Raw genomic sequence first — 57671 nt, 5'->3', positions numbered from 1 at the left:
GCTGGTCGGTACGCTCGGTGAAGGCCTTGCGGTCGGCGTCGGTCCACCAGTTGTCGAAATTGCCGTTGGCGGCGAACTGGCTGCCCGAGTCGTCGTAGCCGTGCATCATTTCGTGGCCGATGACCGCACCGATGCCGCCGTAGTTCAGCGCCGGATCGGCCTTGGCGTCGAAGAACGGCGCCTGCAGGATCGCCGCCGGGAACACGATCTCGTTCTTGGTGGCGTTGTAGTAGGCGTTGACCGTCTGCGGGGTCATGCCCCACTCGGTCTTGTCCACCGGCTTGCCGATCTTGTCCAGCATGTAGCGGTAGTTGAACGCACGCGCTGCCTGCATGTTGCCGAGGTAGCTGTCGCCGTTGGTCTGCAGCCCCGCCCAGTCACGCCACTTGTCCGGGTAGCCGATCTTCGGGGTGAAGCTGGCCCACTTTTCCAGTGCCTTCTTCTTCGTTTCCTCGCCCATCCACGGCAGCTGCTCCAGACGCGCCTTCAATGCCTGCGACAGGTTCTCCACCAGGTGCTGCATGGCCACCTTCGACTCGGCCGGGAACACGGCGTCGACGTACAGCTGGCCCAAGGCTTCGCCCATGCCACCGTTGACCGACTCCAGCACGCGCTTCCAGCGCGGCTGCATTTCCTGCTGGCCGCGCAGGGTCTTGCCATAGAACTCGAAGTTGGCCTTCTCGAACTGGCTGCTCAGGTACGGCGAGGCGTCGTCGATGGTGTGGAAGCGCAGGTAGGCCTGCCAGGTGCTGGCCGGCACATCGGCCAGCATCTTGTCCATTTCACCGAAGAAGCCCGGCTGGGCCAGCGAGAACTTCTGTGCGGCCGGCACCTTCAGGGTGTCGAACAGCGCGGTCCAGCTGAAGTTCGGGGTCAGCTTGTCGGCGTCTGCGGCGCTGAGCGGGTTGTAGCGCTTGGCCGGGTCACGCATTTCGATGCGCGACATCGAGGCCTTGGCCAGGCGGGTTTCAAAGGCCATCACGGCCTTGGCCTGCTCGGCGGCCTGCGCGGCGTCCACGCCGGACAGGGTCAGCACCTGCGCGATGTAGGCCACGTAGGCGTCGCGGATCTTGGCCTGCGCATCGTCGAAGTAGTAGCCCTTCTCCGGCAAGCCCAGGCCGCCCTGGCCGACGTAGGCGATGACGTTGGCCGAATCCTTGTAATCAGCATTGGCAAACAGCGAGAACAGCACGCCCTTGCCCTCGGCCTGGCTGTCGCGCAGGTACTGGGTGATGGCGGCGGTATCGTTCAGCGCGGTGATCTTGTCCAGCTGCGGCTGCAGCGGCGCGAGGCCGGCGGCTTCGATCTTGGCTTCATCGTTGCCGGTCTTCCAGATGTCACCGATCTTGGCTTCCACCGAGCCGGCCTTGGCCTGGCTGGCGGCGGCCTGCTGCACCAGCGCGTGCTGCACTTCCAGCGAGCGCTCGCGCAGGATCTCGAAGCTGCCCCAGGTGGTCTGGTCACCCGGCACCGGGTTGGCCTTCAGCCACTTGCTGTTGACGAAGCCATTGAGGTCGGTACAGGCCGAGATGGCCGGATCGAGGTCGGCGCTGTTGAGCGAGATCAGCGGCGTCTTGATCTGCGACAGGTCGAAGGCCGGCTTGGCGTCGGCACCGGCCGCCGGTGCGGTTTCGTTCTTGCCACAGGCCGCCAGCGAGGCAGCGATGGCGATGGTCAGGCCCAGCGGGACCAGGTTGCGGACGTTCATGAGGCTCTCCTGCGGGTAATTTCACAGGGTAGCCGGGGAGGCCCACGACAGGGACCGGCCAAAGGTCACAGGGGGAACGCCCGTGGTCGCAAGCGGGTGTGTGCGGACCGTTGGTCCGCACACACCCAGCAGAAGAATACCCACCAACGGTGGGTATCTACTTATTTCGCCTTGCCCTGGTTGGCCACGGCTTCGGCGGCCTTGCGCGCCGCTTCCGGGTCGCCCAGGTAGCGGAACGACTGCACGGTCAGGTCATCGTTCAGTTCGAACAGCAGCGGGATGCCGGTCGGGATGTTCAGCTCGAGGATCTCCTCGCGCGAAACATTGTTGAGGTACTTGTACAGCGCGCGCAGCGAGTTGCCGTGGGCGGTGACCAGCACGGTCTTGCCGTCCTTCAGCTGCGGCGCGATCGCGTCGTGCCAGTACGGCAGCACGCGATCCAGGGTGGTGGCCAGCGATTCGGTGCCCGGCAGCGCGTTGCGGTCCAGGCCGGCGTAGCGGCGGTCATGGATCGGGTGGCCCGGATCTTCCAGCTCCATCGGCGGCGGCGGGATGTCGTACGAACGGCGCCACACCTTGACCTGCTCCTCGCCGTGCTTGGCGGCGGTCTCGGCCTTGTCCAGGCCCTGCAGGCCGCCGTAATGACGCTCGTTGAGGCGCCAGGACTTGTTCACCGGCAGCCAGTCCTGCTCCAGCTCGGCCAGTGCACCCTGCAGGGTGTGGATGGCGCGCTTGAGAACGGAGGTGTGGGCGACGTCGAACTGCAGGCCTTCCTCACGCATCAGACGACCGGCGGCGGCCGCTTCCCGGCACCCCTGCTCGGTCAGGTCGACATCGACCCAGCCGGTGAAGCGGTTGTCCAGGTTCCACTGGCTCTGGCCATGGCGCAACAGTACGAGTTTACGGGTCACTGCAGGGTCTCCAACGCGAGGAAAGGCAGGCCGCCATTGTAGCCCCGGCCGCCACTCACCGGGCCGTGGCGCCACCCATGCGATGCTGTGGCCAATGAATACGGTGATCGACCCCGGGCGCTGGGAAGGAAGCGTCGCCGCGGCCCGCGCGCAGCAGCTCCAGCTGGCCGGCCGCGTGGAGCGCCAGGACCGCCTGCCCAACGACGTGCGCTGGCTGGCCGGGCTGGATGTGGGCTTTGAGGACAACGGTGCCACCACCCGCGCCGCAGCGGTCCTGCTGGATGCGAAGACATTGCAGCCCGTGGCGCAGGAAATAGCGCGCATTCCCACGGTGATGCCGTACATTCCCGGCCTGCTCAGCTTCCGCGAGCTGCCAGCGTTGTTGGCCGCGCTGGCACTGCTGCCGCGGGCGCCGGATCTGGTGTTCGTCGATGGCCACGGCATCAGCCATCCGCGCAGACTGGGCGTGGCCGCGCATCTGGGCGTGGTCACCGACCTGCCGAGCATCGGCGTGGCCAAGTCGAAACTGGTGGGCCGGTTCGTCGAACCAGGTGCCGAAGCAGGCGCGCATACGCCATTGATGGACGGTGACGAGCAGCTCGGCTGGGTGCTGCGCAGCAAGGTGCGCTGCAAGCCGCTGTTCGTGGCCGGCGGCCATCGGGTCAGTGCCGATACCGCGCTGGACTGGGTGCAGCGCACGCTGCGCGGTTACCGGCTGCCGGAACCGACCCGGCTGGCGGATCGGCTGGCCTCGCGACGGGACGAATGACCTTCGCTGTTCTCGACGGATGCAGCCTGCACGGTCGCGTCGGGACGACAGGGTAGAGTCGACTGTCAGTCGACTAACGCGCGCAGCGCGGGCTTCGTCGCAGCCTCGCCGGAGAGCAGTCGACTGACAGTCGACTCTACCAAGGCGGTTTCGCCCGGTCGGTTTCGTCCAAGCGGTTTCATCCATGCGGTTTCGCCCGACCGGTTTCACCCGATCCGCGTGACGGCATATCCCATTCAGCGATGCACGTGACCGCGATGGCCCTGCGCGTCCTCGCCGTGGTCATGGCCTTCATGGGCCTCGTGCTCACCGCCCTTGGCCGGCGCCGGCTCACCACAGGCTTCACCGCAGTGGTCCGCTTCAAGCTGCAGTGTCACGTGCTCGATGCCGAAGTCATCGTGCAGGCGCCCGCTCAGCTCACGGCGCAGCGCATCGGCTTCGGTGCCGTCGCGCATAACGACATGCGCGGTCAGCGCCGGCGTGCTGGAGGCCAGCGCCCACACGTGCAGGTCATGCACGTCCATTACCGCGGCATGGCTGGACAGGCTGTCGCGCACCTTGGCCACGTCCATGCCCTTGGGCACGCCTTCCAGCAGCACGTTGATCGCCTCGCGCATCAGCACCCAGGTGCGCGGCAACACCCACAGGCCGATCAGCACCGCCAGGATCGGATCGATCGGCTTCCAGCCGGTGAACTGGATCAGCACCGCACCCGCAATCACCGCCACCGAGCCGAGCATGTCCGCCCACACTTCCAGGTAGGCGCCCTTCACGTTGAGACTCTCGCCGCTGCCGGCCTGCAGCAGGCGCATCGAGATCAGGTTGATGACCAGGCCGGCCGAGGCGATCACCAGCATGCCGGTGGAGGCGATCTCCTGCGGCTTGCTGAAGCGCCCGACGGCTTCCCACAGGATGTAGCCGGCAACCACGAACAGCATCGCGCCGTTGATCATTGCGCCCAGCGCTTCCAGGCGCGCATAGCCGTAGGTGCGGCGCGCATCCGGCGGGCGCCGGCTCAGCCGCACCGCGACCAGCGCGATCATCAGGGCCAGCGCGTCGGTGGCCATGTGTGCCGCGTCGGACAACAGCGCCAGGCTGTTGGTCCAGAACGCGCCCACCACTTCGACGAGGAGGAAGGTGGAGGTCAGGCCGAGCGCCCACCACAAGGGCCTCTCATGGCGGATCTCGGACGGCAGGTGATCGTGGTCGTGGCCCATGGCAACAGCTCCTTTGCGATGGAGGCAGGCTACGCCGGCGGCCGTGGGGAAACTATCACGGTGTTTATAACATTGCAGACTGCACGCCGCGGCTCGCCGCAGCTTGCGCCCGTGCCGGGCCACACTATGATGACCCCATCCCCTCTGGATGGGGAACGGGCAGCCAGACCGCTTCGGCGTTGCGGCCCGCAATGGACACTCAAGCACAAGGAATCCGGAACATGTGGACTACCAAGACCCCCTGGGTCGCCGTCGCCGTGGCCTGCGCGCTGGGCACGGCCGCAAGCGCCTCGGCCAAGACCTGCCAGCAGAATTTCCAGGCGGTAGGCGATCCCCGCAATGGCCAGTTCTTCACCTCCGAAGTCACCCTCCCCGGCCTGAAGCCCCGCAGTGCGCTGGGCCAGCTGCGCAAGGCGGCACTCGACGAAGGCAACAACTTCGTCAGCGGTGATGTCATCACCGAGACCGAAGGCCAGATGTACGTGCTGCAGACCGACACCAAGATGCCGCTGGTCAGCATCATCACCGCCTCCAATGGCGGCAACGTGGTGGTCGGCACCAAGCTGTCACGCGGGCAGACCGCCAAGGAAGAGGACGCACGCAGCGCGCTGTGTGGCTGGCTGGACAAGCTCAAGACCGGCCCCGAAGGCGAGGCGATCGCAGAAGCCGTGCGTGTCTCCAGCGGTTTCGACAAGCCGATCCAGGCCACTGCGGTCGGCATGTCCACCGAAATGGGCAAGGACGCCAAGCGGCTGCAGCGGGAAATCAACACCGCACCGCTCAGGGCACTGTTCTCCGGCACCAGCACCCCGCCGGATACCGACGCGATGTACCAGCCGTTGCTCGTCAAGTATTTCGGCCGTCGTTTCATCATCGATGGCCAGGTCTACACCGCCCAGCCCAACCGCTTTGCCAAGACCTTCGAGGTGGGCTATCTGGTCACCAAGATGAAGGGCATCGGTGGCATCGGCGGACGCCAGTCGAACGACGACAACAATGCCAACTTCACCGTGCACTGTGCGCTGGCGCCGGATCAGATGGCGCTGGGCGCCACCCTGCGCGAGAACGACTGGGTGAAACTGGAAGGCGTGGTCGACAAGATGGACACCGGTGGCGTCCACCTGCGCGATTGCCGGCAGGTGAAGTAGCCTTCAGGCTGCGCCGGGGAACGCCCCGGCGCAGGCCTCATCGGGTCAGAACCCGAAGCGCAGGCTGGCCCAGTACGCGCGGCCCGGCTCGTTGTAGGTCGCCGCGCCGGCATCGCTGCTGTTGGCCTCGCGGAACAGGCGCTTGTCGGCCAGGTTGTTCACGCCGAAGCCGAAGCTGACCGTCTCGGTCACCCTGTAGCGCGCGCTCACGCCCCAGATGTTGTACGCACCGCGATCCTGCAGTGCGATCGATGGGTCGCAGGTGCCGGTGCAGCGCGGATCATTGTTGATGTTGGTGGTGGCCGGCTTCTGCTTGCCGTAGAACGTGCCGGTCAGCAGCAGCGACAGCTTGTCGGTGGCCTGCCAGTCCAGCATCGTGTTGACGGTGTACTTCGGAATCACCGACAGCGGCTGGCCGGTGCGCTTGTTCTCGTTCTCCACCATGTAGGTGAAGTTGTTGCTCCACTTCAGGCGGTTGCCCTGCTCGCCCAGCAGCGGGATTACCAGGTTGCCTTCCAGCCCCTGCACGATCGCCTTCGGCGCGTTCTCCCAGCGGAAGATGCGGCCCCTGGTGTCGGCAGTCAGGGCGATCTGGGTGTAGCCGGCCTGGATCTTGTCCTTGTAGTCGTTATGGAAGTACGTCAACGAGGCCTGCCAGCCGCTCCGCGGTGCCCACTCGATGCCGAGTTCCTTGTTCAGGCTGGTTTCCGCCTTCAGGTCCGCATTGCCGCGCATGTAGCAGCCGGAGCCCAGGCTCGGCAGTGCATTCGGGCAGCCATTGCCACGGGTGTAATACAGATAGTCCGGATTCGACTGGTACAGGTTCGGCGCCTTGAACGCCCGGGCGATGCCGCCCTTCACCACCCAGTCGCCGTTGATGCGGAACTGCGCGTTGAGGCTGGGGCTGGTGTTGTTGCCGAACTGGCTGTGGTGGTCGAAGCGCAGGCCCGGGGTAACGATCCAGCGCTCACCCAGGTAGATGTTGTCTTCGACGAACACGGCGGTGGTCTGCGCATCGGCCTTGCCCCGCGCACGATCGGCCGACAGCCCCGGGATGCCGCCGCCGCTGCTGCTGGACTGGCTCATCGAGTACGGGTCGGTCAGGCGGCTGTCCAGGTATTCAAAGCCAAGCGTCCAGATGTTCTCGGCACCACCCAGCGTGGCCGGGAAGCTCACTTCGCCGTCCAGCTGGTAGTTGCGCAGTCGCGAGGTCGACCAGTCGCTGCCGTTGAAGCTGCCTTCCGGGCCACCGGCCAGGCCTTCGTTGATGCGTGAGTTGTTCACCGCCTCCACCGCGGCCGTCACCCGCGAGGTCACGTCGCCCCAGCGGCCACGATGGGTGATCGCGCCGGTGTTGCGGTACATGCGGTTGGTCTCCGCTTCGCCCTCGGCCAGTGCCGCCAGGTCAACACCGGTCGATGTACCGGTGGTGCTGACCGCGCGATCACCAGCGTAGATGTTGCCCTGGCGGCTGGTGCCGGCTTCGAACTCCACCACCTGGTTGGCGGTCACGTCCCAGCGCAGCAGCGCGTTGACATCGCGGTTCTTGACGCCCTCGCGGCCGGCCGGCGGCACCGCGTTGGGGTTGGTAGCGTACTGGCGGTTGAGCTCCAGCGAGTCCGCGTCGGTCTTGTTGAGATTGCCGTACAGGCGGAACGACAGGGTGTCGGTCATCGGCCCACTCAGCTGCAGGCCGACGCGTTCGCTGCCACCTTCGGCGCTGTGTTCGGGCACCAGCCCATACAGGTCCACCGCACCGGTCAGGTCACCGGTCGGGCGCTTGGTGATGATGTTGACCACGCCGCCGGAGGCACCGGAGCCATAGCGTGCCGCCGCCGGGCCGCGCAGCACTTCGATGCGCTCGATCATTTCCGCCGGCACCCAGTTGGTGTCACCGCGGGTATTGCGCTCGCCGCTGCGCCCCATGCGCACGGCATCGCGTGCGCCGATGCGCTTGCCATCGACCAGGATCAGGGTGTTTTCCGGGCCCATGCCACGCAGGTCGATCTGGCGGTTGTTGCCGTACTGGCCCGAGGCGCTGTTGCCGGTCAGGTTGACGCCCGGCATGGTCCGCAACAGCTCGGCGATGTCGTTGGCTGGCGGGCGCCGGGCGATATCCTCGGCGGTGATGGTCGAGGTGCCCAGTGCCTGGCGCGCGATCTGCGAGGCGGTGACGTGCACCGTGTCGATATCGGTGGCGTCGGTTTCGGCCTGGGCGGTCAGGGCGCTGCCCGCCAGCAGGGCGGCAACGGCAAGCGCCAGCGGGCGCGGCGAATGGACAACGGCAGGAGACATGATCAGGACCTTCTGGCAGGGCTGCGGGGCCTCTGGCAAAGGGCTTGAGGCAACGACGAGGGGGGGGAGGCGGAGCCGTCCTGCAGGCACCTGCAGCCCGCTCCGTGCGCGCATTCTCCCATCAATGCGAGTGCTTCTCAAATGCGTTCACTCATTGCCGCAGCGGCGTCGATGTGCTTTGCGCACCGTGCAAGCCTGCACCGCGCGTAAACTGGCCGGCTACCCCGCCATCAACCGTATGCCACCGCGGCCGATACCCGTGGTTTGCCGTACGCAGTCAGAGATCGACGTGGAACCACCCCAACTGGACGATGCCAGCCAGCCGCTGGCCGAGGCCTGGCAGCAATGCCTGCTACAGGCCGGCCCTGCCGCCACCGCGCTGCTCAAGGCCGCTGCCACCGATGCCCCACCCGCGCTGGCCCAGCGCTTTTACGAAGTGCTGCTGCAGGACGGGCGCGCACGCCGCTTCCTGTCCCACGACCAGGTCAAGCAGCGCCTGCAGCCGGCCATGCAGCGCTGGCTGGTACAGCTGCTGACCACCGACGCCGCTGGCATCGCCACCACGGTCGCCTCGCAGCGGGTGATCGGCGACGTACACGCACGGGTCGGCATCCCGGTCGACCTGGTCACCCGCGGTGCGCGCGTGCTCAAGCACGAGCTGTTCGTGCGCCTGCGCGACGACGCGCCCGACAGCGCGACCGCGTTCGCCGCCATCGCCTGCCTCAGCGCGATCATGGACATCGCCATGGAAGGCATGACCCTGGCCTACACCCATGCGCGCGAGCGCTCCACCCGTGCCGACGCCGCCTACCGGCTGTTCTCGCTGGTACAGAACGTCGGTACCGAACGCGAGCGCCAGCGCGCATTGCTGCTGGACTGGGAGAACGCCCTGCTCTACGCCCTCGCCGGCCACGTGCAGGCCAGCGACAACGCCAGCCTGGCCACCTCGGAGTTCGGCCTGTGGTTCACCCACAAGGGCATCCCCAGCTTCGGCGAAAGCAGCGAAACGCAGCAGGTGGGTCAGTTGATGGCCCGCATTGACGGCCACCTGCAGCGCGCGAGTGGCGATGCTCCGGCGCAGCGACTGGCGGTGCTGCCGGCCATCCGCGAGGACCTGGCCGCCATCCGCACCCTGATGACGCTGCTGTTCGAGCGCATCGGCGAACTGGATGCCGGCAGCGACGCGCTGACCAACCCGCTCAACCGTCGCTTCCTGCCCACCGTGCTGCGCCGGGAAATCGAGCTGGCCACGCGCAACCGCACACCGTTCTCGCTGCTGCTGCTCGACCTGGATCATTTCAAGGCAATCAACGACGGCCATGGCCACGATGCCGGCGACCGTGCGTTGCAGCACGTGGCCGGCCTGCTCGGCCAGCTCACGCGTGGCAGCGACTACCTGTTCCGCTATGGCGGCGAAGAATTCGTGGTGGTGCTGGTGGCCGCCAGCGCGTCGCAGGCGACCGTGATCGCCGAGAGCCTGCGCCGGCAGATCGCACAATCACCGGTAGCACTGGCCAATGGCCAGGTGCTGGAGCTGACCGCCAGCATCGGCGTGGCCGGTCACGATGGTCATCCGGACTACGAGCGGTTGATGGCACGTGCCGACGCCGCGATGTACGAGGCCAAGCGCAGCGGCCGCAACCGCGTGGTGGTCGCCAGCGCGGACCTGCAGGAAGCCCCGGGGCGGCGTGCACTGCAGCGATGACGGCAGGACAGGTAGAGTCGACCGCTGGTCGACTATCGCGCGCAGCGCGGGATTTTTCGCCGTCGGAACGAAGAGCAGTCGACTAACAGTCGACTCTACCGGTTCGCGCGCCAGCCGCTGCTTTCACCGCCCCCACCCGCCATGCTGCCCACCACAGCAGCGCCAGCAACGCGATGCCTGCCCCCAGCAGGCACACAGCGGGCCAGCCATGCCGCACCTGCATCCAGGGCCCCGCCGCCGCGCCTGCACCACTGCCCACCGCATAGAACAGCATGTACAACGCCATCAGGCGCCCATGCTGTTCTGCCGGTGCACGCAGCAACGATGCCTGGTTCGAGACATGCAGTGCCTGGCCGCCCAGGTCGAGCACGACCACACCCAGCAACAGCAAGGACAGCGAATGCGGCAGGCCCAGCAGCGGCCACCACGCGACCAGCATCAACAACAGCGCGCCGAGGCTGACCCGATGCGCGAAACCACGGTCCATCCAGTGTCCGACCCGCGCCGCCATCAGCGCACCGACCACGCCGGCCAGGCCGAGCGCGCCGATGGCTGCGATCGACCAGTGCAGCGGCGGTGCCGACAGCGGCAGGGGTGCCGCCGCCCAGAACACATTGAGGCCGGCAAACAGCAGCAATGCCAGCGGCCCGCGCTCGCGCAGCGTTCGATCGCGGCGCAGCATGCCCTGCATCGAGCCCAGCAGCTCGCGCCAGCGTGGAGGGACCGACGGCACCGGTACTGCGGGCAGGCGCCGCCACAGCAGCGCCGCCAACGCTGCCATCACCACCGCTGACAGCAGGTAGACCCTCTGCCAGCCAAAGGCCGCCGCCACCGTACCGGACACCACGCGCGCCAGCAGCAGGCCGATGAACACGCCGCCCTGCACCACACCGACCACGCGACCGCGCTGCTCGGGCGGTGCCAGCATGGCGGTATAGGCAATCAGGCCCTGGGTCAGCGCGGTGCCCAGCAAGCCTGCCAGCAGCATGCCCGACAACAGCCAGCTCGCCGTGCGTGACGCCGCCAGCCACAACAGGGCCAGCACCAGCGCGATCAACTGCAGCCGCAGCAGGCGTCGCCGGTCGCCGCGGTCCGCCAGCGGCAGCAGGCCAAGCAACGCCAGCACGCTGCCGGCCTGGGTGGCAGCCAGCACCGCGCCCGCCACGGCCCGGTCCAGCGCAAAGGCGCGTGCAAGCTGATCCAGCAGCGGCTGCGCGTAGTAGACGTTGGCAACACTGGCGCCAGCGGCAACCGCAAGCAGGACCAGCAGTGGACGGGAAAACGATGCGGCACTCATTTTGTAGTTGCAATTTGAAACCAGATGCAGGCTATCGCTATTGGTTTTAAACTGCAACCACATTCGGAGATACCCAGCATGCACGCTGACAGCCCCTGCCCTGTAGCCCGCAGTGCCGACCTGCTCGGTGACCGCTGGGCATTGCTGGTGATCCGCGACGCGTTCGACGGCATCACCCGCTTCGGTGATTTCCAGCGCAGCCTCGGCGCGGCGCGCAACATCCTCAGCGACCGCCTGCGCCGGCTGGTCGAGGCCGGCATCCTGCAGCTGCAGCCAGCCTCCGATGGATCGGCCTACCAGGAGTACGTGCTCACCGCCGCAGGCCTGGAACTGTTCCCGCTGCTGGTCGCACTGCGCCAGTGGGGGGAGCGCCATCGCTTCGGTGCAGGCGAAGCCCATTCGCAGCTGATCGAATTGGCGACGCGGCGGCCGCTGCCCTACATGCAGCCGCGCGGGCGCGATGGCCAGCCGCTTCAGCCCACTGCCACCCGCGTGCGCAAGCTCAAGGACGACGGGCGCGACACCTGATCCGCCCATTCGCGCACACCGACGGACGCCCGCGCCGGTTAGCATCGGATCTTTCCGCCGCTGGATGCCGCCGATGTCGCGCTGTCGCCCTTCCCTGCTGACCGCCCTGCTGTTGCCGCTGCTGGCCTGCGCCACAGCAACCACGCAGGCCCGCGAGGTTGCCGCTCCCGCCGACCACGTACAGGCCGATGGACCCTATGTGTTCCGCCAGGGCAACCAGCTGCAGGCCAGATGGATCTGCGACGACAAGGTCGAGTCGCACACACTTGCCACGCAGGCCGCAGGCACCGACATCCCCCCGCGTTGCGGCTACGAACACAGCGTGCACGTGGCCGCCCCGAATGCTCCGTCGGTCTCCGTGCTGCCGGCCGTGCCGCGCATCGTGGCGCTGTCCGACATCCACGGCCAGTACGGGCTGCTGGTGCGCCTGCTGCGCGCCCACCAGGTCATCGACGCACAGGACCGCTGGGCGCTGGGCAAGGACACCCTGGTCATCGCCGGCGATGTATTCGACCGCGGCCCGCAGGTGACCGAAGCCTTCTGGCTGCTGTACGGCCTGCAGCAGCAGGCGGCCGCCGCCGGTGGCGCAGTGCACTTCGTGCTCGGCAACCACGAAACCATGGTGCTGTACGACGACCTGCGCTACGTCAACCCGAAGTACCTGCGCAGCGCCCAGCTGCTCGGCCGCAGCTACCCGCAGCTGTACGGTGCCGATTCGGTGATTGGGCAGTGGCTGCGCACCCGCCCGGTGCTGCTGAAGATCGGCGACACCCTGTTCCTGCACGGCGGCATTTCGCCCGAGGCAGTGCAGCTGGCGCTGGACCCGGCACGCACCAACGCGGCCTACCAGGCCTCGCTGGGCCTGCCCAAGGCCGAAGTGAAGGCCGACCCGGCCACCGCACCGCTGTATGACGGCAAGACCAGCCCGATCTGGTACCGCGGCTATTTCGATGGCCGCCTCGACACCGCGGGTGTGCAGGCTGTGCTCGACCGCCTGCAGCTCAAGCGCATCGTGGTTGGCCATACCTCGATGCCGCACGTCAGCAGCTTCCACGGCGACCGCGTGATCGCCATCGACAGCAGCATCAAGAACGGCGAGAACGGCGAACTGCTGTTCATCGAGGGTGGCAAGCTCAGCCGTGGCCTGCTGGATGGTTCGCGGGTGCCGCTGGCGCTCGGTGAGCCGGGCCTGCAGGACTGAATGGAGGGACAGCGCGACGGTGCCGGGAGGTGCCGGCGCGCTCCACCTGCAGCCGGTTTGCGGCTACCCTCGGCAGCCGAGAGGCCCACCCCGTCCATCCGGTGGGCCTGACCGTTACAGGAGCCCCGCGCATGCGCGTTCTGATTGCTGAAGACGACCCGGATATCGCCTCCGGCCTGTGCGCCTCGCTGCGCCGGCAGGGGCACGTGGTCGACCACGTCGACAACGGTGCGCACGCCGATGCTGCACTGGGCTCGACGCAGTACGCGCTGCTGGTACTGGACCTGGGGCTGCCGCAGCTGGATGGCCGCGACGTGCTGCAGCGCCTGCGCCAGCGCGGTGATGGCCTCGCAGTGCTGGTGGTGACCGCCCGTGACGGCCTGGCCGAGCGCGTGCGTGTGCTCGACCTGGGTGCCGATGACTACCTGGTCAAGCCGTTCGCGCTGGACGAGTTCGAAGCGCGCGTGCGCGCCCAGCTGCGCCGGGTCACCAGCAATGGCAACCCGGACCTGCGCATCGGCCGCCTTCGCATCGACCTGGCCGGGCATCGGGTGTGGATCGACGACCAGTCGCTGGAACTGACCGCACGCGAGTTCGGCCTGCTGTCGGCACTGGCAGTGCGCGCCGAGCGCATCGTGTCACGCGCGCAGTTGGTGGAAGCGCTGTGCGACTGGGGCCAGGACCTGACCGACAACGGCCTGGACATCGCCCTGCACCGCCTGCGCCGCAAGCTGCAGCCCGGCGGCATGGGCATCCGCACCGTGCGCGGGCTGGGCTACATGCTGGAAGACGCGCAGGACGACAGCACCCCGTGATCAGTGGACCGCCCAGCCTGCGCCGGCGCCTGCTCGCCTTCCTGGCGCTGCCGATGCTGGGCCTGCTCACCTTCAACACGATCCTAGCCTACTACGTTGCGCTGGACTATTCCAACCGCATCCACGACCGCAACCTGATCGACGACACGCATTCGTTCGCGCAGATGCTGAGCACCATGCCGGTGACCAGCGACCTGTCGCCGCAGGCGCGCTTCCTGATCGAGTACGACCCCGACGGCCATCGCTACTTCAACGTCGACAGCAGCCGCATGGGTACGCTCAGCGGCAATGCCGACTTCAGCCCGTATGCCCCTTCGCAGGACTGCACCGGCGTGCATCCGGCGCTGTACGACGGCAACCTCAATGGCCAGCAGGTGCGCATGGCCACGGTCTGCACGCAGGCGATGAACGATCCGCAGGACCAGCTGGCGGTGACCGTGGCCGAGAGCATGGCCGACCGCCGACAGCGGGCGCGCGAGATCCTGATGATCATCATCCCGCTGATGACCATGCTGGCGCTGGGCACCGCTGCACTGGTCTGGTTCGGCGTGACCTACGGCCTGCGCATCCTCACGCCGCTGAGGACCCGCCTGGCGCAGCGCCGTGGCGAACTGGCACCGATCTCCGACGCCGACGTACCGGAGGAGATCCAGCCACTGATCAGCACCATCGACGATCTGTTTGCCCGCCAGGCGGAAATGATCACCCTGCAGAACCGCTTCATCGCCGATGCCGCGCACCAGCTGCGTTCGCCGCTGGCGGGCATGGCCCTGCACGTGGACCAGGCGCTGGCACACGGTGACCCCGATACGGTGCGCGAGGCGCTGCAGCACATCCGCCGGCTCAATCAGCGCACTGCCCGGGTCAGCACCCAGCTGCTGGCGCTGAGCCGGGCGCAGACCGTGCCCGATACCGTGGAAGCACTGGACCTGTGCGAGCTGGTGCCGCAGTGGGTTGGCATGCGCGTGCCGGAGGCGATCCGCGATGGCATCGACCTCGGCTACCGCGGCAGCCCCCATCCGCTGCGTGTGCTCGGCAACGGCGCCATGCTGCAGGAGGCGCTGGACAACCTGATCGACAACGCCCTGCGTTATGCCGGCCGCAATGCCACCGTCACGGTGGGCATGCACGCGCTGGACGACAATGATGTCGAACTCTATGTGGAAGACAACGGCCCCGGCGTGCCCGACGACGTGATGCCACGGCTGGGCGAGCGCTTCTTCCGGGCGCCGGGCACTGCTGCCAGCGGCACCGGCCTCGGCCTGGCCATCGCGCACGAGGCGGTAGAGCACTTCGGCGGCCGCCTGAGCTTTCTGAACCGCCCGGGCGGGGGCCTCAAGGTCGCCATCATGCTGCCGCTGCTGAAGGCCCCCTGACCCGGCCCGGCGCGCTGAAAGGCTGGTGAAAATCGCGCTTGCGATCCTGCCATCCCCACTGCCGTCCCGGAGCCGCCAGGTGACCGAATCGCACGACTTCTTCCTCCCCGGTGGCCCCCAGGGCGTGCTGCTGGTCCATGGCCTGACCGGCACCCCGGCGGAAATGCGCATGCTGGGCAAGGGGCTGAACAATGCCGGCTTCACCGTCCACGGCGTGCAGCTGCCCGGCCATTGCGGCACCGTGGATGACCTGCTGGCGACCACCTGGGAACAGTGGTACCAGGGCGTGGAAGATGCGGCGGCCGCCCTGCGCGGCAAGGTCGACCAGCTGTTCGTGGGTGGACTGTCGATGGGCGCGGTACTTTCGCTGGCGTTGGCGGCACGTCGCCCGGAGTGGGTGTCCGGCGTGGGCGTGTACGGCGCCACTTTCCGTTACGACGGCTGGAACATTCCCGCCGTGGCCCGCTTCTCGTTCCTCCTGCCGTGGTTCAAGCGCTTCAACATCGGCCGCGACCGCATGTTCATGGAAGAACCGCCGTACGGCCTGCGCGACGAGCGCCTGCGCGCGCAGGTCAGCGCCGCCATGCTGTCCGGCGACAGCGCCGCCGCCGGCCTGCCGGGCAATCCCTGGCATGCGCTGGCCGAGATGCGTGCGCTGAGCAACTGGACCCGCCGCCACCTGCACCAGGTCACCGCACCGTGCCTGGTGATGCACGCCCGCGAAGACGATGTGGCCAGCATGGGCAACGCTGAGCTGGTGATGTCGCGGGTCAGCGGCCCGAAGGAACTGGTGGTGCTGGAAGACAGCTACCACATGATCACCATCGATCGCGAACGCCGCGATGTGATCCGTCGCAGCGCGCGCTTTTTCACCGAGATCGGTGAACGCACGGGCGTGCTCAAGGCGGTGGCCTGAGATGGGGGCACTCGCCACCCTGCTGTGGCTGGCCAATGTGGTACTCGATACCGGTGGCCAGCTCGCCTTCAAGGCCGCCGCCAGCGATCCGCAGGAAGGCGAAGGACTGCAACGCTGGAAACACATGCTCAGCCGCCCCTGGCTGTGGATCGGCATCGCCTGCTACGTGCTCGAGTTCGTGGCCTGGATTGCGTTCCTGTCGCTGGTGCCGCTGTCCAAGGGCGTGCTGCTGGGCTCGATCAACATCGTTGCGTTGATGATCGCCGGTCGTTTCCTGTTCCGCGAGAAGCTCACGCCGCTGCGGGTGGCCGGCATGCTGCTGGTCACCGCGGGCGTGGCGGTGGTGGGGGCCGGCTCATGAGGCGCCTGTATGTGATCGGTTTCCCGCTGCTGATGGCCTTCGACACGCTGGCCCAGCTGTGCTTCAAGTACGCCGGTGACGCCGCGCTGCCGGTCGAGGCCAACACCGCCTGGCTGCTGCGCGTGCTGTCGCAGCCGTGGGTGTATGGCGCCATCCTCGGCTACGTGGGTGCGTTCTTCACCTGGATGAGCCTGCTGCGCCATGCGCCAATCGGCCCTGCATTTGCCGCATCGCACCTGGAAGTGATCAGCGTTCTGCTGCTGTCGGCGTGGCTGTTGAACGAGCCGCTGACCCTGCACCATCTGTTAGGTGCGGTACTGATCGTGGCCGGCATCGTCTGCCTCGGCCGCGCTGAAGCGGACGACCCGCACAGTCCCGCCGAAAGCGCGTCGTGAGCGGGCTGCGATGAGCCTGTTCGCGCGCGAACTGCCACCTACCGCTGGCCTGCCGATTCAGGCCAGCGATTTCCTGCCCGGTGGCGGCGACCTGCGCGAAGTCCTGGCCAGCCAGCTCGGCACACCGCCACTGCAGCTGACCTGTTCCGGCACGCACGCACTGCTGATCGCGCTGCGTACGCTGCGCAAGCGCGCGCCAAGGCGCGACACCGTGATCATGCCGGCCTATACCTGCCCGCTGGTGCCGATCGCGGTGCACAGCCTGGGCCTGCGCGTGCAACTGTGCGATACCCGTCGTGGCCACTTCGACTTTGATCCCGGCCAGCTCAGGCGTCTGGCCGATGCGCGCACGCTGGCGATCCTGCCGACCCACCTGGGCGGGCGCATCGCCGATGTCGAGCTGGCCTGCGAGGTTGCGCGCGGCGCCGGCGCCTGGGTGATCGAGGATGCCGCGCAGGCGCTCGGCGCACGCGTTGGCAACACCAGTGTCGGCCTGCGCGGCGATATCGGATTCTTCAGCCTGGCCGCCGGCAAGGGCCTGAGCCTGCACGAAGGCGGCCTGCTGGTCAGCCGCGATGACGAACTGCGTGCCGCGCTGGCCGAACATGCCGTCCAGCACGTTCGCTCCAGCCTGCGCTGGGAGCTGCTGCGCAGCGTGCAGTTGATCGGCCTTGCTGCCTGCTATCGCCCTTCGCTGCTGTCGCTGGTGTATGGCAATCCATTGCGCAGTGCGCTTCAACGCGACGATCTGGAAGAAGCGGTCGGTGACATTTTCCCGCTTGATATACCGCAGCACCGGGTCAGCCACTGGCGGCAGAACATCGGCGCGCATGCCGCGCGGCGCTTGCCGGCGTTCCTGCAGGCCGGTCGCCTGCGTGCGTTGCAGCTGCGCGTGCAGCTGGCACAGCTGCCAGCCGTTGAGGTGGTCGACGGCCTCGCCGGCAGCGGTGGCACCTGGCCACTGCTGATGCTGCTGCTGCCCAGCCAGCGCGCCCGCGATGCCGTACTGAAGGACCTGTGGCCACGTGGTCTCGGCGCCAGCCGCATGTTCATCCATGCCCTGCCCGGCTACGCGTACCTGCGCGGCATCGTGCCGCAGGACGACATGCCCAATGCACGCGACTTCGCCGCACGCATGCTGACCCTTGGCAACAGCGCCTGGCAGACCCGCGAAGAGACTGCCGAAATACTGCAGGTCCTGGCCCGCGCCTGACCCGAACGTGCACGCGTGGCCTGCCCTCCGCGCATTCATCCGTGCACCTTCCTGAACGTTTTCCCAGCCTGTCAGAAGAGCCTTTCAACAGGAAAGGAACGAGAAAGGCGGCCTGCCTACATTGAGCCTGCCCCGGCATCGGGCCGGGCGTTTCTTTCATCGACGGACCTGCCCATGCACTGGAGCATCCTGTGTGACTTCGACGGCACCATCAGCCTCGAAGATGTCATCGACTCGCTGCTGGAAAAGTACGGCCAGCCGGGCTGGCAGGAACTGGAAGACCAGTGGAAAGCGGGAAAGATCGGCTCGCGTGAATGCATGCAGGGCCAGGTGCGGCTGCTGAAACTGGACCCGGCCACGCTCGACGCCCATCTGGACCAGGTACAGATCGATCCGGGCTTCGCCGCCTTTGTCAGCCGTGCCGAACAGCTGGGCCTGCCGCTGCGCATCGTCAGTGACGGCCTGGACTATGCGATCCACCGCATCCTGGCCAACCACGGCCTGTCGCAGCTGCCGGTGGTGGCCAACCACCTGCGCTGGTGCGAAGACCATTGGGAACTGGAGTCGCCCTACCAGGCCGAAGGCTGCCGCAGTGGCACCTGCAAGTGCACCTGCGCCGCGCAGGCGCGCGCCAACGAAGCACCGCGCGTGCTGATGATCGGTGACGGCAGCTCGGATTTCTGTGTGTCCGAAGACGCCGACTTCGTGTTCGCCAAGCGCCGCCTGATTACCCATTGCACGAATGCCGGCATCGAGCATGCCGCCATCGACACCTTCCACGATGCAGTCGCACTGTTGCCGCGCCTGCTCGATGGCAGCCTGCTGCAGCCACGTCGCATCGACGCCCGCCCGCAGCCCGCCGCACTGCCCCCGCTGCTGGCCACCGCCTGAGCACTCCCTCCAAGCACGCTCCCCCGTCGCCCCTTTCGAACGTCCTTCACGGAACCGAACTGCATGAACATTTTTGACAAGAACGCCGACGCCGCTGCCTCCGACGCGCAGCTGCTGGCCGACGAAGCCCGCTACAGCTCCTTCGGCGATACCGTCCACTACGTCGACCCGCCGAAGATCTTCCAGCGCGGCGAAGGCAGCTACATGTTCGACGGTGCGGGCGTGCCCTACCTCGATCTGCAGATGTGGTACTCGGCCTGCAACTTCGGCTACAGCAACAAGCGCCTGAATGACGCGCTGAAGGACCAGATCGACACCCTGCCGCAGGTCGCCAGCCAGTACCTGCATCCGACCCGCGTGCAGCTGGCCAAGACCATTGCCGTGGACATGCACGAGAAATTCGGCCTCGACGGTCGCGTGCATTTCAATGTCGGCGGCGCGCAGGCCATTGAAGACTCGCTGAAGATCGTGCGCAACGCGCGCGGCGGCAAGAGCCTGATGTTCGCCTTCGAAGGCGGCTACCACGGCCGCACCCTGGGTGCCTCGTCGATCACCTCCAGCTACCGCTACCGCCGCCGCTACGGCCACTTCGGCGAGCGCGCGATGTTCATCCCGTTCCCGTACCCCTTCCGTCGCCCGAAGGGCATGACCCCGGACGAGTATTCCGACCACTGCGTGTGGCAGTTCGAGCGCCTGTTCGAAAGCGAGTACAACGGCGTGTGGGACCCCAAGGTCGGCCAGGCCGAGTACGCCGCGTTCTACGTCGAGCCGATCCAGGGCACCGGCGGCTACGTCATTCCGCCGCGCAACTTCTTCACCGGCCTCAAGCGCGTGCTGGACAAGTACGGCATCCTGATGGTGGTCGATGAGATCCAGATGGGCTTCTGGCGTACCGGCAAGCTGTGGTCGATCGAGCACTTCGGCGTGACCCCGGACGTGCTGGTGTTCGGCAAGGCGCTGACCAACGGCCTGAACCCGCTGTCCGGCCTGTGGGCACGCGAAGAGCTGATCAACCCGACCGTGTTCCCGCCGGGTTCCACCCACTCCACCTTCAACTCCAACCCGCTGGGCACCCGCCTGGGCCTGGAAGTGTTGAAGCTGGGAAAGGAAATGGACTACGAGCGCACCGTGCCGGAAAAGGGCGCGTACTTCCTCGACGGCCTGCGTGGCCTGCAGAAGCGCCACCCGGAAATCGGCGACGTCGACGGCCTGGGCCTGGCCCTGCGCGCCGAAATCTGCCAGGCCGACGGCTACACCCCGAACAAGGAACTGCTGGACCGCATGGTCGACATCGGCCTGGCCGGTGACCTCCTGCACGACGGCAAGCGCATGGGCCTCGTGCTCGACGTAGGTGGCTGGTACAAGAACGTGATCACCTTCGCGCCGTCGCTGGACATCAGCTACGAAGAGATCGACCTGGCGATCACCCTGCTCGACCAGGCGCTGACCAAGGCCAAGGGCTGAGGCTGGATGGGCTGCCGGTTCCCGTGCCGATGGAGATGACGTCACGCGCATCCAGCACCGCGCTGGAACCGGCCGCGCTGCTGGAGGGCTTCCTGGCCCATCCGCCGCTCGGATTCGAGGCAGGCCGCCTTCCCAGCGGCCTGCCGACTTTCCGTGCGCCGCTGGACCTGACCACCACGATGGACGACGCGCTGCGCAGCAAGCTGCTCGGCCTGCCGCTGTCGCGCCTGTGGCGGCCTTGGATCACCTGGAAGACCCGCTTCGTCGGTGCCACCAGCACCGAGTACACCCCACTGCCGGCGCACGTGGCGCCGGAGGCGCTGGCCGAGGACGTGACGCGTCACGCGATCGGCGATACCCGGCTGCTGGTGGTCAAGGACCTGGCCATCGATTCACCGCTGCTGGACGACGCGGCCAATGCGCACAGCGCGGCGTTCCTGCAGGCCTTGCTGACGCGCGGCTTCGTTGAACTGGAAGGCATGCCGCTTGCCTGGGTGGCGATCGATTTCGATTCGCTCGATGGCTACCTCGGCCGCCTGTCGTCCTCGCGCCGCAAGAACATCCGGCGCAAGCTCCGTTCGCGTGATGACCTGCAGGTCGACTGCATCGCCACCGGTGATCCCGCCTTGGCCGACCCACGGCTGCAGGCCGAGTTGTATGCGCTGTACCTGGGCGTGTATGCGCAGAGCGCGGTGCATTTCGACCAGCTCGACCTGACCTATTTCCAGTACCTGCTGGCCGACAGCCAGGGCCAGGGACGGATGTTCCTGTACCGCCACCAAGGGCAGCTGATCGGCTGGAACCTGTGCTACATCCACGCCGGAAAGCTGGTGGACAAGTACATCGGTCTGGCCTACCCGCAGTCACGCGAGCACAACCTGTACGCGGTCAGCTGGATGCACAACCTCGAGTATGCCCTGCAGCACGGCCTGAGCCACTACGTGGCCGGCTGGACCGACTCGCGGATCAAGGCCGAACTGGGCGCCCGCTTCACCTCCACCCGGCACGCGATCCACGCCCGTTCCCCGCTGCTGCGCGCCGCCCTGCGCCGGCTGGCCCCGTACCTGCAGGGCGAAGCTGATGGAGGCGGTTGAACGATGACGTTGCGTTCTCCGTTGATCCTGGACCTGGACGGTGGCGTGCTGCCGCTGCCCCAGGCGCAGACCCTGGCCCTGCCGCAGTGGCACGATCCACTGCGCTTTGCCTGCAGCAATGCCACCCTGGACCGTTTCGCCACTGAAGTGCTGGCGCCGCTGCCCGCGCAGCTCGGCACGGTCATGCTCGGCAGTGGCGACTTCCACCACCTCAGCCTGCCGCTGTTGCGCCGCATGCGCACACAGGCGCCGTTTCAGTTGGTAGTGCTGGACAACCATCCGGACAACATGCGTTTTCCGTTCGGCATGCATTGTGGCTCATGGGTGAATGCCGCCAGCAAGCTGCCGCAGATCTCGCACATCCATGTGCTCGGCATTACCTCCAGCGACATCGGCCTCGGCCATGCCTGGGAGAACCACTGGCGCCCGCTGCTGGGCGGTCGCTTGACGTACTGGTGCATGGACGTGGATGTCAGCTGGGGCCATCGCCTCGGCATGGGCCACGCGTTCCGCCGCTTCGAGCACCCCGAAGCGCTGGTGGCCGCGTTCGCTGCCGAACAGGCCAAGTCGCCGCAGCCGGCCTACCTGTCGATCGACAAGGACGTGTTCGCCGAGGACGTCGCGCGCAGCAACTGGGACCAGGGCCGATTCCAGCTGGAAGACGCGCTGGTGGTGATCGAAGCGCTGCGTGCCGGCGGCCTGGTCGGCAGTGACATCACCGGCGAGGTGTCGCTGGCCACCTACCAGAGCCGCTTCAAGCGCTGGCTGTCGTCGCTGGATGGCCAGCCGGACATCAGCGCCGATGATCTTCCCGCCTGGCAGGCGCGTCACCAGCAGGTGAACCGCGAACTGCTGGCGGCAATCGCCGCCGTACCGACGGCCTGCTGACCGCGCCGGTAATGCCGGCCGCGGGCCAGCGTGGCTTCGGTAGTGCCGGCCGCTGGCCGGCATGGCTTCGGTAGTGCCGGCCGCTGGCCGGCAATGCCAACCAAGGTTGGCATCTACCAGACCAATGCCGGCCAGCGGCCGGCACTACACTGGGCGCCTACCCCAGGAGCCCTCGCCATGCCCCAGACCGTCATCCCGCAACTGCGCATGCGCCACGCCGACACCACCCTGCCGTTCTACGTGCAGGGGCTGGGCTTCGTGGTCGACTGGGAACATCGCTTCGAACCCGGCTTCCCACTGTTTGCCCAGCTCACCCGCGACGGCCAGACGATCTTCCTTACCGAACACAGCGGCGACTGCGAGGTCGGCGGCGCGGTGTACTTCATCGTTGACGACGTCGACAGCCTGCACCGCGCCTTCGGTGCCGCCAACGTCCCAATCGAGCAGCCCCCGCATGACACCGAATGGGGCAGCCGCGAAATGCTGCTGCGCGACCCGGATGGCAACCGGCTGCGCTTCGCCACCCACACGGACTGAATGACGTCGGCTTGAGATGGATATACGGAACATATACGATTCGTATATTCATACTCGAGGGCCACCCATGGGCATCGTCAACATCGATGACACCCTGCACGACCAGCTGCGCCGTGCCTGCACCGTCTCCAGCCGTTCGATCAACGCCCAGGCCAACTTCTGGATCCGGGTCGGCATGCTGTGCGAGATGAACCCGACGCTGAGTTTCCAGGACATCGTCGCCAGCGAGCTGCGCGCGGCCGGCGTGCAGCCGCCGTTGTTGCCTCCGGGCCAGGTCTGAGCCGATGGGCATCATCAAGCGCCCCGACGAGATCGCGCTGATGGCCGAATCGGGTCGCCTGCTGGCGCAGGTGTTCGCCGCACTCGACCAGCTGCCGCTGCAGGGCCGCAGCACGATGGAGATCAACGAATTCGTCGAGCGCATGATCGTCGATGAGCTGCAGGCGCGGCCGGCCAGCAAGGGCCAGTACGGTTTCCCGTACGTGCTCAATACCTCGATCGACAACGTCATCTGCCACGGCGTGCCCAGCACCACCGACGTGCTGCGCAACGGCCAGATCGTCAACCTCGACATCACCCTGGAAAAGAACGGCTACATCGCCGACTCCAGCACCACCTACCTGGTCGGTGAGGTCGACTACGCCGCGCGCCGGCTGGTGCAGACCGCCTACCAGGCGATGTGGAAAGGCATCGCCGCGGTGCGCCCCGGCGCACGCCTGGGCGATATCGGCCACGCCATCGCCCGCCACGCACGCAGCCACGGCTACAGCGTGGTGAAGGAGTACTGCGGCCACGGCATCGGCCAGGAGATGCATGAGGAACCGCAGATCCTGCACTACGGGCATCCCAACACCGGCGTGGTGCTGGAAGAAGGGATGGTGTTCACCATCGAGCCGATGCTCAACCAGGGCAAGCCGGCCATCCGCCAGCAGCCGGACGAATGGCCGGTCTACACCCGCGACGGCAAGCTGTCGGCGCAGTTCGAGCATACCGTCGCGGTCACCGGCAGCGGCGTGCGCGTGCTGACCCTGCGCCCGGGCGAAACACCGTTGTGCGCGGTGGATGCCGCCTAGAGCGGGCGCAACAGCAACAGCATGGCAAGGCAGAGCATGAACATCGCCACGCCTGCATCCAGCACCCGCCACGCAGACGGCCTGCGGAACACCGGCTGCAGCAGCCGCGCGCCATAGCCCAGTGCACAGAACCAGGCCACACTGGCCACGCACGCACCGGCGGCAAAGGCCCAGCGCAGATCGCCCGGATAGCGCGTCGACAGGCTGCCGAGCAACACCACCGTGTCCAGGTAGACATGCGGGTTGAGCAAGGTGAAGGCCAGGCAGGTCAGCAGTACCTGGCGCCCACTGCCGCCCTGCGCCTCGGCGGCGGCCAGCGCGCTGCCACCTCGCCACGCGCGCAGGCCCGCCTGCAGGCCATACCAGAGCAGGAAGGCCGCACCACCGAAGCGCAGCACCTGCAGCAGCAACGGCCACTGCAGCACCAGCGCGCCCATGCCGCCCACGCCGGCCAGGATCAACGCGATATCCGCGCCGGCGCAGGCCAGCACCACCCTGCCCACATGACGTTGTTGCAGGCCCTGGCGCAGCACGAAGGCATTCTGTGCGCCGATGGCGATGATCAGGCCGGCGCCCGCGAAGAGGCCGGCGACGGTAGCGGCAATCCACATCGGGACAGGCCAGGCAGCGAGGGGACGCGCAGGGTGCGGCCAACAGCCTTGTTTAGACAAACTGATTTTTCTTTATCCTGCGCAGGAAAACTGAAGAGGCACCGGCATGGACCTGGTACACCCGCAACTGGCCGCGTTTGCCGCGGTGCTGGAGGAAGGCAGCTTCGAGGCTGCGGCACGCCGCCTGTCGATCAGCCCATCAGCACTGTCGCAGCGGATCAAGGCTCTGGAAGACCGGCTCGGGCAGGTGCTGGTGGTGCGCCAGGCGCCGTGCCGCCCCACCGCCGCCGGTGAGGCGCTGCTGCGCCGGGTGCGACCGATGCAGGCGCTGGAGGCCGAGGCATTGGCCGAGCTGCTACCCGAGCGTGGCAGCAGCGACGCTGCGCGCACCCCGATCCCGCTGGCGGTCAATGATGATTCGCTCGATACGTGGTTCGTGCCGGCCATCGCCGACCTGCACCAGCGCCATGGCTACCTGTTCGACCTGCGCATGGACGACCAGGACCACACCCTGCGGTTGCTGCGCGACGGCAGCGTGCTGGGTGCGGTCACCGCCGAAAGCCAGCCGGTGAAGGGCTGCAACGTGCACCCGCTCGGCGCCATGCGCTACCAAGCGATTGCTTCGCCCGGCTTCGCCCGCCAGTACTTCAGCGATGGCATGGACGCCACAGCACTGGCACGCGCGCCGATGCTGGTGTTCAACCGCAAAGATGAACTGCAGTGGCGCTTCGTGCGTCGTCTGACCCGCGCGCGGCTGCAGCCGCCGCTACACTACCTGCCCTCCTCCACCGGTTTCGTCGAAGCCGCCGCGTGCGGACTCGGCTGGGGCCTGGCCCCGGAAACCCTGGCCGCGCCCGCTGTGCGCGCCGGCCGCGTGGTGGTACTGGAACCCCGCCGCTGGCTCGATGTGCCGTTGTACTGGCAGCATGCCGCCGTGCGCTCAAGCACGCTGCAGCACATCACCCAGGCGCTGCGTACTGCGGCCAGCGGCACCCTTCGTTGAGGAAAGACCGATGACCGCAGACCCGGGCTTCACACCATGCGCACTACCGTTTGCGCACTTCTTTACCACTGGGACGGCATGGGCGTGATCGGCCGACGTACAAGGATGCACCGCGCGAAAGTCGCGTTGACCCTGGCAGCCTGCCTGCCGCTTGCGGCGGCAGCGCAGAGCAGTGCCGATGCACCCGCACTGGACTGGGAACAGGCGCGGCAACGCCTGGAGCAGGTCTCCGATGCGCTGGCCGCTGCCGATGCAGCCGTTCGCAACAAGCAGGACCTGCAGGACGCCACCCGGCTGCTGCGCCTGCCGGAGATCACCGGCGAAGTGCGCCGCCTGCAGTTCCAGAAGACGCTCACTCTGCCGCTGGGCTCACTGGCGCCGGTGGCTGAAGCCTTCGGCATCGATTCGCCGCTGTCGTTCACCGAGCGCGACTGGCGCACCCGTCCAGTGGTCACTGCGGTGCTGCCGCTGTACACCGGCGGCGTGATTCCGGCCGCGCAGCGTGCGGCCAGTGCCGCCCACGAACAGGCCAGCGCCGAGCGCGAAGCACAACGTCAATCGCTGACCGTGCAGCTGGCCCAGGCCTACTTCGGGCAGCGCCTGGCCGAGCAGGCGGTGGACGTGCGCCGTGACGTGCGCGATGGCCTCAACCGCCACCTGTCCGATGCAGAGAAGCTGGAACGCGAGGGTTTCGCCACCCGCGCCCAGCGCCTGCAGGCCACCGTGGCCCGCGACAAGGCCGAGCGCGAATACCAGAAGACAGTGAACGACCTGGCCACGCTGAAGGCCGCACTGGCCACGCTGCTGCGCAGTGGTGGCGAGGTGCAGCCGGTTTCGCCGCTGTTCGTGCAGCGCGTGCCGCTGGAACCGGTGGCCAGCTTCGAGCGTACTGCGCAGGCGCGCCAGCCGCAGATCGCACGCCTGCGGGCCATGGTGGCGCAGGCCGAACAGGGCGTGCGCGTGCAGCAGGCCAAGCTGAAACCGCAGATCTTTGCCTTCGGCCAGTACGACTTCCGCCGCCGCGACGAAATGCTGACCGATCCGGACTGGGCGTTTGGCATCGGCCTGAAGTACACCTTCCTGTCGCCGAACTCGCGGCCGGCGCAGATCAGCGCCGCGCGCGCGCAGCAGGACCAGGCCGAAGCGGGCCTGCGCGAGGCCGAGAACCAGGTCGCGCTGGGCGTGCGCAAGGCCTGGAACGAACTGGAAACCGCGCGCCAGCAGTACGTGCTGCTCGACAGCAGCATTGCCCAGGCACAGGAAAACCTGCGCCTGCAGGAGCTGGCGTTCCGCGAGGGCCAGGCCACCTCGCTGGATGTGATCGACGCGCGGCTCGGCCTGGGCGGTGCCCGTGTAGAGCGCGCACAGGCCGCCTACCAATACGATATTGCGCTGGCACAGTTGCTGGAGGTCAGTGGACAGATGGACCGTTTTGAAGAATTCCGGCGCCGTGCGGACGAGGTGATCGACCATGAGTGATGTGCTGCACGACGATGCGACAACACCCCCGGCCAAGCGCCGCCTGGGCCCGATCCTGGTAGTGGTGCTGCTGGTCGCGGTGGTGCTCGGCCTGTGGCTGGCCTGGCGCAGCCCGGCCGACCAGATCCAGGGCATGGCCGACGCGGACACCATCAACGTGGCCGCCAAGATCACCGCGCGCGTGGCGGAGTTGAAGGTGCGCGAGGGCGACCGCGTGCAGCCCGGGCAGGTGCTGTTCCTGCTCGACAGCCCCGAAGTGGCCGCCAAGGAACAGCAGGCGCACGGCGCATTGGCCGCCGCACAGGCGGTGGCCGACAAGGCCGACGAAGGCGCGCGCAGCGAAGACATCCGCGCCGCCGAAGCGAACTGGAAGCGCGCCGAAGCCGGTGCGACGCTGGCCGAAGCCACGTACCAGCGCGTGCAGAACCTGTTCAACGAAGGGGTGATGACCCGGCAGAAGCGCGATGAAGCGCATGCCCAGGCCACCAGTTCGCGCGAACTGGCCCGTGCCGCGCGCGCGCAGTACGACATGGCGTTGGCCGGCGCACGCGAGCAGGACAAGCGTGCCGCGCAGGGCCAGGTGCAGCAGGCGCAGGGCGCGGTGGCCGAAGTCAACGCCGCCCGTGCCGAAGTCGAAGGACGCGCGCCGGTGGCGGGCGAGATCAACAAGCGCATGGCCGACCCGGGCGAGCTGGTGCCGGCCGGCTACCCGGTATTCACCCTGGTCGACATTGATCGCATGTGGGTGGCGATGAACCTGCGCGAATCACAGATGCAGGGCCTGAAGGTCGGCAGCAAGCTGCAGGGCAACGTGCCGGCACTCGGCCTGGACGGCGAGTTCGAGGTCTACTTCATCAACCCTGCCGGCGACTATGCGACCTGGCGTACCACCCGCCAGTCGTCCGGCTACGACGTCCGCAGTTTCGAGGTGCGGGTGCGCCCGGTACGCCGCATCGAGGGCTTCCGCCCCGGCATGAGCGTGCTGTTCGCATGGCCCCAGCACTGAGCCCGGACCGCAACGGCTTCGCTGCTTCCTGGCGGCGCGAGCTGCAGTCGCTGCGCGGCAACCGTGCCGACCTGCTGCTGGTCACCGTGCTGCCCCTGCTGATGCTGGCGGTGATGGCGTGGATGTTCTCGCCGTCGGTGATGCGCGACATCCCCATTGCCGTGGTCGACCTCGACCACAGCAGTGACAGCCGCCTGCTGCTGCGCATGCTCGATGCCAGCCCCGGCGTACGCATCGCCAGCCAGCCGGCGGACCTGGAGGACGCGCGTTCGCAGCTGCGCAGGCTGGACGTGTTTGCCATCGTACTGGTGCCGCGCGATGTCACCCGGCAGGCGCTGCGTGGACGCCAGGGCACGGTGTTCGCCTATTACAACGCCACCTACATGACCACCGGCCAATCTGCGTCGCGCGATATCGGCGACGCAGTCTCGGCCTGGAACGCACGCCTGCTGCGCGAACGCATCGGCCTGCAGGTCGGCCCCGGCAAGCTGCGTGCGGCACCGATCGCGGTGCAGTCGGACATCCTGTACAACCCTGCGCGCAGCTACGAGTTGTTCCTGCTGCCGCTGATCTTCCCTGCCGTGCTGTCGCTGGTACTGGCACTTGCGGTCGCCGGCAGCCTCGGCCGCGAGATCCGCGACGGCACCCTGCCCGCTTGGCTGGGTCGAACGCCGTGGTCGGCGATTGCCGGCAAGGTCGCGCCGTACATCCTGCTGTTTTCGCTGTATGGCGCGCTCGGCATCGGTCACCTGGCCTGGCTGCGCGGCGATGGTGTGGCCGGCAGCGTGCTCCTGCTGCTGCTCGCACAGCCACTGTTCTACCTGGCCACGGCCGCCTACGCGTTGTTCTTCGTCGGCGTCACCCGCGACATGGGTACCGCGCTGTCCGCGGTCGGCCTCAGCATCGGCACCGCACTGGCGTTCTCCAGCGCTACCTTCCCGGTCCTGGATGGCCCCCTGTTCACCCGCATCTGGCATCAGCTGCTGCCACTCAGCGCCTACATCAAGCTGCAGACCCAGCAGCAGATCATCGGTTCGCCGCTGCAGGTTTCGGTGTGGCCGTTGGCCACATTGCTGCTGATGGCGGTGGTGGCAGGAGGCATTGGCGGCCTGCGCCTGATCGCCTTCGCGCGCAGGCCGGAAGCCGCGCAGCCTGCGGGAGCCGACGCATGAGCGCACTCTGGCGCAGCCTGCGGCAGACCCTGATGGCGGTGCTCTGCGACCGCTACGCGATCGTGGTGATGGTCGGCGCGGTGATCCTGTATTCCTTCTTCTACCCGGCCGCGTACCGTCACCAGGTGGCCGGCAACCTGCCGGTGCTGGTAGTGGACCAGGACCACAGCGCGACCAGCCGCGAGCTGCTGCGCAAGCTCGATGCACTCCGCGTTGCACGCGTGGTCGGGCAACCGGCGGACATCGACAGTGCGCGCCAGCAACTGGAAGCCGGCCACGCCGAAGGCATCGTGCTGATCCCGGCCAACCTGGAGCGCGACATCCTGCGCGGCCACCCGGCCAAGCTGGTGCTGCTCGGCAACGGCGCCTACCTGGGCCGTGCCAGCTGGGTGCTGGGCAGCGTGGCCGACGCACTGGGCGCGTTCGGGCGTGACGCCGTGGTCGGCCAGGCCGCCTTCATGGGCGCGCCACAGGCGCCGCCGGTCACCCTGGTGCAGCGCCCGCTGTACAACACCCAGGAAGGCTATGGCAGCGCCATCGTGCCCGGCGTGGCCGAGCTGATCGTGCACCAGACCCTGCTGATGGGCATCGGCGTGCTGCTCGGTGGTCGTCGTCTGGCACTCGGCCGGCGCCTGCGCTTCGACCTGCCGACCCTGGCCGGCATGGCGATGGGCTTCGGCCTGATCGGCCTGTTCGGCCTGTTCTGGTACGCCGGGTTCACCGCCTGGGTGCAGGACTATCCGCGCGGCGGGAACCCACTGGGCCAGCTGCTGGGCGGCACCCTGTTCATCGCCGCTACAGTGGTTTTCGGCCTGTTCGTCGGCAGCTTCTTCCGCACCCGCGAACGCGCCTTCCAGTACATCATCGCCACCTCGATCCCGCTGTTCTTCCTGGCCAACCTGTCGTGGCCGGCAGTGATGACGCCGCAACCGCTGGTCTGGCTGGCGCAGCTGCTGCCTACCACCTCCGGCATCAACCTGATGGTGCGGCTGAACCAGATGGACGCCAGCCTGGCCGACGTCAGCCACGAACTGATCACCCTCACCGTCCTGCTGCTGCTCTACGGCAGCCTCGCCACCTGGCGCCTCCTTGCAAAAAAGGGGACGGAGGGGATTAAGTCGTAAACGGCCGGTTTGGGGGATTGCGACTTAATTCCCTCCGTCCCCTTTTTCCTGCAACGAAGAACGCCGGCGTGGGGCCGGCGTTCGGGTACTGCGGTGTGGAAGGGGAAACGAGGTCTGGCTGTGACCGATCAGCGGTAGACGCGTTCGCAGCGACGTTCAACCACGCGGTCACCGTTCTTCTGCTGCTGGTTGCCTTGGATCTGGCGGCCGGCCGCGCCACCGGCCACGGCGCCGGCCACGGTTGCAAGCTTCTTGCCGTTACCGCCGCCCACCTGGTTGCCCAGCAGGCCGCCGATCACTGCGCCGGTAGCGGTACCCGTGATGCGGTTCGGATCGCGCGAGTTGCGCTGCACTTCCACGTTCTTGCAGACCACGCGGCTGCCGTCATTGAACTTGCGTCCCTCATCGCGCGGCCCATACGTCTGCGCACCGGCCACCGGCGAAGCCGCCAGCAGCGTGCCCAGCACAAGCAATCGGGTCGAGGTCTTCATGGCCATCTCCTGAGTTCCGGTATGGCGCAAGTGTCCTCCTGCGGTTGGCAACCGGAAGTGAAATGCGCGTGTCCACCGCCTCATCGGCCATCGCGCGTTCAGGAAGAGAATCCGCGCCCATCACGATCAGCCATCGTGATGGGCGCCGTCTCCCTACCGGCGTGCTGCCTTGCTAGAACTCTTCCCAGCCACCCGCATTGGCAGCCAACGTCGGCTCGATGCGCGGTGACAGCACCGCCGGGCGTCTCACCGGCGTGACCGAGGCCGCTACCGCCGCAAGCGCGCGCGGGACCGATACGGCTGCCGCGGCTGCACCGGTGCGGAACACCGACACCGCTTCGGCCAGCAGGTTGGCCTGCTCCTCCATGGAGCGTGCCGCCGCGCTGGCTTCTTCCACCAGCGCCGCATTCTGCTGCGTGGTCTCGTCCATCTGCACCACCGCCTAGTTCACCTGTTCGATACCCGAGCTCTGCTCCTGCGAGGCGGCAGAGATATCGGCCATGATGTCGGTCACGCGCTGCACCGAGGCCACGATCTCGCCCATCGTGGTGCCGGCCTGACGAACCAGCGCCGATCCATCGGCGACCTTGCCGACCGAATCCTCGATCAGGCCCTTGATCTCCTTGGCCGCACCGGCCGAGCGCTGCGCCAGCGTGCGCACCTCACTGGCCACCACCGCAAAGCCCCTGCCCTGCTCGCCGGCACGAGCAGCTTCCACCGCCGCGTTCAAGGCCAGGATGTTGGTCTGGAACGCGATGCCGTCGATGACGCTGATGATCTCGGCGATCTTCTTCGACGAGGCTTCGATGGCCGACATGGTGGTGACCACCTGGCCGACCACCTCGCCGCCCTGTGAGGCGACGCCATGCGCACCGATGGCAAGCTGGTTGGCCTGGCGTGCGTGCTCGGCGTTCTGTTTCACGGTGGAGGTCAGTTCCTCCATCGACGCAGCCGTCTCTTCCAGGTTCGCCGCCTGCTGCTCGGTGCGCCGCGACAGATCGTTGTTGCCCGAAGCGATCTCGCCTGCCGCCAGGTTGATGCTGGACGCGCTGGACTGGATACGGCCGACAATCTGCTTGAGCTGATCGACGGTGGCGTTGCAGTCATCACGCATGCGGGCGAACACGCCGTGGAAGTCGCCCTGCATGCGTACAGTGAGGTCACCGCGCGAGATCGCCTGCAGCAGGGTCGACACCTGCACCAGGTTCTCGTCGGTGGTCTGCATCAGGCGATTGAGCCCGGCCACCATGTCGCGGAAATCATAGGCGAAGCGATCTTCATCGCCGCGCAGGCTGAAGTCGCCGGCGGCTGCGGCCGTCGCCAGGCGGCGGATCTCACCGTTGATCGCCGACAGGCTGGTCTTGGTTTCGTCCATGGCCTGGGTGATTGCGGCCTTCTCGCCCGGCAACGGATCCATGTCCACTGACAGATCACCGCGGGCGTAATGCTTCATTACTTCGATCAGCCGGTTCTGCACCTGCACATGCGAGCCGACCAGCGCATTGGTCTCGTGCACCATGCGCCCGTAGTCGCCAGGAAAAGCACTCTCGTCCATGCGATAGCTGAGGCTGCCCGCGTCGTGCTGGCGGGCCAGCTCGCCCTGCGCCGCCATCACCGACTGCAACTGCGCCTGCATGCGCTGCATCGACCTGAGCAGCTGCGTCACCTCATCGTTGCCGGACGCGTCGATGCTGTTGTCCAGCCGCCCGTTGGCGATGCCGTCGGCCAGCTTCACCGCACCTTCCAGCGGGCGGGTCAGGCTGCGGGTGATGGCCCACGCGGCCAGCGAGCCCAGTAGCAGGCTCAACGCGCCGAACACGATCGACAACGTGCCGGTCCAGGATTCGGTTGAACGGTATTCCTCGCGACTGCGCTCGGTCAGTGTCTCCTGATGCCGCAGCAGGGTCGAGATCGCCTCATTCCATGCGGTGGCCAAGCCGTGCTCGGCGAGCAGTTCCTTGGCCGCGCCGTTGAAATCACCGGCCTTCATGCGCTCGTGCAGATGCTGGGTGGAGGCGTCGGTGGCCTTGCGTGCCGCGTCGATTTTCGCCACCAGGGCATCACCAGTGGCGTCGCGTGGAATCTTGATGTACTTGGCCCAGATACCGTCGTAGGTCTGCGACAGCTCCTGCGCCTTCTGATAATCCTTGTCGAAATCCTCACCGCGCTTGATCACCATCAGCCGGCGATGCATCAGCACCGCGTTGTTGGTATCCAGCATGTCGTTCAACAGCCGCATCTTCACCATGTTGACGTCCACCACTTTCTCGAACTGGGCGGACTTCAGGTGGTTTCCGTACAGCACGAGGCCAACGATGGCCACGATGAACAGCAGCAGCAAACCGAACCCGGCACCCAGCCGGGATCCCACTCGAAGGTTGCGTAAGGCGAGCATCTCAATTCCCTTGATCATGGCCGTATGATCGATGGCGGCGCAGGCAGGGGAAACTTTATGGGTCGATATTATTATATCGATCTAAAACTCTGGAACTGTGCAGACAGGTGTGAAATCAGAAAACCCACGAACGCGTTATATCCATAAGGCATATCGCCATGTGTACCGAGAATGGGATCAGGCCCGGGCCTGCCGCCCCGGCATCCAGCATTACGGAGCAGCAGGCCCCGGGAAGACCAGATCCTTCCCGAGCCTTGCCGCATAGATGCTCTCGAACTGGAAGGAGAGCACAAACCGGAACTCGCACGCCGCAGCGTAACGATTGATGAAGCGGCAGATTTCCTCCCAGGCACTTTCAAACCCGCTCGCGCGGAAATGAAACGAGCCGAGCAGGCCGACCTGCCACTTGGCTTCAATCCCTTCCGCAACGACAGCTTCCGGCGGGTCGACGATGCTGAATCCGAAGCCGGTGTTGGATGCTGGAAGATATCCACGCAGGCCGTCGGCACCGTCGGAGTACGGCCTGGATCGAGTCCAGAGCGCGCAGCCCGAAACCCAGATCGGCACCGGCTTCGACTCAAGCAAGCTTCATCAAAGCTCGGTGTCGTTACAAGCCCTGACCCATTCGTCAGGATCATCGGGCGCCACCGACATGAATCGGACTACTACGTCCACTGTTCACGGCCATCTGCGCCGATCCAAACCAGACCCGCCGGAGCATCGGTCAAGAACCAGAGGCCGAATCCATCGATATCATCTTCACCAGGATTTTCGGGCCAAGCGTTTGAGATTAGCGTCAGCTGCTCCCTCCAGTCGCCTTGCAAGAACACCCCGTCCGTTGCAAGCCTCACTTTCCCTTCCCTCAACAAACGACCCATCAACTCGAAGAACGCGTCTTTTCTTTCGGAGATCCCAACACCTCCCATTTCCATCGTCATGTGCTGCCAGACGGCACCCATTGATAACCCAAACGAAGAAGTCACCACTGCACAATGAATCCCGTCTTTCATTTGAACTTCACCTCTACTCGCTTTCCATTATTTATGGATTTATCCTGCACATCAATTGTCCAACTAGCACCAGTCTTCTGCGCGCTCGTTGAAAAATCTCTAAGAGTTATCTTTGCACCAGAGCTCGTGGTTGCCGTATAAAGAAGACCCTTTCCAGGTACGACCTTCGCGACAGGCATGCGATCAGTTCCAGTCAGCTGTCTGAAATACAGCATGACATCGGATGTGCTTGCACCAATATAAACCGGAGCACCCGTACTGACTTGAGCATCGGCCTTCAAGACCTTTGAACCAAGATTAAGCTGAAAATCCTTAGGATCCAATGACTTGCTATTGTATTGGTGTGCGAGGTCATCAATTCGCTTTTGCGAGTACGCCTGAAGAACGGATTCAGGTTGTTTGAGAGACAAATCGGGCAGTTCCCGGCTTGGGCGCCCAGCCATCCATCTGCCCGCCCGCACCACCACTGATGCTGCCGGAGCTGGCCGTATAGTCCATGTGGTTCTGCAGGTCGGTGAATGTCAGCGAGCCCGCAGTCAGTTCACTGTTGCCCGCATGGGTGCTGGCAATCGCCCCGCCCACCAGATTCACGTGACCGGCATCCACGTGATAGCCACCGTTTCCTGCAAACAAGCCGCTCTGCTGGCCGACGCCCTGGTAGTTGCCCTCGGCCTTGCCTGCGCTGGCGTAGCCATCGGCGTTCCACGCGTTGCCGAAGGCCACCTGCACGCGGCCGCCCACCTGGCTGTTCCTGGACATGCTCTCGGCAATGTCCTGCAGCGATTCGATGGTCAGCGTGCCGCCGGTCTTGACGTCGATGCGGTCAGCCGTGGCGGTCGCGCCGCGCAACATGGTGTCACCCTCGGCCTTCAGCGAGATGTTCTGGCCGGTCAGCGTGGTGTTCTGCCAGGTATTGCTGTCCGAGTTCGCCTTGCTGCTGCCCACGCTGGCTTCGGCATACACATACACGCCCGTCTGCGCCCCCACCACAACGCCAACACCCACTTCGGCGCCGGCATTGCTGCTCTTGCTGCGGTCTGCCACGTGCGCCTTGCCTGCTTCCAGCAGAATGTCGCCGGCCGAATCCAGGCTGAGGGTGTTGCCTGCACTCAGGTTGCCCTGCACCACATGGATGTCGCCCTGGGTGCTGGTGAGGTTGACGTTGCCGCCGCCCTGGATGGTGGAGCCACGCGAAACCATGCTGCTGCCATCTGCACTGCTGTTGGCGGTCTTGAAGCCGATGCCTGCTTCAGCACGGAACAGTTCGCCACTGCCGCCACGGCCGGACAGTGCCGAGATCGCACTGGCTGCCTGATACGCGTTGGCGCCCGCTGCCATGCCCTGCATCTTCTGCAGGCGATCATCGGACTGACGGGCCGCGTCCACGTTGTTGATCAGGTCGATCAACGGCGACTTCACCCGCGCGAACACGCCGATCTTCAGGTCCTTGTCGCTCTGCGAGTAGTGGCCGCTCTCGTCGGCGGTCAAAAGCTCGATCTCGGCGGCGGTGATGTTCACGTCCTTGGCCGCCACCACGTTGCTGGCGGTCTGCGTGTACTTGCCGCCAGCCGTCAGGTTGACGCTGCCGCCCAGGCTGCCGATGCTGCTGGCCACCTGTGACACCTGCGCGCTGTCGTCCTGGTGCTGCTCGCGGTGCCAGCCGGAGAACTTCTCGGTATCCGATATCTGTACCGTGCCGATCGCCTTGCTGTCCGACGTATTGGCGTTGCTGACCGTATCCTGCCCGCTGCGGACCCGCAGATCACCGGCCGCACGGATGTTCACGTCCTTCTCGGCGGCGATGTTGGCTGCGGTCAGGCTGATGTTGCCCTCGGTGGTGGCCATGCGCACGCCGCCGCCGACCGACAGCTGCGTGCCAGTGATGGTGTCACTGCTACCGCTGCCCTGGCTCTGCGAGTTGTTGGTACCGAACGGTAGGCCGCTGGTGTTGTTGGCAAAGCCCCAGCCCTTGCCGCGGCTGCTGCTGTCGCTGCGCTCGGTGTTGTGGGCCACGTCGAACACGATGTCCTTGGTGGCCAGCAGCACAGCGTTGCCCTCGGCCGACATCTGCGTGCCCTGGCTGAGGATCGAGCCGCCGTTGGCAATCAACGTGAGATCGCCGCCTGCAGCCAACTGGCTGACGCGGGCATCACTGGTCGAATGGCTCTGTTCGCTGTTGGTGCGCTGGCTGCTGGCAGTCACCACAGTCGAAGTGGTGGCCGCGCGCAGGCCGGAGGCTGCGCCATATATTCATAAGGTATATCGCCACGTGAAGCGAGGTGAAATCAGGCTAGGAGCTGCGACCGGGTTGTCGGGCGTTACGGGCAGCCGGCCCCGGGAAGACCAGATTCTTCCCGAGCCTTGCTGCATAGGTACTCTCGAACTGGAAGGAGAGCACAAAGCGGAACCCGCACGTCACGGCGTAGCACTTGATGAAGCACACAGGACTCCATCTGAGGTCGTACCTACTTCTTGCTCATACGCGGCTTGCGGCTTGCTGCATCCAGCCACTGTCAAATGGCCCACCCTGTATCAGTGCCGACCCATGCTCCTGCTGTTTCACCAGATAAAAACCGTCGCGTGCATCAAGGCATCACAGGCGCCTCCACGGAAATTGACTCCCAAGATGGAGCAATTGAATTCTCCTCAAGATAGGTTTCAAGATCCCGGAACGGAGAAACGCCGATGTCACTCAAAGAAAACCATACAGCATCACATTCGTCGCAGACAAAAATCTGAACCCCACTCTCCTTGACACGAGCCTCAAACACATCACCCTGCTCACAACGCGGGCAGACCATACATCTTCACACTGTACACGCAGAAATTATTCCCTTGACCATGCAAAATAGCCCCGCCATTACGATGAATGCTTTTAGACCTCCAAACAAGGCCACTATTGCCAACCTGTCGATGCCGCACCGCAGGTCTGACAGCGAATCCTATTTTCACTTCGAACTTCGAATTACGAATACTTACAAATATTCATCCGAAACATTCTTAAGCTGCTCCTCCCAGTTCCATTGATCTGGGCGCATCTTCGGCTCCTCCCACCGGGCCCCTTCGGCGATCCACTTTTCCCTGTATTTTAGGCACGACACTCTGTTGCAATCTTGATAGCCATGCTCGACCCCACAGCAAGCGCACAGCTCAAAATCGGGGGTCTTCCCGTCCTCACCCCAATGGGGCGCATCGGAAATGTAACCACAGATTCGACAACTTAACTCATTGTGCATTGAAGTAGTCCAGATTTGATGGGTAGTTGTGGGTTGCAGGGTCCGGCTTGAACATTGTCTTTGGCGTACCGTCGGCAGCCCTCACACCAAATACACCAGTCGTCGGATTATAAAGAATCGTGTCACCATTTTGACGAATTTTCTGCAGCGTTCCAGGCGGTGGAGAGTCAAAGAACTTTCTCGCCCCAACGTAGTAGTCGATCGCACTGTTGAATTCTGGGAATTCATTCTTGTGCTTGACCCAATGACTGTAAGCGTTTTGAACAGGTGTTTTTGAATTCGTCGAGCTCCAAAGTGGACGACCAGCTCGGGCTATCACGGCGTCGGATTGCGTAGCAGAAGCCTTCACAGCCTGCGCAGCGAGAGTCTCCGCAATTTCCGCTGCAACCTTGGCCCCCGGCACCTTGGTGAAAATAAGAAGAGGCGCAGCTGCAAGGCTTGCAGACTCGCCATCCCCCTTCAGTACATTTTTTACTACTGAGCCCCACCCCCCGATTTCTCCACTGAAAGTTTCGAGGATCATCACTCCATCGCGGCCACGAGCACTCGTGGCGAGCTCAGCGAGCTGCCGATTGTAGTCCAGCCTCAACGCCGCTTCGGTTTTCCCACCGTCCAGCAGTGCTTCCGTCAGCAGACTGAATTCCGCTCGTCGGGTGCCAAGCATATCCTTGTACAGGCTGTGGTCATTGCGGCGGCCATTGTCCAGTTCAATGAATCCTTCGTGCTGCTGACCATCGGGACCAACGAACGCCATTGGGTTTGAGCCGATGAAGCTTGACGCAGCAGCGTCTGACTTGTAGGAGCCATATATGTCATCTACGCGTGCGTAGGCTTCGCGCAAGAGACGCCCCCGCGCCACCTTGACCTGATCGGCACTACAGCTTTCCCCGCATCCGAACAGCAGATTGGCGAAGTCCTTTGCCTTTGCGGCCAGGAAATTGATTTCATCAGGGTGCAACTGTCGATTGAACTGATCACCCAGCAACGCCGTGCCCGCACCATCGGTACCACCCACGACCCCGCCCAACGCAGCACTGGCCAGTTCGATCAAGCTGTTGAACTCACCACTTCGCGGATCCATGCCCTGACCGGTAAGGAAGCGTGTCATCGCCTCCTTGGCCAGCGCGGCACCGGTGGCACCCGCAGCGGCGCCGCCAATATCGCCGCCACTCAATGCTGCAACGGCAGCGCCTGTCAGGCCGTGCAGCAGGACCTTGTTGCGCCCGCTTTCACCCCACTCACTGATCCGCCGCAGGGCATCGGCCTCGGCCTCGGCATCGCCATTGGCGCGCGCAACTTCCAGGTCCACCTTGGCCTGCGCACTCTTCCTGGAAGCCAGATTGCCGACGGCCTTGAAGCCGATCTCCCCCAGGATCTGCGTGAGCTCCTGCCGCTCCTGAACCATCTTCTCGTCGAAGATGGGCGCAAATCCATTGGCGTTGTCCAAACCGGTTACGCCGCGCTGCAGGTCTGCCAGCGTGCTGTTGTCTCCATTTCGGATGTCGATCGAGCCGTCGGCCACGCCGCTTCGCGTGGTGGAGCTCTTGCTGTCACCCGTTGGCAGGCCCGGCATCACCGAGGGGTTGAAATTGAACCCGTCTGAAGGGCTCCCGCCGCCACTGGTACCGCCACTGATCGAGGCGGAAAGGAACTCCGCCCGGTTCTTGAGATCCTCAACCGTCAAGCTGCCCGTCGACAGCAGATTCTTCGAGGGATCCGCGGTGCTTGCGATGACGGCCCCGACCAGATGCGTGTTGCCCCCCACCTGCAACTGGAAGCCCCCGTCGCCGGCGGCGATTCCCGTCTGCTCTCGGACGCTACGGTAGTCACTGTCGATCATGGCGGCACTGCCGCTAGCACTACCCTCGAAGCCATAGCCAATCGTGGCTTCACCTTTCGCCGCAAGCTGCTGGCTCTTGTATCTATCCGTGTCCTGTTCTGTGCGCAACGTCAGATTGCCCGCCACCTGACCGATAACCTGGTTGGCAACCAGCTGTGCACCCTGCAGAGTCGTGTCTCCACCACTCGCAAACGTAAGGCGATCCCCGGCCTTGATGGTGCTTTCGTTATGGATGGTGCCGTTCCCGTCGGCCTTGCCACGCGCGGCATTGGCACCAACATAGACACCGATCGCAGCACCGCCGCCGCTGCTTCCACTGATCGCAACACCGATCTCTCCACCCTGGGACTGGTTTCTGCTGTCCTGGGCGTAGCGATCCTCGCTGCTTCTGACAACCAGATCCCTGGCAGCCACGAGGTCCACATTGCGACCGGACACGTTGCTGCCCACCACCGTCAGATCACCGCCTGTGGCTGCGATGACCACATCGCCATCACTGTGCAATGTGCTGCCACGATGGGTTGTCTGCTCCATCGTCGTTTCCGACTGGGATCGCTGGGTTCCTGCCGTCACGCGGACGTTCAATCCGGCGCCGCCACCGCCGTCGCCCGACTGCTGCCCCGCAGCCTGGGCTACCGCAACTGCACCCTGGGCCGCCTTGTACGCATATAGCGCCTTGAGGCGATCATCTTCGACCTCGCCTGCACGCTTGGCATAGGCATACACAGCGCGTGCACTTTGAATCGTATCAACGGTCGCGCCGCCCACGGCAACATTCAGACCGGACTGCCTGAAGTAATTCCTGTCGTTGTACTCCGAGTACTGTTCTGCCGAATCGATACGCACATCCTTGCCAAGCAACGTCATTCCGTTCCTGGAGAGCACATCGGAGCCCCCGATGTGCAGCGTTTCGCCCGCAGTCAGCGTCACGCTGCCCAGCGCGCTGCCGACGATGCTTCCTTCTGCGATCGTTTCGGTGAGGGAACTGCTGTTGCCGCTGCTTCGGCTACCGAACGTAACCCCGAAGCTGCCATTCATCCCTCCAAGCAGCCCGGACTTCTTGCGATCGCTGCTGTGCTGTTCGGAATGAGTGGACTCCGCAGCAACAATACTGAGATTGCCCTTGGCAGCCATCACTACGTCGCCGGTGGCCGCAATCTTGGCGCCCTCAGCTGTGATGTCACGACCTGCGCCGATGCTGACCCGCTCACCCGACAGAACCGTGCCAACGGCTAGTACGTCCTGGGTTGCATCGTGCGTTGCGGTACGCGTAGTGGAAGTGAGTCCTCGCTTCTTGCGCTGCGTATCCTGCTCCCAGGTGTGCTCTTCCTGCGTGGATTTCAGATTCACATCACGGCCGGCACCAATGCTGATCGCGTCCTGTTCGCTTCGTACCTCTGCGGCTACCAGGTTCACATCGCGCCCTGCACTGAGTGCGATTCCGCCGTCAGCAGACAACTGACTGCCGCGCACCATCTCATCACGCTGGCTGACCTGCAGCGAGCTGCGCTTGCCCGCACTGGAGAAATCGCGGCTTTCGCTGTCCACCAGCGCCTGGCTGTTGATGTCCCCACCGGCCTGCAATGCCAGACCTCCCGCCGCTTTGATCTGCGCGGCGGCCAGGTTGATGTCCTTGCCAGCGGCCAGCACCACATCGCCAGCGCCCTGCACCGAGCTGGCAGCATGTGTTGTCCTGCTGCTGCGCTGGTGGTTGCGCTCATCGAAGGTGGCGTCGCGGCGTTCCTCCAGCGCAATCGCGCCAACATCCAGAGTGCCGCCTGCGGCCAGCTGGGTAAGGCCGTCGGCGCCGGCGTTGCGGATCTGTGCGGCCTGCAGGCTGATGTCACCGCCAGCCACCACCGACAGCATGCCGTCGCCACTGGGGTTGGTCACATACAGACCAGCAACCCGATCAATGCGGTTGGTCTCGTACTGGTAGGTGCCACCGCCCCGCTGTGTCTCCACCGTGGAGGCCACCGTGACATTGCCCGCGGCCTTGACCGACAGCGCATCGGTGGCCGTCACGGTGGCACCGGCAACGCGGATGTCCTTGTCCGACGACAGCCCGACGTACTGGCCGGAAATGCTGCCACCCAGATGCTCGATGTTGCCTGCATCGATGGTTACCAGCTTGCGGCCGGCGATGTTGCCGGTGTTGACCAGGCCATTGCCCAGTTTGATATCGACATTGGCGCCGGCCAGCAGTGCACCCTGCCCGTCCAGATCGCCCGGGCGCAGGCGCAGGTAGACCTGCGGCACCAGCGCGGTGGTGGTGCTGCCATCGGCCAGGGTGACAGTCTGTTCGACCAGCCAGACGATGTCACTGGTCAGCTGTGCCATCTGAGCTTCGGTCAGCGCCACGCCGGGGCGCAGGCCCCATTCGCTGGCCACCGTGGCACCAGCCTCCAGCAGCGCGCGGTATTGCGCCTCGTCACTGGCGTAGCCGTCGAGGAAGCGGCGACCGGTCAACTGGCCGATCTGCTCACGCACCAGCTTCTGCTCGTAGTACCCATCACCCAGCCGCTTCTGCACGGTATCGGGCGAGTAGCCCATCTGGCCCAGCAGGTGGTCCGAGCTCAGCCAGGTCTTGTGGTCGGTGAAGCGCGGATCGGTCTCGACCAGGTAGTGGCCACCGTTGGGATTGACGTTGAACAGGCTGGCGCTCGGCGCGCGCGTGTCCGGTGCGCCCATCGCGATGCGGTCCGGCGATCCGCCGCTGGCCGCAACCACGCGCGGCCCGGACGTGCCGCTGTTGCCGGTCACACCGCCGACGCTGCCGCCCTGCTGGGTGCCGGCGGCATCGGCCGCCTGCGCCAGCGCGCGTTTGGCACCGGTGCCGGTGGACTGGCCGGGCCCCTGCGCACCGCCATGGCCCGGCCCATCCGGCAGCGCCTTGGGCCCCTGCACGTTGAGGTTGGCCATGGCCGAACCGTTCTGCACGTTCGGTGCCTTGCGCCCCTGGTTGAGGTTGCTCAGGTCACCGACATCGATGCTCAACGTGCCGTTGGCGGTAATCTGGCCCCCCAGCTGGCCGATCTTTTCGGAGATGGGCTCGGCGGTCCATTGCGTTCGGGTGCCGTCGTAGGCGATGGAGGTGTTGTTGAAGGTATGCGTGCGGAACAATTCGAGACCGACGTTACTGACACGGCTGTCGGCGCCGTGACCGACGATCTGCAGATTGCCGCCCGCAGCAATCTGCGCGTAGCGGTTGTTCAGCTCGTCCACCGACAGGCGCATGTTGCCGCCGGAACGGATCACCGCATCGGCACCGGCACCGGGCTGCAGCTGGTCCTCATGGGCCACGTGGTGAGCAACGCGCTTTTCTTCATTGAGGCCGTGTTCCTGCGTGTGCTGGCGGCGACCGACGATGGTCGCATCGGGATTGCTCAACGACGCCGGGGTGATGAACTGGATGCAGGTAGTGCTGCAGGTGCCGTAGGCGCTGGAGAACGTCAGGCGGTCGTTCTGGTAGGTGAACTTCTCCTTCGACTTGAGCACGTCGAACGGATCGCCGCCCGGCACCTGGTCCGGATTGGCGGCAGTGCCCTTGCTCACGTAGTAGATCGTGACGGTGCCGTTGACCGGATCCATGCGCCAGCGCTCACCGCGCACGTCATAGCCCAATCCACCAGAGCCGAAGAAGAAGCGCGAGGTGCTCGCGGTCAGGCGAACCACCGCCTTGCCCAGGCGGGTGCCGTCCGGCGCAATGTAGGGCTCGTCCTGCAGCACGTCTTCCGGCGCGATGTAGTAGAACTCCCAGGCCTTGTAATTGCTGGTATCGCTGACCGTGCCTGCGGTGTTCTTCGAGTTCTTCTGCCATGCCGCCACCATCATGTTGACGGTAGTGTCGATGGTCTTGACCTGGGTCGGGGCGATCGCCACGTTCTCGCGGATGTTGTTGACCACCTGCGCATCGATGGACAGATTGCTGCCCACATCGATGACCGAGCTGATGTTGTCGATCCGCCCTGCAATGCCGCTGGCGATCCGGTCGGCGCCGAGCGCGCCACCGATGGCCGCATCACCGCCGCTGTAGATCAGGCCCTTGCCGGTGTTCTGCAGTTCGCGCACGCTCAGGTCCAGCCGCTCGCGTGCGGCCACGGTGCCGACCCGGGTGGCACCACCGGTCTCTTCGGCGCGGTTCTTCAGCACGCCGGTGGAGATCGCCACGTGGTCACCGTAGATGCGCCCGGTGCCGAGATTGTCGATCTCGCCGGCCTCCAGGTGCGTCAGCGCGCCATCGATCAGGCCGCGGTTGGTCAGCTGGCCACGGGCATTGAGGTGGGTCGTACCCTGGCTGGAGATCTCACCCGAGGCTGCGTTGGTGATGTTCTGGGCGTTGAGGTCGAGGTTGCCACCGCGCACGACACCCTGGTTGTCGAGGTCGCCGGACAGGTTCAGCGACAGCGTGCCGTTGGCGATCCATTCGCCACGGTGGCGCATGCCCTGCTGCAGGGTGAGGCCGAGGTCACGCTGCGCATGTACCTGGCCATCTTCGCTGAGCGCACGTGCCACCAGGCTCTGGCTGCCATCAGCGCGCAGCAGGCCACCGCTGTTGGCGACGTTGTCCGCCTGGCTGTCCAGGTTGCCGCCGGTGCTGATCACGCCACCGGTGTTCTGCAGCTGGCCGTTGATCTGCAGCCGCGCACTGCCGTCGATGACGACCTGGCCCTGGCTGTTGTCCAGCCACTGTGCACCGAACTGCAGCTGGCCCGCCTGCAGCCCACGCGTGCCGTCACCGCCACGGGTGTTGCGGTTGTCCACGCTGGCGGCCGTGAGGGTCAACCGCTGGCCGGCCGCGATCGCGCCGGCGGCGTTGTCCACGTGCCCGTCGAGGGTCAGGTCGAGGTTGCGTCCGGCCTGCACGCGACCACCGGCATTGACCAGGCTCGCCGCCCGCAGCGAAAGATCCGCAGCGCTGGCAAGTGTTCCACCGGCACTGTTGTCAACGCGGGCCAGCAGCAGACGCGCATCGCCTTGTGCATTGACTGCGCCGCCACGGTTGTCCAGCACACCGCCTTCCAGCTGCAGCTTCCCGGCCGCCAGCAGCCCACCGCTGCCGGCCGTGAAACGGTTGTCGATGTCCTGCCCGGCCGTGTTGATGGTCAGGTCGGCCGCCGACTGCACGCGACCGCCCTGGTTGTCCAGAACGCCACTGTGCACACTCAGCGCGCCCTTCTGCGTACCCAGCGTGCCGGCGCGGTTGTCCAGCCGCTGGCCGCGGGTCTCGATGTCCAGCTGGCCACCCAGCAGCGTGCCCCGCTGGTTGTCCAGGCCGTTACCCTGCAGCTGCAGCCGTTCGCCGGCCTGCATCGCGCCGTCGCTGTTGTCCACGCCTGCCGCCGTGGTCACCGTCAGGTCCTTGCCAGCGACCAGGGTGCCGTGGCGGTTGTCGAGACTGCCGGCGTCCAGGGTCACCATGCCGGTGCTGGACAGCAGGCCCTGCTCGCCATTGTCGAGACGACCGTCAACGCCCAGCACCAGCGCGCTGCCGCCCGCGTGCACGGTGCCGCCCTGGTTACCAAGGCTGGCCGCGGTGACTGTGCCGGCACCGCCGAGCAGGATCCGGCCCTTCTGGTTGTCCAGCGCCTGGCCGATCGCCAGCGTGGAGTGCCCGGTGCCTGCGCCCTGCAGCGTGCCCTGCGCATTGTTCAGCTGCTGCGCGATGACATCCAGCGCGCCATTGCTGGCGAGTGAACCGCCGCGATTGTCCAGCATACCCTGTACGCGCAGGCGCAGCGCATTGTCACCGGTTGCGGTGAGCGTGCCACCGGCGGTGGTCAGGGTGTCGGCGCTGATGGCGACGCGACGCGCCGAGGTGGTCGCTCCACTCAGATCGAGCGAGGCGCCATCCAGCACGAAGCTGCCGTTGCTGAGCACGCTGCCGCCCTTGCCCAGCAGGGCCTGCGCCGAGACCTGCAGCTGGCCACTGCCGGCGTGCTGGATCCTGCCTGCACTGTTGTCCAGCGTCCGGGCCAGCAGGGTCAGGTCGCCATTGCTGGCCAGCGTGCCACCGGCATTGCCCAGCGCCGTCGCCTTGACGCGACTGGCGCCTTCGCCGCTGGCGATGATGCGGCCACCGGCGTTGTCGAGCGTGGTGGCCTCAAGGTCGAAGCGATCGGCGCCCAGCGTCGCGTCACGATGATCCACGTCGTCGGCGCGCAAGGTCAGTGTGGCCGAGGAGACCAGCGTGCCCTTGCTGCCGTCCAGGCGGCCGGTGGTGATGTCCAGGCCCTGGTTGCCGGCCTGGCGGATACTGCCGCCACTGTTGTCCAGCCGTGCGGCGGCGATCGTCAGGCGGTTGGCGTTGCTGGCGATCGTGCCTTCGTGATTGTCCAGCGCACCGACGATCTGCAACGTGCTGTCGGCCGTTCCGGCGCCGCTGAGCGTGCCCGTGCGGTTGATCAGTTCACCGGCCTGCACATCCAGTGCCCCGTTGCCGGCGATCGTGCCGCCACTGTTGTCCACGCCCTGCGCCACGTGCAGCCGCAGCGCGTCGTTGCCGGTCGCGCTGAGGTTGCCGCCGGTGTTGTCCAAGCGCTGCGCATCGATGGCAATGCGCTCTGCCTGGGTAGTGCTGCCGGCCCCCAGCAGCAGGTCGCCGCCCTCAAGTTCCAGCGCCGACTGGCTGAGGATGCGGCCGCCCGCACCCTGCAGGCTGTCGGCGCGGATCTGCAACGTACCGCCGCCGGCGTGTTCGATTGCACCGCTGCGGTTGTCCAGGCTTGCCGCCTGCAGCCGCAGATCACCGGTACCGGCCAGGCGGCCGCCGTTGCTGTTGTCCAAGCGCACTCGGGCCTGCACCTGCAACGCGCTGCTGCCTGCCGCCAGCACCTTGCCGCCCTGGTTGACCAGGCTGCCAACCTGCAGCTGCACCTGGCCATTGCCGGAGATGCCGCCGCCGCTGTTATCCAGCGTGTCGCGCACCGTCAGCGCCACGCCGTGCGTACCGGCCGACTGCAGCGTGCCCTTCTGGTTGTCGATGCGACCGGTGTCGATGCGCAGGCCGCCGTTGCCGACGATCTTGCCGCCCTGGTTGTCGAGCGCATCGCGTACGTCCAGTGCCAGCTCCGAGACACCCTGCGAGACGATCTGGCCCTGGCGGTTGCGCAGTGCCCTGGCGTGGATCTGCACACTCTGCGCCGACGTCGTACCGCCGCTCACATCCAGCTCGCCGCCGGACAGCACCAGTGCACCGTTGCTGAGCAGGCGCCCTTCGCTGCCACGCAGCGTATCGGCCTGCACGCTCAAGCTCCCGGTGCCAGCCTGCTGCACCAGGCCCTTGCTGTTGTCGAGCGTGGTCGCGGTCACTATCAGGTCGCCGTTGCCGGCCAACGTGCCACCTGCGCCGTTGTCCAGGTTCGACGCCTTCACCGAACTGGCACCGGTTCCGAGCGACAGCAGGCTGCCGCCGCGGTTGTCCAGCATGCCAGCCACGATGTCGAATCCCGCCGCACTGAGCGCACCGTTGCGCAGGTCGGCGTTGCCAGTCGTCCAGTGCAGGCGCCCCACCGTGCTCAGCCGTCCACCGGGACCAGCCCAGTCACCCGTGTCCAGCGTGAGGCCACCCTCACCGGCATGTTCAATGCGGCCACCGGCATTGCCGACCTGGCCTGCTTGCAGCGCCAACTGCGCGGCGTTGGTGGCCAGCAGGCCGCCGTCATTGTTGAACAGACCCTGCACCGTCCACGACGATGCCGCCTTGCCGGCGTGCCGCAGTTCACCCCCGCGGTTGTCGAGCGACTGCGCATCCAGCCGCAGGCCGCCGGCTACGCTCAGCGCACCCTTCTGGTTCGACAACAGGCCCACATGCAACGCGGCATCGCCATGCACCTGCAGCGTGCCGCCATCATTGCGCAGCTCGCCCCCAGCCTGCAGCGCGCTCACTCCCAGGCGACCGCCGCTGTTGTCGAGTCCGGCACGTGCGGCGAGCGATACCGCACCACCATTGGCGATGCTGCCGCCGTCATTGTCCAGCATGCCGGCGATGGCGATCAGGCCCTCGGCCATCGGTACCACTGGCGAGGTCGGCGTGCCGGTCGAGCCGCCGCCGGTACCCGGCGTCCCCGTACCCGGGGCACCGGTTCCCGGCGTTCCTCCGCCGCTGCCCGGCGACGTGCCGCCCCCTGGGCCACCGCCGTTACCACCGGACGCGACGGCATCCAGCGCACCCAGCAGACCGTTGCTGCGGTTGCGGGCCGCTTCGGCCTTGAGCGCCAGCGCCTGCACACCAGTCTGTTCAATGGTGCCGCCATGGTTGCGCAGGCCCTGCGCCTCGACCTGCAGGCGCTGTGCGTTGAGCTTGCCGCCGCTGTTGTCCAGCGTGCCGCCGGTGGTGATCGCAACCTCGCGCGTGGCGGCGATGGTGCCGGCATTTGCAAGATCACCGCGCGCCTGCAAGTGCACGTTCTGCAGTGACTGCAGTGCGCCGGTGTTTTCCAGGCGGCCGTCCACCGTCACCACCAGCTCACCGGCCTGCGCGCCGATGCTGCCGGCATTGCGCACGCCCACGCCGTGCTCGTTGCCGACCAGCCAGATCTTGTTGGCGAACATGCCGCCGAGAGCGCCCACGTCCAGCGCGAAGGTCGGTGCCTCGCCGTTGGCCGGGATCAGGCTGGCCTGGCTGTGGTCGGCATTGACCACGTTGTTGCCCAGCGTGGCCTGCAACTGGTTGGCCCAGATGCTGGCGTTGACCTTCAGTGACCGGGTGATCAGGTCGGTGTAGTCAGCGCGGCTGGTGTCCAGACCCTCTCCATCGATCTGGATCGCACCACCGGTGACGCGGTAGCCCTCCAGTGCCCCAGCACCCGTGAACATCGGCGTGCCGGTGGTCAGGGTCACGCGGCTGGCGTTGAGGAAGCCGCCGCCGTTGACCTGGATGCCGGCCGGGTTGGCGATGATCACCTCGGCGCGCTGCCCGGCCACTTCCACGTAGCCGTTGAGGCGGCTGGCCGGACCGTTCACTTCATTGAGGATGACCCGCGCACTGCCGGTGGCAAGCCACGGATTGCCCTGCACCCAGCCACCCAGCTGCGTCTGCATCTGGCCGCGGGCGTTGTTGAGGATGACGCCCTCGCGTCCGACATCGAACTGCGAATAGCGGTTGCGCGACACACCCGCCGCCGACGGCGTGGTGATGTTCACCATCGGCACACCGTTGGGGGCCGTCACCATCGTCGGCCGTTCACGGCCCGGCGCATTGGGGTCGGAAATGATGCGCGCATCGGACTGCGCCAGTGCAGGGGTTACCATGCTGACCCAGCCCAGTGAGCACATCAGTGCGAAGCCCAGCGGCGACAGCGCGGCGCTCTGCCGGCGCGGCACATGGCCGACCAGGCCACCGCCACCCTTCACCAGCTCCGACGCCACCTGCCAGACGCGCAGCGCGCGGTTGAAAACCAGACGATAGATAGTGTTCATGTCACGTGTCCTTGTGGCAGATCAGTAGCGCCAGGCCAGGCTGAAGCCGAATGTGGTGTAGTCGGTGGGGAAATGGGCGGGCTTGTGCAGTTCCGAACCGACGAAGCCATCCCAGGAAAGCTGCTGCCAGCCGCCGCGCAGGCCCAGCGCCATGCCCGCCAGGTCACGGCCGGACTGCCACTGCGCGGATGGGCCGCCGATGCGGCCGTAGTCGGCGGCGACGTAGAACTCCTGGCCACCGCCAATGCCCAGCGAAAGATCGTTGCGCAGCGACCAGCCGCGCTCACCGCTGAGCGAGCTTTCACCATCGAAACCGCGCACGGTATAGCGGCCGCCGATGGCGAAGCGGTCCTGTGGCGAGAGCGGCGTGCGGTTCCACTGCGCCCGCCATGCGGCGGTGTAGCGAAGGCGCTGCCTGCCCAGCTGGAACGGCACGCTGAACTGCGCGTCGGCGGTGATCAGCTTCATCCGCGAGGTCCCTTCCAGCGGCAGCGTCGGATCCCACTGCTGCGCCATCTCTTCTGGCGAGCGCAAGGCGTGGAAGGCCCCCGTGCCACGCCGGTAGGCCACGCTGGCATCGAGCGTGGCGTTGCCGATGAACTGCTTGTGGGTCAGGCCCAGTTCCCAGCCCGCGGTGCGGCGGCGCTGTACTTCGATCTCGGTATCGTCGATGTAGTTCTTCGACTCTCGCTGCCAGCCGCGCGCGTAGGCGCTGAACTTGACCTTGGCATTGCGCAGCAACAGCCGGTCTACCCGCGCTTCGGCGTTTTGGCTGCGGCCGCTGTAGTCATAGCTTTCAAAGGCACCAACCACGTTCTGGCTGTAGTCGTAAGCGCTGGCGGTGGCACCGAACAGCCAATACCCGTAGGGCACGTCGTAGTGCGCGGTCCAGCTGTTGGTGTCCTTGCCTCGGCCGTTGAACACGCCACGGCCGGCGCTGATGTAGAACAGCTCGTTCAGGCCCAGCGGATTGTCCAATGACAGCGTGGCATTGGCCTGCAGCTTGCCGGTGCCGCGGCTGCCGGCATCGTCCAGGGTGACGCTGGCGCGCACCGGTGAGCGCTGCGTCCAGTCGATCTGCAGGTCGCTCTGGCCTGGCGCCGCGCCCTCGCCGTCGGCCGGTGCGATCTTGATGTCGGCGCTCACGGTGGGCACGCGCTGCAGGTTCTCCAGCCCCTGCTCGATGTCGCGCAGGTTGAGCAGGCCGCCGCTGCGGATCGGCAGTGCATTGGCGAGGGCCGGATGCCGTCCCTGCGGGTCGGAGAACACGGCCTCGCGGAATCGGCCTGGCACCACCGACAACGTCAGCGTGCCCTGGTTGAGGTCCTGCGGTGCCGACAGCACCCGCGTGGTGACATAGCCGCGGGCGATGATCGCGTTCTGCACGCGCTTCATCACCACGTTGATGCCTTCGGTCCCCAGGCAACGGCCTGTGGCCGGATCGTCGACCGGGTCGGCAGCCGCCAGTGCCCAGCCGAAGCGCTGGCTGTCCTCGACTTCCAGCACGATGCGATCGATGCGCACGCAGGGGCGCTCCTGCGCCGGCAGGCGGTCGCCCTCCTTCTGCGCGTTCCGCTCCAGGCGGACGTCGGGGCGTTGTTCCTGCTGCTCGCGCAGCACGCGTTCGCGTTCCTGTTGCCTCAGCAGTTCCTGCGCGGCTGGATCACCGGTCTGCTGGGCGGCAACACCGAAGGTCATGCCAAGCAACACCACCCACCCACCACCACGGCACGCCTGTCGTGCCCGCTTCTTCCCTGACCGCACAGTGTTTTCCTGATATTGATGCAGGCCGTCAGGCGCTCTGTCCGGAAAAGGACAAGGCATCGACGTGCCGGCTTGATTCGGGTCTGCCGACGCACAGGCGACAGCACGCCGCTACGCGAAGCGCAGAAAGGCGCAAAGGGTATCGGCCGCCTCAGGAACTTCTATAGGAAAGATTGCAAATTCAGTCGACTGCGGGGCAACACGCCGCAAACGCCCGGGACGCTGCGCGTTCGGGCCATGGCGCGAACCCTGGTACTACAGCACGCCAGCTTCCGCCTGCTGACGCTACAGTCGCCGCATGACCATCGTCCTACAGATTGAAGGCGCCGCCATCAATGACATCCCCAGCCTGTACGCGGAGATCAACCGCGTGTTCATGGCCGGCGAGAACTGGCAGCTCGGGCCAAGCCTGGACGCCCTGGATGACCTGCTGCATGGCGGCTATGGGGTGTTGGCCGGCCACGACCGGGCCACGGTGATCTGGGGTGATATCGAGCACAGCCGCGCCGCACTGGGACGAACTACCACATGTCAGTGGCTGCAGTCCAAGCTGGAAGCCCCGGGCACCTTCAATAGGCGGACCATTGCGCTCCAGCTGGACGCCCTGCAACGAGGCCAGGGCCAGACCTACTTCGAGATCGTAATGGAGATCTTCGCAAGCCACCGGCAGATCACCCTGGTTCCGGCCTGACTGTGTGCTCCGCACGGGCAATGCCCACCAACCGCAGCGGCGCCCACCGGCCCCAGCAGTTACCATGGACGGCCCTGTACCCGCTCCGCTGCCGCTGCCGCCCGGCGTGGCCGGACGCCCTGATCCACGAGTCCCATGTCAAAAGACAAGTCCGCCGAACACACCCCGCTGATGAAGCAGTTCTTCGCAGCCAAGTCCGACTACCCGGACCTGCTGCTGTTCTTCCGCATGGGCGACTTCTACGAGCTGTTCTACGACGACGCGCGCAAGGCCGCGCGGCTGCTCGACATCACCCTGACCCAGCGTGGCAGCTCCGGCGGCGCACCGATCCCGATGGCCGGCGTGCCGGTGCATGCCTACGAAGGCTACCTGGCACGGCTGGTGGCGCTGGGCGAGTCGGTGGCGATCTGCGAGCAGATCGGCGACCCGGCGCTCGCCAAGGGCCTGGTCGAACGCAAGGTGGTGCGCATCGTCACCCCCGGCACGGTCACCGACGAAGCGCTGCTGGACGAGCGCCGCGACACCCTGCTGATGGCGTTGTCGCGCAGCAAGCAGGGCTACGGCCTGGCCTGGGCCGACCTGGCCGGTGGCCGCTTCCTGGTCAACGAAGTGGAGACCGACGACGCCCTGGAAGCCGAGCTGGCACGGCTGGAGCCGGCCGAGCTGCTGGTGCCCGACGAGGAGAACTGGCCGGAGTTCCTGCGCCAGCGCACCGGCGTGCGCCGCCGTGCGCCGTGGCTGTTCGACGCGGACAGCGGCCGCCGCCAGCTGCTGAACTTCTTCAAGCTGCACGATCTGAGCGGCTTCGGTATCGATGACAAGTCCCGTGCCACCGCCGCCGCCGGCGCCCTGCTCGGCTATGTCGAGGAAACCCAGAAGCAGCGCCTGCCGCACCTGACTTCGATCGCGATGGAAACCGCCGGCGAGGCGATCGCGATGAACGCCGCCACCCGCCGCCACCTGGAATTGGACACGCGTGTCGACGGTGATACCCGCAATACCCTACTGGGCGTGCTCGACAGCACGGTGACACCCATGGGTGGGCGCCTGCTGCGCCGCTGGCTGCACCGCCCGCTGCGCCTGCGCGAGGTGCTGGTGCAGCGCCACCACGCGGTGGAAACCCTGATCGATCGCGGTGCGGACGCCGACATCCGCGAGCAGTTCCGCCGCCTCGGCGATCTGGAACGCATCCTCACCCGCGTCGCGCTGCGCTCGGCGCGCCCGCGCGATTTCTCAACCCTGCGTGACGGCCTGGGCCTGCTGCCGGCGGTGCGCGAAGTGCTGGCCCCGCTGGACTCGCCGCGCCTGCAGGCCCTGCATGCGGCGCTGGGCGAACACGACGCGTGCGCGCAGCTGCTGGCCAGCGCCATCGCCGAGATGCCGCCGCTGAAGCTGAGCGACGGCGGCGTGCTGGCCGATGGCTTCGATGAAGAACTGGACGAGCTGCGCCGGCTGTCCACCCATGCCGACCAGTTCCTGGTCGACCTGGAACTGCGCGAGCGCGAGAGCAGCGGTATTCCCACCCTGAAGGTGGGCTACAACCGCGTTCACGGCTACTACATCGAAATCAGCAAGGGCCAGTCCGATCGTGCGCCGGTGCACTACACCCGCCGCCAGACGCTGACCAATGCCGAGCGCTACATCACCGAAGAACTGAAGGCATTCGAGGACAAGGTGCTGTCCGCGCGCGACCGTTCGCTGTCGCGCGAGAAGTACCTGTACGAGCAGCTGCTGGACACCCTTGGCGACCAGCTGGAACCGCTGAAGCAGTGTGCCGCTGCGCTGAGCGAACTGGACGTGCTGGCCGCCTTCGCCGAACGCGCGCAGGCGCTGGACTGGGCGCGCCCGGAGCTGCAGGCCGAGCCGTGCCTGAAGATCGAACGCGGCCGCCATCCAGTGGTCGAAGCGGTACGCGAACAGCCGTTCGAACCCAATGACCTGGACCTGCATCCGGACCGTCGCATGCTGGTCATCACCGGCCCGAACATGGGCGGTAAATCGACCTACATGCGGCAGAACGCGCTGATCGTGCTGCTGGCCCACATCGGCAGCTTCGTGCCGGCCAGCCGGGCGGTGATCGGCCCGATCGACCGCATCCTGACCCGCATCGGCGCCGGCGACGACCTTGCCCGCGGGCAGTCGACCTTCATGGTCGAGATGGCCGAGACCAGCTACATCCTGCACCACGCCACCGCCCATTCGCTGGTGCTGATGGACGAGATCGGCCGTGGCACGTCCACCTACGATGGCCTGGCGCTGGCCGACGCGGTGGCCCGCCACCTGGCCTACCAGAACCGCTGCTACACGCTGTTCGCCACCCACTACTTCGAGCTGACCGCGCTGGCCGACGAACAGCACGAGGGCGGCCGCAGCGGCATCGCCAACGTGCACCTGGACGCGGTCGAGCACGGCGAAGCGCTGGTGTTCATGCACGCAGTGAAGGACGGCCCGGCCAACCGCAGCTTTGGCCTGCAGGTGGCCGCACTGGCCGGCCTGCCGCGCGCCACCGTGGCGCAGGCACGGCGTCGCCTGGCCGAGCTGGAACAGCGCGGCGCTGAAAGCCACGCCGCCGAGCTGGCGCCGCAGGCGCTGGATGCCCCGCAGCAGTTCGGGCTGTTCGCGGCGCCGTCCAGCAAGGCGCAGGAAGCGCTGGCGGCGATCGATCCGGACGAACTGACGCCGAAGCAGGCGCTGGAAGCGCTGTACCGGCTGAAAACGCTGCTGTAAGTGCGCCTGGCCAGGGGGCACCATGCCCCCCTGGAAGCCACCGCGGAGAATCCTGCATACTCGGCCACGCAGACCGCCACAGGGGAGCTGGGGCGCCGTTCCGCACAGTCACTGAAACTGCGATCCCAGCGGCATGCAATGGGGCCGGGCAACATGCCGCGGCATCGAAGCGAGGGGATTCGATCACGAGGGAACGAACATGCGGCGTACGGTTCTAGCGTTGTTGCTGGTGTGTGGCGTGGCCGATGCACAGGAATTCGTAAGCAGCGAGCGTACCTACGACGAACGCCTGCGGGGTGCGCGGGTCGCGGCGCTCGGCGATGATCTGTTTGGTGATTCCCTAAACAGGAAGGATGGCACGCTGCAGTTCTCGCAGACCGATGTCGTGGTGCCGACCAGCAGTGGAATGCGGGTCGCATTCACCCGCACAACGCCGAAGCAGAAACAGGGACTGGATCGCGCTGCCGCCCCGCTGGGGGCGTCCTGGGAGATCGATGCCCCCTACATGATGGGCTCCTACGATCAACGCCGGGGCTGGAATGCGGCGGGCGGCGGCCGCTGCAGCGGCAGCAACCTGTCCCCGACCGAGTGGGTGGGCCCGTCACCGGACTTCAACACCCGGGTCATCCCGAAGCACACCTATTGGAGCGGCATCTTCATCAACCTCCCTGCGGTCGGTTATGAATCCCTTTTGCTGAAGGAAGCAGGGGCAAGCCTGCCCCAGGATGGGGCAACCTACATTGGCACCTCGGCCAGCCAGTGGCGCGTCAGCTGCCTGCCAGCCATCAGGAATGGAACCGGCGAAGGTTTTGTGGTGCGGACCACCGATGGCACCCGTTACTTCTTCGATTGGATGGCGGTCCGCGACCAGCACGACGTGCTGGCCAACGAGTACTATCGTGATGGCAATGGCAATGGCACATCGCAGCCCTACCTGCTGGTTCCGGTCGTCGATGTCTTCCTCTACGCGACACGTGTCGAGGACCGCCACGGCAACTGGGTCAGTTACAGCTACGACGGTGCCAACCCGACCCGCCTGCTGGCGATCATTTCCAATGACGGAGCCCGGATCGATATCGACTATGACGCGCAGGGCAAGATCGGCGCCGTCCGGGCCGGGGATCGCACCTGGCGTTACAACTACGTCGACAGCTACTGGGGGCGCACGCTCAACGAAGTCGTACTTCCCGACCAGTCGCGCTGGACCTTCTCCACCGACCGCCATGTGGGCGCCATGCCGTGGACGATGGTGCCCCCCGTCCTGAATCCAGGCTTCTACATGAATTCCTGCGCGCAGAATGCAACGGGATTCCGCTCGGAAGATGCCGGCGACCCGGCCTTCAACGATGTGATCACCATGCGCCATCCCAGCGGCGCACAAGGGGTGTTCTCGCTTCGCCAGTTGATCCACGGATCGGACAACACGCCTGGCAGCTGCGGCATCATCGGCACTAGTTCCTCCAACTTCGGGTTTGGCTCATTCGGCATTCCCAATGCCTACATGGCCAAGTCGCTGGTATCCAAGACCCTGTCCGGGCCCGGCATCCAGCCCGCCTCCTGGACGTACACATACTCACCACACTGGTCATTCACCGGTGGCTGCACCTCCAACTGCGTTTCAACAACCTGGGAAAACCGGCCCGACGGCGTGCAGGCCGAGTATGTCTTCGGCAACGACTACACCGCCAACATCGGCGACCTGCAGATCGAGCGCCTTCGCCGTGCCGGCCTGGTGGTACAGGAAACCCGGTATGTGAAGGCAGCCGCATCGGGGCCCTACCCCGCACGCTATGGAACGCAACTGGCGCCACGCGGGAATCCGCTGACCACCCAGATCCGGCCGATGCAGGACACCCAGCTGCGCCGGGACGGGATGCTTCATCGTCGTTATGTGGATGCATTCGACGGCCTAGCGCGCCCGGTGCGCATCGTCGAATCGAGCACTGCTGGCCCATGATCGGAGCGTGTCGGGACGCGAGCCGCCGGGCGACCGGAACAAGGCCCCGGCAATGAATTCCCGACAATCGATAGGCAAAAGCTATAGAAGTGAATGATTCATTCGATTATTCATTTCATCTGGCCCTAGCTAAAGTCGAGTGAAGATGTTCCACCCCGTCTTCACCCGCAGGAGCCAGCCATGAGCCAGTCCGATAACAACAGCCCCAAGTGCCCGTATCACACCGCGCCGTCGCCTGCGGAAGGCGCCCAGCAGCAGCGTGAACTGAGCACCACGCCCAAGCAGAAGCACGGCGATGATCCGGTCACGCCGATGACCACGGCCTTCGGCGCACCGGTGGTGGACAACCAGAACAGCAAGACCGCCGGCCCACGTGGCCCGCTGCTGATGGAAGACGTCTGGCTGCTGGAGAAGCTGGCCAACCTCAACCGCGAGATCATTCCCGAGCGCCGCATGCACGCCAAGGGCTCGGGCGCGTTCGGTACTTTCACCGTCACCCACGACATCAGCAAGTACACCCGTGCCAAGCTGTTCGAGAAGGTCGGCAAGCAGACCGAGATGTTCGCGCGCTTCACCACGGTGGCCGGCGAGCGTGGCGCCGCCGACGCCGAGCGTGACATCCGCGGCTTCGCGCTGAAGTTTTACACCGAAGAAGGCAACTGGGACCTGGTCGGCAACAACACGCCGGTGTTCTTCCTGCGCGACCCGCGCAAGTTCGCCGACCTCAACAAGGCCGTGAAACGCGACCCGCATACCAACCTGCGCAGCGCGCGCAACAACTGGGACTTCTGGACGTTGCTGCCCGAAGCCCTGCTGCAGGTGACCGTGGTGATGAGCGACCGCGGCATCCCGCGCAGCTTCCGCCACATGCACGGCTTCGGCTCGCACACCTACAGCTTCACCAACGCCGACAGCGAGCGCTTCTGGGTGAAGTTCCACTTCGTCAGCCAGCAGGGCATCGAATCGCTGACCGACGCGCAGGCGCAGATCCTGGTCGGCCATGACCGCGAAAGCCACGGCCGCGACCTGTTCGCCGCAATCGAGAAGGGCGACTTCCCGAAGTGGAAGCTGTTCATCCAGGTCATGCCCGAGCTGGAGGCGGAAACCTACCGCATCCATCCGTTCGACCTGACCAAGGTGTGGCCGAAGAGCGACTACCCGCTGATCGAAGTGGGCCAGTTCGAACTGAACCGCAACCCGGTCAACTGGTACCAGGACGTCGAGCAGTCCGCGTTCGCACCGAGCAATCTGGTGCCCGGCATCGGCCCGTCGCCGGACAAGATGCTGCAGGCACGCCTGTTCGCCTATTCCGATGCGCAGCGCTACCGCCTGGGCGTGAACCACCACCAGATTCCGGTGAACGCCGCACGCTGCCCGGTGCACAGCAACCACCGCGACGGTGCGATGCGCGTGGACGGCAACTACGGCGGCCTGCCGCACTACGAGCCGAACAGCTACGGCCAGTGGCAGGAACAGCCGCAGTACCGCGAGCCGCCGATGAAGATCCGCGGTGACGCCGACTTCTGGAATTTCCGTGAGGACGACGCCGACTACTTCAGCCAGCCCGGTGCGCTGTTCCGCAGCTACAACCAGGCACAGAAGGACCGCCTGTTCGCCAACACCGCCCGCGCCCTGGGCGATGCGCCGGACTTCATCAAGCAGCGCCACATCGACAACTGCAGCAAGGCCGACCCGGCCTATGGCGCTGGCGTTGCCGCAGCGCTGAAGGCGCTGGCCAGCCAGCCTTCGGATCCGTTCAAGCCGGCGCAGCCGGAAGCGGACTTCCCCACCGCGACCCCGGGCGCCGAAGACATCGAGCTCTGATCGCCCTGCCCCGTGAACAGCACGCCGCCTCCCCGTGAGGCGGCGTCGCCGTTTTAACGGTCCGCGTCGTACCTTCTGCACGCCCCACCCCAATCAAGGATTCCGCAGATGAGCCTCAC

At 66.1% G+C, this 57671-nt stretch carries 40 protein-coding genes and 2 pseudogenes (2 of these 42 only partly in view); 28 read left to right on the top strand and 14 right to left on the bottom strand.

The genetic code is table 11. The features are described from left to right. Positions 1–1708, bottom strand: partial view of a M13 family metallopeptidase gene (locus Q9Q79_RS06345; RefSeq protein ID WP_076739580.1) — the 5' portion only. Its footprint begins 386 nt before the window's first position; only the first 1708 of its 2094 coding nucleotides appear in the window; it begins with the start codon at positions 1706–1708; its stop codon lies beyond the left edge, outside the window. A 161-nt stretch (positions 1709–1869) separates the two neighbouring features. After that, on the bottom strand, positions 1870–2619 hold the full coding sequence (gene gpmA, locus Q9Q79_RS06340) for a 2,3-diphosphoglycerate-dependent phosphoglycerate mutase (protein ID WP_076739579.1): 750 nt from the start codon (positions 2617–2619) through the stop codon (positions 1870–1872). Between the two features lie 94 nt (positions 2620–2713). Here gpmA and nfi point away from each other — a divergent pair, with 94 nt between their 5' ends. After that, entirely contained in the window at positions 2714–3388 is a 675-nt protein-coding gene (nfi, locus tag Q9Q79_RS06335; protein ID WP_049397958.1) for a deoxyribonuclease V, read from the top strand. Positions 3389–3624: 236 nt separating this feature from the next. On the opposite strand, the gene Q9Q79_RS06330 is transcribed toward nfi, so the two are convergent. Next, positions 3625–4605, bottom strand: coding sequence for a cation diffusion facilitator family transporter (locus Q9Q79_RS06330; protein ID WP_111197919.1), 981 nt, complete (start codon positions 4603–4605; stop codon positions 3625–3627). A 221-nt stretch (positions 4606–4826) separates the two neighbouring features. Here Q9Q79_RS06330 and Q9Q79_RS06325 point away from each other — a divergent pair, with 221 nt between their 5' ends. Then, positions 4827–5753, top strand: a complete 927-nt coding sequence (locus Q9Q79_RS06325) for a hypothetical protein (protein ID WP_005408676.1) — start codon at positions 4827–4829, stop codon at positions 5751–5753. Between the two features lie 45 nt (positions 5754–5798). Here Q9Q79_RS06325 and Q9Q79_RS06320 read toward each other — a convergent pair whose 3' ends face one another. After that, entirely contained in the window at positions 5799–8048 is a 2250-nt protein-coding gene (locus Q9Q79_RS06320) for a TonB-dependent siderophore receptor (RefSeq protein ID WP_201864061.1), read from the bottom strand. Between the two features lie 289 nt (positions 8049–8337). On the opposite strand from Q9Q79_RS06320, the gene Q9Q79_RS06315 reads away from it, so the two are divergent. Next, entirely contained in the window at positions 8338–9753 is a 1416-nt protein-coding gene (locus Q9Q79_RS06315) for a GGDEF domain-containing protein (RefSeq protein WP_201864059.1), read from the top strand. Positions 9754–9835: 82 nt separating this feature from the next. Here the strand turns inward: Q9Q79_RS06315 and Q9Q79_RS06310 are convergent, their stop codons facing one another. After that, positions 9836–11050 (bottom strand): MFS transporter, encoded by a 1215-nt coding sequence (locus tag Q9Q79_RS06310; RefSeq protein ID WP_201864057.1) that lies wholly within the window; start codon positions 11048–11050, stop codon positions 9836–9838. 78 nt (positions 11051–11128) lie between these two features. Between Q9Q79_RS06310 and Q9Q79_RS06305 the strand changes: the two genes are divergently transcribed. The 15 genes from Q9Q79_RS06305 to map all read left to right on the top strand — a co-directional run bounded on the left by Q9Q79_RS06305 (position 11129) and on the right by map (position 23802). Next, positions 11129–11578 (top strand): helix-turn-helix domain-containing protein, encoded by a 450-nt coding sequence (locus Q9Q79_RS06305; protein ID WP_005408672.1) that lies wholly within the window; start codon positions 11129–11131, stop codon positions 11576–11578. 73 nt (positions 11579–11651) lie between these two features. After that, positions 11652–12779 (top strand): metallophosphoesterase, encoded by a 1128-nt coding sequence (locus Q9Q79_RS06300; RefSeq protein ID WP_043035538.1) that lies wholly within the window; start codon positions 11652–11654, stop codon positions 12777–12779. A 131-nt stretch (positions 12780–12910) separates the two neighbouring features. Continuing rightward, positions 12911–13594, top strand: coding sequence for a response regulator (locus Q9Q79_RS06295; protein WP_005408670.1), 684 nt, complete (start codon positions 12911–12913; stop codon positions 13592–13594). Then, positions 13591–14970: a sensor histidine kinase gene (locus Q9Q79_RS06290; RefSeq protein WP_099527827.1), complete on the top strand. Its 1380-nt coding sequence runs from the start codon at positions 13591–13593 to the stop codon at positions 14968–14970. Before Q9Q79_RS06295 ends, Q9Q79_RS06290 begins: the two co-directional genes overlap by 4 nt. A gap of 79 nt (positions 14971–15049) precedes the next feature. Then, positions 15050–15886, top strand: coding sequence for an alpha/beta fold hydrolase (locus Q9Q79_RS06285; RefSeq protein WP_005412675.1), 837 nt, complete (start codon positions 15050–15052; stop codon positions 15884–15886). Position 15887: 1 nt separating this feature from the next. Next, positions 15888–16247 (top strand): EamA family transporter, encoded by a 360-nt coding sequence (locus tag Q9Q79_RS06280; RefSeq protein ID WP_111151368.1) that lies wholly within the window; start codon positions 15888–15890, stop codon positions 16245–16247. Continuing rightward, complete coding sequence (locus Q9Q79_RS06275; RefSeq protein ID WP_005408666.1) at positions 16244–16642, top strand: DMT family transporter; 399 nt, start codon at positions 16244–16246, stop codon at positions 16640–16642. The genes Q9Q79_RS06280 and Q9Q79_RS06275 overlap by 4 nt, the downstream gene beginning before the upstream one ends. A gap of 10 nt (positions 16643–16652) precedes the next feature. After that, positions 16653–17855 (top strand): DegT/DnrJ/EryC1/StrS family aminotransferase, encoded by a 1203-nt coding sequence (locus Q9Q79_RS06270; protein ID WP_201864055.1) that lies wholly within the window; start codon positions 16653–16655, stop codon positions 17853–17855. A gap of 174 nt (positions 17856–18029) precedes the next feature. Continuing rightward, positions 18030–18746 carry an MtnX-like HAD-IB family phosphatase gene (locus tag Q9Q79_RS06265; protein ID WP_005408664.1) on the top strand — a complete coding sequence of 239 codons (717 nt, stop codon included), beginning with the start codon at positions 18030–18032 and terminating at the stop codon, positions 18744–18746. A gap of 63 nt (positions 18747–18809) precedes the next feature. After that, the gene (locus Q9Q79_RS06260; RefSeq protein WP_005408663.1) at positions 18810–20210 is read left to right on the top strand and encodes an aminotransferase class III-fold pyridoxal phosphate-dependent enzyme; all 1401 of its coding nucleotides are present in this window, start codon (positions 18810–18812) and stop codon (positions 20208–20210) included. 29 nt (positions 20211–20239) lie between these two features. Next, positions 20240–21304, top strand: a complete 1065-nt coding sequence (locus tag Q9Q79_RS06255; protein WP_201864054.1) for a GNAT family N-acetyltransferase — start codon at positions 20240–20242, stop codon at positions 21302–21304. 3 nt (positions 21305–21307) lie between these two features. Then, positions 21308–22192, top strand: a complete 885-nt coding sequence (locus Q9Q79_RS06250) for an arginase family protein (RefSeq protein WP_201864053.1) — start codon at positions 21308–21310, stop codon at positions 22190–22192. Between the two features lie 177 nt (positions 22193–22369). Then, positions 22370–22729 carry a VOC family protein gene (locus Q9Q79_RS06245; RefSeq protein WP_024958234.1) on the top strand — a complete coding sequence of 120 codons (360 nt, stop codon included), beginning with the start codon at positions 22370–22372 and terminating at the stop codon, positions 22727–22729. A 67-nt stretch (positions 22730–22796) separates the two neighbouring features. Continuing rightward, positions 22797–23009: a ParD-like family protein gene (locus Q9Q79_RS06240; protein ID WP_005408659.1), complete on the top strand. Its 213-nt coding sequence runs from the start codon at positions 22797–22799 to the stop codon at positions 23007–23009. 10 nt (positions 23010–23019) lie between these two features. Then, the gene (gene map / locus Q9Q79_RS06235) at positions 23020–23802 is read left to right on the top strand and encodes a type I methionyl aminopeptidase (RefSeq protein ID WP_171956620.1); all 783 of its coding nucleotides are present in this window, start codon (positions 23020–23022) and stop codon (positions 23800–23802) included. Here the strand turns inward: map and Q9Q79_RS06230 are convergent. Beyond that, positions 23799–24413 (bottom strand): LysE/ArgO family amino acid transporter, encoded by a 615-nt coding sequence (locus Q9Q79_RS06230; protein WP_012479552.1) that lies wholly within the window; start codon positions 24411–24413, stop codon positions 23799–23801. The genes map and Q9Q79_RS06230 overlap by 4 nt on opposite strands. A 106-nt stretch (positions 24414–24519) precedes the next feature. Here Q9Q79_RS06230 and Q9Q79_RS06225 point away from each other — a divergent pair, with 106 nt between their 5' ends. From Q9Q79_RS06225 to Q9Q79_RS06205, 5 genes are all read left to right on the top strand, one after another. After that, on the top strand, positions 24520–25416 hold the full coding sequence (locus Q9Q79_RS06225; RefSeq protein ID WP_012479551.1) for a LysR family transcriptional regulator ArgP: 897 nt from the start codon (positions 24520–24522) through the stop codon (positions 25414–25416). A gap of 78 nt (positions 25417–25494) precedes the next feature. Continuing rightward, positions 25495–26895, top strand: a complete 1401-nt coding sequence (locus Q9Q79_RS06220) for a TolC family protein (protein ID WP_043035548.1) — start codon at positions 25495–25497, stop codon at positions 26893–26895. Next, complete coding sequence (locus Q9Q79_RS06215) at positions 26888–27901, top strand: efflux RND transporter periplasmic adaptor subunit (RefSeq protein ID WP_043035549.1); 1014 nt, start codon at positions 26888–26890, stop codon at positions 27899–27901. Before Q9Q79_RS06220 ends, Q9Q79_RS06215 begins: the two co-directional genes overlap by 8 nt. After that, the gene (locus tag Q9Q79_RS06210; RefSeq protein WP_201864051.1) at positions 27886–29073 is read left to right on the top strand and encodes an ABC transporter permease; all 1188 of its coding nucleotides are present in this window, start codon (positions 27886–27888) and stop codon (positions 29071–29073) included. The genes Q9Q79_RS06215 and Q9Q79_RS06210 overlap by 16 nt, the downstream gene beginning before the upstream one ends. After that, entirely contained in the window at positions 29070–30197 is a 1128-nt protein-coding gene (locus Q9Q79_RS06205; RefSeq protein WP_005412689.1) for an ABC transporter permease, read from the top strand. The genes Q9Q79_RS06210 and Q9Q79_RS06205 overlap by 4 nt, the downstream gene beginning before the upstream one ends. A 128-nt stretch (positions 30198–30325) precedes the next feature. Here the strand turns inward: Q9Q79_RS06205 and Q9Q79_RS06200 are convergent, their stop codons facing one another. The 8 genes and pseudogenes from Q9Q79_RS06200 to Q9Q79_RS06165 form a co-directional block, all read right to left on the bottom strand. Then, the gene (locus Q9Q79_RS06200; protein WP_012479547.1) at positions 30326–30694 is read right to left on the bottom strand and encodes a glycine zipper 2TM domain-containing protein; all 369 of its coding nucleotides are present in this window, start codon (positions 30692–30694) and stop codon (positions 30326–30328) included. A 166-nt stretch (positions 30695–30860) separates the two neighbouring features. Then, positions 30861–33083: pseudogene (locus tag Q9Q79_RS06195) on the bottom strand (methyl-accepting chemotaxis protein). A 210-nt stretch (positions 33084–33293) separates the two neighbouring features. Beyond that, the gene (locus tag Q9Q79_RS06190; protein ID WP_236672559.1) at positions 33294–33668 is read right to left on the bottom strand and encodes a hypothetical protein; all 375 of its coding nucleotides are present in this window, start codon (positions 33666–33668) and stop codon (positions 33294–33296) included. A gap of 80 nt (positions 33669–33748) precedes the next feature. Then, complete coding sequence (locus Q9Q79_RS06185; RefSeq protein WP_024958502.1) at positions 33749–34093, bottom strand: DUF596 domain-containing protein; 345 nt, start codon at positions 34091–34093, stop codon at positions 33749–33751. Beyond that, a complete protein-coding gene (locus Q9Q79_RS06180) occupies positions 34090–34503 on the bottom strand; it encodes a hypothetical protein (protein ID WP_141097972.1) in 414 nt (137 codons plus the stop codon). The genes Q9Q79_RS06185 and Q9Q79_RS06180 overlap by 4 nt, the downstream gene beginning before the upstream one ends. After that, positions 34484–36337, bottom strand: a pseudogene (locus tag Q9Q79_RS06175) (hemagglutinin repeat-containing protein); the annotation flags it as partial. The pseudogene Q9Q79_RS06175 and the gene Q9Q79_RS06180, both read right to left, overlap by 20 nt. Before the next feature lie 981 nt (positions 36338–37318). After that, the gene (locus tag Q9Q79_RS06170; protein WP_286245570.1) at positions 37319–48589 is read right to left on the bottom strand and encodes a hemagglutinin repeat-containing protein; all 11271 of its coding nucleotides are present in this window, start codon (positions 48587–48589) and stop codon (positions 37319–37321) included. A 21-nt stretch (positions 48590–48610) separates the two neighbouring features. After that, positions 48611–50287 carry a ShlB/FhaC/HecB family hemolysin secretion/activation protein gene (locus Q9Q79_RS06165; protein WP_236672557.1) on the bottom strand — a complete coding sequence of 559 codons (1677 nt, stop codon included), beginning with the start codon at positions 50285–50287 and terminating at the stop codon, positions 48611–48613. Positions 50288–50651: 364 nt separating this feature from the next. Between Q9Q79_RS06165 and Q9Q79_RS06160 the strand changes: the two genes are divergently transcribed. From Q9Q79_RS06160 to Q9Q79_RS06140, 5 genes are all read left to right on the top strand, one after another. Beyond that, on the top strand, positions 50652–51044 hold the full coding sequence (locus tag Q9Q79_RS06160) for a barstar family protein (protein ID WP_005408640.1): 393 nt from the start codon (positions 50652–50654) through the stop codon (positions 51042–51044). A 135-nt stretch (positions 51045–51179) separates the two neighbouring features. Next, positions 51180–53771, top strand: coding sequence for a DNA mismatch repair protein MutS (gene mutS / locus Q9Q79_RS06155; protein WP_099561621.1), 2592 nt, complete (start codon positions 51180–51182; stop codon positions 53769–53771). Between the two features lie 238 nt (positions 53772–54009). Further along, the gene (locus Q9Q79_RS06150; RefSeq protein ID WP_227415825.1) at positions 54010–55728 is read left to right on the top strand and encodes a wall associated protein; all 1719 of its coding nucleotides are present in this window, start codon (positions 54010–54012) and stop codon (positions 55726–55728) included. A 312-nt stretch (positions 55729–56040) separates the two neighbouring features. Next, entirely contained in the window at positions 56041–57552 is a 1512-nt protein-coding gene (locus tag Q9Q79_RS06145; RefSeq protein ID WP_012479536.1) for a catalase, read from the top strand. 108 nt (positions 57553–57660) lie between these two features. Further along, positions 57661–57671, top strand: partial view of a DUF937 domain-containing protein gene (locus Q9Q79_RS06140; RefSeq protein WP_005408604.1) — the 5' end (the start) only. 592 nt of this gene lie beyond the right edge of the window; the window shows 11 of its 603 coding nt (coding positions 1–11); its start codon is at positions 57661–57663; its stop codon lies off the right edge, out of view.

It is taken from the genome of Stenotrophomonas sp. a6 (genome assembly GCF_030913325.1).
GTDB classification, from domain to species: domain Bacteria; phylum Pseudomonadota; class Gammaproteobacteria; order Xanthomonadales; family Xanthomonadaceae; genus Stenotrophomonas; species Stenotrophomonas maltophilia.
Note: the sequence above shows the minus strand (reverse complement) of the source record. Positions and strands in the feature narration are given on the sequence as shown.

Excerpts from the sequence above, each read along its gene's own strand:
- Q9Q79_RS06165 (WP_236672557.1), bottom strand. The coding sequence starts at position 50,287 with ATGACCTTCGGTGTTGCCGCCCAGCAGACCGGTGATCCAGCCGCGCAG.
- Q9Q79_RS06215 (WP_043035549.1), top strand. The coding sequence starts at position 26,888 with ATGAGTGATGTGCTGCACGACGATGCGACAACACCCCCGGCCAAGCGC.
- Q9Q79_RS06260 (WP_005408663.1), top strand. The coding sequence starts at position 18,810 with ATGAACATTTTTGACAAGAACGCCGACGCCGCTGCCTCCGACGCGCAG.
- Q9Q79_RS06185 (WP_024958502.1), bottom strand. The coding sequence starts at position 34,093 with ATGAAAGACGGGATTCATTGTGCAGTGGTGACTTCTTCGTTTGGGTTA.
- Q9Q79_RS06255 (WP_201864054.1), top strand. The coding sequence starts at position 20,240 with ATGGAGATGACGTCACGCGCATCCAGCACCGCGCTGGAACCGGCCGCG.
- Q9Q79_RS06225 (WP_012479551.1), top strand. The coding sequence starts at position 24,520 with ATGGACCTGGTACACCCGCAACTGGCCGCGTTTGCCGCGGTGCTGGAG.
- Q9Q79_RS06295 (WP_005408670.1), top strand. The coding sequence starts at position 12,911 with ATGCGCGTTCTGATTGCTGAAGACGACCCGGATATCGCCTCCGGCCTG.
- Q9Q79_RS06170 (WP_286245570.1), bottom strand. The coding sequence starts at position 48,589 with ATGAACACTATCTATCGTCTGGTTTTCAACCGCGCGCTGCGCGTCTGG.
- Q9Q79_RS06200 (WP_012479547.1), bottom strand. The coding sequence starts at position 30,694 with ATGGCCATGAAGACCTCGACCCGATTGCTTGTGCTGGGCACGCTGCTG.
- Q9Q79_RS06300 (WP_043035538.1), top strand. The coding sequence starts at position 11,652 with ATGTCGCGCTGTCGCCCTTCCCTGCTGACCGCCCTGCTGTTGCCGCTG.
- Q9Q79_RS06265 (WP_005408664.1), top strand. The coding sequence starts at position 18,030 with ATGCACTGGAGCATCCTGTGTGACTTCGACGGCACCATCAGCCTCGAA.
- Q9Q79_RS06160 (WP_005408640.1), top strand. The coding sequence starts at position 50,652 with ATGACCATCGTCCTACAGATTGAAGGCGCCGCCATCAATGACATCCCC.
- Q9Q79_RS06305 (WP_005408672.1), top strand. The coding sequence starts at position 11,129 with ATGCACGCTGACAGCCCCTGCCCTGTAGCCCGCAGTGCCGACCTGCTC.
- Q9Q79_RS06275 (WP_005408666.1), top strand. The coding sequence starts at position 16,244 with ATGAGGCGCCTGTATGTGATCGGTTTCCCGCTGCTGATGGCCTTCGAC.
- nfi (WP_049397958.1), top strand. The coding sequence starts at position 2,714 with ATGAATACGGTGATCGACCCCGGGCGCTGGGAAGGAAGCGTCGCCGCG.
- Q9Q79_RS06240 (WP_005408659.1), top strand. The coding sequence starts at position 22,797 with ATGGGCATCGTCAACATCGATGACACCCTGCACGACCAGCTGCGCCGT.
- Q9Q79_RS06250 (WP_201864053.1), top strand. The coding sequence starts at position 21,308 with ATGACGTTGCGTTCTCCGTTGATCCTGGACCTGGACGGTGGCGTGCTG.
- Q9Q79_RS06280 (WP_111151368.1), top strand. The coding sequence starts at position 15,888 with ATGGGGGCACTCGCCACCCTGCTGTGGCTGGCCAATGTGGTACTCGAT.
- Q9Q79_RS06325 (WP_005408676.1), top strand. The coding sequence starts at position 4,827 with ATGTGGACTACCAAGACCCCCTGGGTCGCCGTCGCCGTGGCCTGCGCG.
- Q9Q79_RS06330 (WP_111197919.1), bottom strand. The coding sequence starts at position 4,605 with ATGGGCCACGACCACGATCACCTGCCGTCCGAGATCCGCCATGAGAGG.
- Q9Q79_RS06310 (WP_201864057.1), bottom strand. The coding sequence starts at position 11,050 with ATGAGTGCCGCATCGTTTTCCCGTCCACTGCTGGTCCTGCTTGCGGTT.
- Q9Q79_RS06220 (WP_043035548.1), top strand. The coding sequence starts at position 25,495 with ATGGGCGTGATCGGCCGACGTACAAGGATGCACCGCGCGAAAGTCGCG.
- Q9Q79_RS06205 (WP_005412689.1), top strand. The coding sequence starts at position 29,070 with ATGAGCGCACTCTGGCGCAGCCTGCGGCAGACCCTGATGGCGGTGCTC.
- mutS (WP_099561621.1), top strand. The coding sequence starts at position 51,180 with ATGTCAAAAGACAAGTCCGCCGAACACACCCCGCTGATGAAGCAGTTC.
- Q9Q79_RS06210 (WP_201864051.1), top strand. The coding sequence starts at position 27,886 with ATGGCCCCAGCACTGAGCCCGGACCGCAACGGCTTCGCTGCTTCCTGG.
- Q9Q79_RS06145 (WP_012479536.1), top strand. The coding sequence starts at position 56,041 with ATGACCACGGCCTTCGGCGCACCGGTGGTGGACAACCAGAACAGCAAG.
- Q9Q79_RS06245 (WP_024958234.1), top strand. The coding sequence starts at position 22,370 with ATGCCCCAGACCGTCATCCCGCAACTGCGCATGCGCCACGCCGACACC.
- Q9Q79_RS06270 (WP_201864055.1), top strand. The coding sequence starts at position 16,653 with ATGAGCCTGTTCGCGCGCGAACTGCCACCTACCGCTGGCCTGCCGATT.
- Q9Q79_RS06320 (WP_201864061.1), bottom strand. The coding sequence starts at position 8,048 with ATGTCTCCTGCCGTTGTCCATTCGCCGCGCCCGCTGGCGCTTGCCGTT.
- Q9Q79_RS06230 (WP_012479552.1), bottom strand. The coding sequence starts at position 24,413 with ATGTGGATTGCCGCTACCGTCGCCGGCCTCTTCGCGGGCGCCGGCCTG.